This is a genomic window from Pigmentiphaga sp. H8, assembly GCF_003854895.1.
Classification (GTDB): Bacteria; Pseudomonadota; Gammaproteobacteria; order Burkholderiales; family Burkholderiaceae_B; genus Pigmentiphaga.
In genome coordinates this window covers 1,406,075-1,462,011 of sequence record NZ_CP033966.1, presented here as the reverse complement: position 1 = coordinate 1,462,011, position 55,937 = coordinate 1,406,075, and the positions used below count along the sequence as shown (strand labels likewise).

The following is a 55,937-nucleotide window of genomic DNA, read 5'->3' as shown; positions in this document are numbered from 1 at the left end:
GAAGCGGCCCGCATCGGCTATCCGGTGCTGATCAAGGCCAGCGCGGGCGGCGGCGGCAAGGGCATGCGCCGCGTGGACCGCGCCGAGGACTTCGATGCGGCGCTGGCCGCCTGCAAGCGCGAAGCCGCGGGAGCCTTCGGCGACGATCGCATGCTGGTCGAACGCTACGTCCTGCGCCCGCGCCACATCGAGATGCAGGTCTTCGGCGACAGCCACGGCAACATGGTCCATCTGTTCGAGCGCGACTGCTCGGTCCAGCGCCGCCACCAGAAGGTACTGGAAGAAGCGCCGGCGCCGGGCATGAGCGCCGGGCGGCGCGAGGCCATGGGCCGGGCCGCCATCGATGCCGCGCGCGCCGTGGGCTACGTGGGCGCCGGCACGGTGGAGTTCATCGTCGATCCGGACGGCGGCTTCTATTTCATGGAGATGAACACGCGGCTGCAGGTCGAGCATCCGGTCACCGAAATGATCACGGGACTCGATCTGGTCGAATGGCAGTTGCGCGTGGCGAGCGGCGAACCGCTGCCGCTGGACCGCCGGCCGCCGGCCCCGTCCGGCCATGCGCTGGAGGCCCGCCTGTACGCCGAGGATCCCGCGCAGGGCTTCCTGCCCGCGGCAGGCCGGCTGCAACGCTTCGTGCCGCCTGCCGCCGCTCCCTGGCTGCGCCTGGACGCGGGCGTCGACGAGGGCGACACCATCACGCCCCACTACGATCCCATGATCGCCAAGCTCGTCGTCCACGGCTCCGACCGGAGCGAAGCCCTGGCCCGCATGCGGCAGGCCCTGTCCGCCTGCCGCGTCGTGGGCCTGCCCACCAACCTCGCCTTCCTGTCGCGGCTGGTCGCCTCCCCCTCGTTCGACCGGGCGGACCTCGACACCGGCCTGATCGAACGCGAGCACGACAACCTGTTCGCGCCTGACACCGCGCCGCCGCGCGAGGCATGGCTGCTGGCCGCGCTGGCGGAGATGCGGCATGTCGCCGCAACGGGGCCGGCCGGTTCGCCATGGCGCGCGGACGGCTGGCGCCTGAACGCGGACGCCGCCACGGTGTTCCTGTTCGCGTGCGGCGACCATCGCCGCGAGGTCGCGGTCACGCCTGCGCCCCGGGGCATGACTGTCGTGCTGGACGGCTCGGCCGTATTCGTGGACCTGTGGGGCGAAGCTCCCCGGCTGGAAGCGGTGCTGCCCGATCGCACCCTGCGCGCGGACGTCTATCGGGACGGCGCCCGCCGCATCGTGTATGGCGAAGACGGAACCTGGACGCTCGTGCTGGTCGATCCGCTGCTGGCCTGGGAACAAGGCACGGACGCCGGTACCGGCCTGGCCGCGCCCATGCCGGGCCGGATCGCCGCCCATCTGGTCGCGCCCGGCGCGCGGGTGGCCGCCGGCGCGCCGCTGCTGGTGCTGGAGGCGATGAAGATGGAACACACCATCGGCGCCCCCGCCGACGGGCGGGTGAAGGCCTTCCGCTTCGCGGTCGGCGATACGGTGAACGACGGCGACGAACTGGTGGATTTCGAAACCTGACGCCCCGCCGGCCTCAAGAGGCGCCCGCCTCCCGCGCCGGCTCCGCCTTGCGCCGCTGCCTGGCCGCCAGCATCGCGCCCCACGCCAGCCCCGCCGTGGCCGCCACCGCCGATGCCGTCAGCACGCCCAGCTTCGCCGCTCCCAGCAGGTTCTCGTCGCCGAACGCCAGGTTGGCGATGAAGATGGACATGGTGAAGCCTATGCCCGCCAGCAATCCCACCAGCGCGACCCCGCTCCACGTGGCGCCGGGCGGCAGCCGGCACCATCCCAGCCGGACGGCGATCCAGCTGGCCGCGATCACGCCCAGCGGCTTGCCTATCACCAACGCCGCCACCACGCCCAGCATGACGGCCTGCGACGAGGACGCCGACAGGTCGACGCCGTCCAGCGTGACGCCGGCATTGGCCAGGGCGAACAGCGGCATGACGACATAGGCCACCCACGGATGCAGGGCCATCTGCACGCGCGTCACGGGCGCCAGCAGTTCGCGCTGCGCCCATCGCAGCCGCCGCGCCTGCTCCGCCGTGCCGTCCGTGTCGGACGACCCCGCGCGCACCAGGAAATCCGCGGCACGGCGCACGATGTCCCGCGGATGCTCGTGGCGCGGCGCGGGCAGCACCGGGGTCATCAGGCCCAGCACGACGCCCGCCAGCGTGGGATGCGCGCCCGTCTGCAACAGGCCGATCCACAGCACCGCGCCTGGCAGCACGTAGGCGTAGGCGGTCCCCACCCCCATCCGCTGCAGGGCCAGCACCATCACGATGCCTACGGCGGCCACCAGCAAGCCGGAGTAGTCCAGTCCGCCGGAATAGAACATCGCGATGATCAGCACGGCGACGATGTCGTCGATGATCGCCAGGGCCAGCAGGAAGATGCGCACGCTGCCCGGAATGGACCGGCCCAGCAGCGCCAGCACGCCGACCGCGAACGCGATGTCGGTGGCGGTCGGCACGGCCCAGCCCTGGCTTTGCGGTGCCTGGCCGTTGAACGCGAGATAGATCAGCGCCGGCACCGCCACGCCGCCCAGCGCGGCCGCCAGCGGCAGCGCCGCCTGGGCCAGGCTGGCCAGCGCGCCTTCGTGGATCTCGCGCCGTATCTCCATCCCGACCACGAGAAAGAACACCGTCATCAGTGCGTCGTTGATCCAGAAATGCAGGGACTGCGAGACGACGTGGCTGCCCACGCCGAAGGTCAGCGGCGCATGCCACAGGGCGTGGTAGCCGGAAGCGTAGGGGGAATTGGCCCAGACCAGGGCGATGGCGGCGGCGGCCAGCAGCACGATGCCGCTGACGGCTTCGATGTGAAGGAATCTTTCCAGCGTGAGCAGGGCTCGGGCGGCAAGATCCTGGGCGCGCGGAACGGGCCGGCTAGGGGCGTTTCGGTTCATGGAATCATCCAAGGCAATCCTGCACCGGCGGCCCGACCGATGCCCAGAACCTGCTGCCGCATGTACAGCGGCAGCACCCGGCGTTATTTTATACGAACCCGCGCCGCACCCCGTCCAGGAGAACCCGTCATGAAAGCCGTTGCGCTCGGAGCCCCCGGCGGGCTCGACCATATCCAGCTGATCGACCTGCCCGATCCCGGCTCCCCCGCCGCCGGCGAGATCCGCGTGCGCCTGCACGCCAGTTCGCTGAACTACCACGACTACCTCGTCGCCCTGCGTACGGACGAGCGCCACTTCGGCCGCATCCCCATGGCGGACGGCGCCGGCGTGGTCGAGCAGGTGGGCCGGGGCGTCGAGGGTTTCGCCGAAGGCGACCACGTGGTCTCGACCTTCTTTCCCCACTGGCTGGACGGCGAGGCCCGGATCGGCAATTTCTCCACGGTTCCCGGCGACGGCGTGGACGGCTACGCGCGCGAGGCCATCGTCCGCCCGGCGACCTGGTTCACGCGCGCGCCGCGCCACCTCGACCATGCCGAATCGGCCACGCTGACCACGGCCGGGCTGACGGCCTGGCGCGCGCTGGTGGGCGACGACCGGCTCAAGGCGGGCGACACGGTGCTGGCGCTGGGCACGGGCGGCGTCTCGATTTTCGCGCTGCAACTGGCCAAGGCCATGGGCGCGTCCGTCATCATCACCTCGTCGTCGGACGAGAAGCTGGCGCGCGCCCGCGCCCTGGGCGCCGACCACGTCATCAACTATCGCAACGATCCACAGTGGGGCGACACGGTGCGCAAGCTGACCGGCGGCGGCGTGGATCACGTCATCGAGGTCGGCGGCCCGGGCACGCTGGCCCAGTCCATCAAGGCCGTGCGCGTGGCGGGGCACATCTCGCTGATCGGCGTGCTGACCGGCGGCAGCGGCGAAATCCCCACGGCGGCGCTGATGGCCAAGCAGGCGCGCCTGCAAGGCCTGATCGTGGGCAGCCGCCGGCAGCAGCAGGAAATGGTGCGCGCCCTGGAAGCCATTGAGCTGCACCCGGTGATCGATCGGCGCTTCCCCCTGGAGCGGATCGCCGACGCCTTCCGCCACGAGGCGGCGCACGCCCATTTCGGCAAGATCTGCCTGGAGTTCTAGACACGAAGGAGTCCGCATGACCTACGAGTTCTGGTACTGGAACGGCATACCCGGACGCGGCGAGTTCGTCCGGCTGGCGCTGGAAGCCGGCGGCATCCCCTACCGGGAATGCGCGCGCGAACCCGGCGTGCAGGCCTCGGACCTGGTGGCCGACATGGCCGCCGACCGCGACAGCCCGCCCTTCGCGCCTCCCTATCTGGTGGCCGGCGACATGACGATCTCGCAAACGGCCAACATCCTCCTGTTCCTGGGCGAACGCCATGGCCTCGCGCCGGGCGACCTGGCGGGCCGGCTGTGGATCAACCAGATCCAGCTGACCATCGCCGACATGGTGGCCGAGGCCCACGACGTCCATCACCCCATCGCCTCCGGCCTCTACTACGACGAACAGAAGGCGGAAGCGCTGCGGCGCGCCGGCGACTTCCGCGGCCAGCGCATGCCGAAGTTCCTGGGCTACTTCGAACGCGTGCTGGCCCGCCGCGGCGACTGGGTCGGCGGCGGCGACCGCTGGACCTATGCCGACCTGTCGCTCTACCACCTGGTCGACGGCCTGCTTTACGCGTTCCCCCGGCGAATGGCGGCCTTGGCGCGCGCCCATCCCGGCGTGATGGCGCTGCACGCGCGCGTCGGCGGCCTGCCGGAACTCCAGGCCTATCTGACAAGCGGACGGCGCCTGCCCTGGGGCGACGGCATCTTCCGCCACTACCGGGAACTGGACGCCGACTAGCGGGCCCGTTTGCGGGGAAACGGTGGGAGCCTGTACGCTTGGGGCAATGCCTTTCCTCGTACCTCCCATGCCCGCCATGCTTGCCCGCCGCCTGCTGTGGGTGGTTGCCCTGTGCGCCGCCGCCCCTGTCCACGCCGAAAGCTTCATTACCCGCCTGCTGAACAAGCCCGTGCCGGGCGGCGTGGCGGTCGTCGCGCTGGGCGACGGTCCCGCCGCGCCGGTGGCGACCTATCTGGACCGCAGGACGATGGTGCTGCGCGACGACGGCGGACAATGGATCGCCGTCGTCGGCATTCCGCTCGGCACCAAGCCGGGCACGCAGCGGTTGGCGGTGCAGGAGGAAGGAGGAACGCGCACGCTGGATTTCCAGGTGGGAACCAAAACCTACGTCGCCCAGCACATCAAGCTCAAGAACAAGCGCCAGGTCAACCCGGACCCGGCCGACCTCGCGCGCATCGAGAAGGAAACCGCCGAGCAACTGGCCGCCTACCGCGCCTTCCGCCCGCAAGGCCCCAGCAACGTCATGCTGGACCGCCCCGTTGCCGGCGGCCGGCTGTCCAGCCCCTTCGGACTGCAGCGCTTCTTCAACGGCGAAGCCCGCAATCCCCATTCCGGCCTGGACTTCGCCGTGCCCGCCGGCACGCCGGTCAAGGCGCCCGCCGCGGGACGCGTGGTCCTGGTGGGCGACTATTTCTTCAACGGCAAGACCGTGTTCGTCGACCATGGCCAGGGCTTCATCAGCATGTTCTGCCACTTGTCCGAGGTCGGGGTGCGCGTGGGCCAGGACGTGGCGCGGAGCGAGGAAGTGGGACGGGTCGGATCGACCGGCCGCGCCACCGGCCCCCACCTGCACTGGAACGTCAGCCTGAACGACGCGCGGGTGGATCCGGCCATCTTCATCGGCGCCTTCAAGCCCTGAGGAAGGCGCAACACTTCATTACACATCTTCCGCTTGCACGCCGGGCGGGCGTATGGGATGAATACCTGGGTCGCCCACGCAGCGCTCCGAGGAGGTTCCATGAGCAAGGTCCTGGTTCTCTATTACTCGTCATACGGCCACATCGAGAAAATGGCCGAGGCCGTTGCCGAGGGCGCGCGCAGCGCGGGCGCCCAGGTGGACGTCAAGCGCGTGCCGGAAACCGTGCCGGCCGACGTCGCCAAGAATGCCCACTTCAAGCTGGACCAGGCCGCGCCGGTGGCCACGGTGGCCGAGCTGGAAAACTACGACGCCATCGTCATCGGCACCGGCACGCGCTACGGGCGCATGTCCTCGCAGATGGCCGCCTTCCTGGACCAGACCGGCGGCCTGTGGGCGCGCGGGGCGTTGAACGGGAAAGTGGGCGCGGCGTTCGCCTCCACCGCCACGCAGCATGGAGGCCAGGAGACGACGCTGTTCTCCATCATCACCAACCTGCTGCACTTCGGGATGGTGGTGGTGGGCCTGCCGTACAGCTACCAGGGCCAGATGACCCTGACCGAGATCGTCGGCGGCGCGCCCTATGGCGCGACCACCATCGCCGGGGGCGACGGCTCGCGCCAGCCCTCGGCGGCCGATCTGGCGGGCGCGCGCTTCCAGGGGGAACTGGTGGCCCGTACTGCCAACAAGCTGTTCGGCTGACCGCTCGTGAACATCGCGGGCGCATGCCCGCGATGCCCTTACTTGGCCATGTCGCGCGCGCGCTGGGCCAGGCTGGGATTCTGCTCGACGGCCTGACCGATGCCGTTGAACTCGTCCACCGTCAAGCCTTCGCGATGCACGGCGTCGACCATCTTGTCGTCGGCCTCCTTGTGCACCTGCTGCTGCGACGCGGCGTCCGTCGCGGAGTTCAGCCTAGGCGTGTACTCCTGCGAAATCATGGCCACCTTCTGGGCCGCGCTCACGAACTTGCGCAGTTGATCGTCCGACACGTTGGCCGCGGGCTGGGGCTGCGCGGGCATCGCGCCTTGCGAGGGATCGGGCGCGGGGGCCTGCTGCGGGGCCTGCGCCATCGCGGCCGACGCCATCGCGATCAGGCAGGCGCCCACGGCGGGGACATAGCTTCGTTTCATGGCAATCTCCAAATGGGGTTCCTGTGCCACCATCCTGCCAAAACCAGGCGGCGCGCCGGGTTGCCGTATGTATGCGAGAAGGCGCCATCGGCCTCACAGGCCGTAACATCCACGCGCCGCGCGGACGGCATCCCGAACATGGACGAGCCCGGATGCGCCCCCGCACCGGGGCCGAGGGCCGAAGGCCGCCGGCGTTCCCGGCGCCGTTGCCGGTTGCCGGCGCCGATGCCGACGCTTACATCTTGGCGGCGGAACGGCTGACGCGGCCCACGGAAGTCGGAGGAATCCAGACCGTGGCCGCCATCACCAGCAGCGAGATGACCAACACCGCCCAGAACGTCATGTGCAAGGAGTCCTGCATGGCGGCCTGGATGACGGGGTTCGCGCCGGCGGACTCCAGCGCGTGCTTGAGCTGTTCGGAGGAGATGGGCGCGTCGCTGGTGGCCCGCGCCAGCCCGAAGTTGAATACCGCGCCCAGCGCGGTGGCGCCCAGGGTGCTGCCTAGGTTGCGCGCGAAGATGTTGGAAGCCGTCGCGCTGCCGCGATCGGACACATCCACGATCTCCTGGATCAGCACCAGCGAGCAGACGCCCATGAAGCCCATGCCCAGGCCCACGATCAGCGAGCCCGCGCCCGCCAGCACCGGCGAATTGTCCGGCCTCAGCAGCAGGAACGCACAGGCCCCGATGGGCACGAGTATGCTGCCCAGGAGCAGCATGGGCCGCAGGCCGTAGCGCGGGAACACCTTGGCCGCCACGGTGGACCCCAGCGGCCAGCCCACCATGATCATGGTCAGCGCCAGCCCCGCCACCACGGGCGTGCGGTGCTGCACGCTCTGCACGTACATGGGCAGGAAGGTCGTCAGCCCCATGATGACCATGCTGCCCAGCAGCATCGCGACGTTCGCCGCGGCCACCGGGCGCCGGCTCCACAAGGCGAAGGACACGACGGGATGCTCGGCGCGCCGCTCCTGCAGCACGAACAGCACCAGGCAGACGACGAAGGCGCCCGCAGCCATCCACGCGCGCGAGGCCAGGCCGTCGCCGGCGTCGGTCAGGGCGATCATCAGCGCCGCCACGGTGGCCGTGAACAGTGCGGCCCCGGTCACGTCGATGGACATCGGCCGCCGTTCGCGCTCCTCGTGCAGGAAGAACACGAAACCCGCCGTGGCGAGAAGACCCAGCGGCACGTTCATCCAGAAGATCCATGCCCACGAGAACTGGTGGATGATCAGCGCGCCCAGCATGGGCCCCAGCACGCCGGAAATCGCCCACACGCTGGCCAGGTACCCCTGGACCTTGCCACGCTCGCGCACCGGATACAGGTCGGCCACGATGGTCATGCCCACCGGCTGTATCGCGCCCGCCCCTATGCCTTGGATGAGCCGGAAGACGATCATCGAGGGCATGGACCACGCGAAGCCCGCCAGCACCGAACCCAGCAGGAACACGGCAATGCCGGCCAGCATCATCGGCTTGCGGCCGTAGATGTCGGAGAGCTTGCCAAAGACCACGGTCATTGCGGTCTGGGTCAGGAGGAAGGACGCGAACACCCAGCTGTACAGCTTCAGCCCGCCCAGGTCCCCGGCGATCTGCGGCATGGCCGTGGCCACGATGGTGGCCTCGATCGCGATCATGAACATGGAAGCCATCACCGAGGCAATGACGAGGGGACGCGAGGAACGTGATGCGGCGGAAGACACGATGCGGAATCCGTTGCGTAAGGGGTGGCTCGGGCGGGCCGGACGAGTGTAGAGCACGGGGCAGGATCCCGGAAATGCGGCATGTCAGCCGCTTGTCAGGATCGGGATCGGCAACCTGTTGTCAGCATCGGTATCGGCAACTGGTTCGCGTCACCGTCCTGGTATACGCTTGAGCAGCTTCCAGCCACGGGCCCCGGGCCCGCGCCGGACCATCCAAGCCGTCAAGGAGATCAAACATGTCGACCACCGCCCCCCGTCTCGCCGCCCTGGCCCTGGGATTGCTCCTCGGAGCCGCCACCGCCCAGGCCCAGCTCCTGGATTCCGTCAAGGGCGCGCTGGGCGGTGGTGGCGGCCAGCAATCCTCGGGCGGCGGAAGCTCGCTGCTGGGGGGCCTGGGTGGCGCATCCATGCCGTCGCTGGGCTCGGTCGGCACCGGCAACATCACGGGCATCCTGAGTTATTGCGCCAAGAACAACTACCTGGGCGGCGGCGCCGCGTCGGTCAAGGACAAGCTGCTCGGCAAGCTGGGCGGCGAACAGCAGGCCCAGTCCGATCCCGGCTATCGCGAAGGCCTGAGCGGCATCCTGGGCGGCAACAGCGGACAGAAGATGGAACTGGGCGGCGGCGGGCTCAAGCAGCAGATCACCGAGAAAGTCTGCGACCAGGTGCTGGAATACGGACAGTCGCTGCTGTAAGGCCGGCACGAACGGCCAGTTCCATGCCTTGATCCACGGCAAGGCATGAAAAATGCGAAGGGCGCGGGACCCATCCGCATGACTCGCCCCGGAGCCGGCCGTACATGGAACATGCCTGGCAATTCTTCCGCGCGGGCGGCGTCGACCAGGTATCGATCCGCTCGGGCGCCGATGTGTGCCATCTCGACCAGTTGGACCAGAAACTGTGGGTGGCGCTGGCCTGCCCCACGCGCGGCATCGAGTTCGATCCCCGCACCCTGGACCTGATCGATACTGATGCCGATGGCCGCATCCGGCCTCCGGAACTGCTGGCCGCCTGCCGCTGGACATGCGAACGGCTACGCGATCCGGACCGGCTGCTGGAAGGCGGCGACACACTGGCGCTGGAAGCCTTGTCCGACGGCGATCCAGGCGCGCAACTGGCCGAGGAAGCCCGCCACATCCTGCAATTGCTGCGCAAGCCGGGCGACGTCATCGGCCTGGCCGATGTCGCCGACCGCAGCCGCCTGCTGGCGGCCATGCGCTTCAACGGCGATGGCATCATCACGGAAGAAACCGCGGAGACGCCCGCGGCTCGCGCGGCCATCCGCCACATCATGGAAACCCACGGCAGCGTGGAGGGGCTGGACGCCAGGCCGGGCATAGACCGGGCGCGTGTCGAGGCCTTCTCCGCCGAGGCCGCGGCGATCCGGCAATGGCGCGACAAGGTGGCGGGCGCCCCCTCGGTCGTGCCGCTGGGCGACGATACCCTCGCGGCGGTCCAGGCCGTGAACGCGGTGCAAGCCAAGATCGACGACTATTACGCGCGCTGCCGCCTGGCGGCCTACGATCGCCGCGCGGCCCTGGCCCTGAATCCGTCGCAAGAGGAATACCGCAAGCTGTACGACGAAGCGTTGACGCTGGGTTCCGACCACATCGCCCAACTGCCGCTGGCGGCCGTCGCGGCCGACCGTCCGCTGCCGCTGCGCGAAGGCGTCAATCCCGCCTGGGCCCAGGCGCTCGATACCTTCCGCGTCCACGCCGCCGAGCCCCTGCTGGGCACGACGCTCGACACCCTGGCGGAACCGGCCTGGGTGCAGTTGACCACACGGCTCGAACCGGCGCGCAACTGGCTGGCCGCCAAGCCCGCGACAAGGCTCGACGCCCTGGCCATGGCGGACCTCATGGCCATGCTGGACGAAGGCACCGAGGCCGCGATCAAGTCCCTGCTCGACGCCGACGAGAAGATCGAACCGCGCACCACGCGCATGGGTGATCTGGAAAAGCTGCTGCGTTTCCAGCGCGACCTCGTCCACCTGCTAGACAACTTCGTCTCGTTCAAGGACTTCTACCGCCGCGAGGGAGCGGTCTTCCAGGCCGGCACCCTGTACCTGGACGCACGCAGCTGCGACCTGACGGTACGCGTCGACGACGCCGCGCGCCATGCCGCGCTGGCGGGCCTGGCCAAGGCCTACCTCGTCTATTGCGATTGCCGCCGGCCAGGGGAGAAGATCACCATCGTGGCGGCGATCACGGCGGGCGACGTGGACTTTCTTTTCGTCGGCCGCAACGGCGTGTTCTACGACCGCCAGGGCCGGGACTGGGACGCCACCATCGTCAAGATCATCGAGAATCCCACCAGCATCGCGCAGGCCTTCTTCTCGCCGTACAAGAAGTTCGTGCGCATGATCGAGGAACAGGTGGCCAAGCGCGCCGCCGCCAGCGACGCGGCGGCGCAGGGCAAGCTGGGCTCGCTGGCAGCCAACCTGGTCACCGCCGACAGGAAGGACGGCGATGCCCGGCCCGCCACGCCGGGCAAGGTCGACGTCGGGACCGTGGCCGCCCTGGGCGTCGCCCTGGGCAGCATCAGCACGGTGCTGGTGGCGGTCTTCACCAAGTTCGTGGACCTGGGCTGGTGGATACCGGTGGCGTTGCTGGGCATCGTCCTGAGTATTTCCGGTCCCAGCGTGCTCATCGCATGGCTCAAGCTGCGCCAGCGCAGTCTGGGCCCGCTGCTGGATGCCAGCGGCTGGGCTATCAATGGCCGCATGAAGATCAACGTCAAGCTGGGCGGCTCGCTGTCGCGCATGGCCCGCATCCCGCCGGACGCGGGGCGCAACCTGCGCGACCCCTTCGCCGAACGGCACGGCAAAGCCTGGGGCGTCGCCATCGCGCTGGCCGTGATCGCCCTGGCCTGGCTGGCCTGGCGCGCGGGCCTGCTGGATGCCGTCCTGGCGATATAAGCTTATTAGTAACAATACGTTGATGTTTTGTTGATGAAAGCATAACGTTTGCGTCGAGCCACAACGCGCCGATCTCGACGTTGCGGTGCCGTTTTCTTTCATCAACGACCGAGAATCAACGTGCCGACGCGACTCCCCTTCCGCCGCCTGCTGGCGGCCACTGCCGTCTCCGGCCTGCTGTCCGCTCCCGCCCTGGCCGCGGAACCGCCGATCACCATCGGCCTGTTCACCCATCTGTCCGGCAACTTCGCCGAATACGGCACGAGCTTCAAGAACGCCGTCGAGCTGTATCTGGACAAGGTCAATGCCGACGGCGGCGTCAACGGCCGCCCGGTCAAGCTGGTGGTCGAGGACGACCGCAATTCGCCGCAGGAAGCGGCCACCGTGGCGCGCAAGATCGTGGCCACGCCCGGCGTGGTGCTGGCCATCGGTTCCTGGTCGACCACGGCGTCGCTGGCGGCGGCGCCCATCTTCACCGAGGCGAAGATCGCCCAGATCAGCCCCACCTCGTCGCACCCGGACTTCAGCAAGCAAAGCCCGTATCAGTTCCGGCAGAACAATACCGACGACGTGCTGGCCCAGTACAACGCCGACACCATCCACAAGCAGCTCAAGGCCAACCGCATCGTCATCCCGTACTCGCAGGACGACTGGGGCCTGTTCACCGTCAAGGCCACCTCGGCCGCGATCGAGAAGGACGGCGGCAAGGTACTGCTGACCGAGGCCGTGATGCCCAGCGCCCGTGACTTCCGGCCGCTGGTCAGCAAGATCAAGTCGCTCAAGCCCGACGGCGTCTTCCTGGCCCTGCCCTATCAGGAAGCCTCGATCTTCATCCAGCAACTGCGCCAGGCCGGCGTCGACATCCCGGTGGGCGGCGGCGTGCCGCTGACCTCGCCCAAGTTCATCGAGCTGGCGGGCAAGGCCGCCGAGGGCGTGGTCGTCCACAGCATCTTCTTCGCCGGCGATCCGTCCAAGAAGGCCTTCACCGATGCCTATCGCGCCAAGTACAACCGTACGCCCGACCAGTTCGCCGCGCTGGCCTATGACGCGGCCGGCGTGGGCGTGGCCGCCATCCGCCGTGTCGTGCAATCGGGCAAGCCGCTGACCGGGCAAAGCGTGCGCGACGAACTGGCGGGAGGCCCTCCCTACGAGGGCGTGACCGGCGTGACCAAGTACGAGAACGGCAACGTCCGCAAGGCGCCCACTTTCCTGGTGATCCGCAACGGCGAATTCCAACTGAGCAAGTAATTTCCTTCAGCGCCTGCCGCCGGCCCGCCTCACGGCGCGGCCGGCGCAGCCTTTTCCGGCCACCGCACTCACTCCCATGCTCGAATTATTCGCCAGCCAGATTCTGAACGGCCTGGCCATCGGCCAGGTCTACGCCCTGATCGCGCTCGGCTTCTCCCTGGTGTTCGGCGTTTCCAACCTCATCAATTTCGCGCAGGGCGCGCTGTTCATGCTGGGCGCCTTCATCGCCTTCACCGGCGTGGCCGTGCTGCAACTGCCGCTGCCGGTCGCGGCCACCGGATCGGTGCTCATCGTCGCGCTGCTCGGCATGCTGCTCGAACGGGTGGCGCTGCGCCCCCTGGAGAACGCGCCCTACATCGCCCCCGTGCTGTCCACCCTGGCGATCAGCCTCATCATCGAACAGTTGGCCGAGATCATCTGGTCGCCCGAGAGCCAGTCCTTCCCCGTGTCGTTCGATGAAGCCACCTACTACTTCGGCGACGCCTACATCACCAGCACCGACCTGCTGATCTTCGGCTTCGGCGCGCTGGCCACGCTGGCCCTGACGCTGTTCCTGTCGCGCTCGTGGTGGGGCCGCGCGCTGCGCGCCACCGCGCAGGACCGCGACGCCGCGGCGCAGCTGGGCGTGCGCACCGGCAGCGTGCGGCAACTGGCCTTCGCCCTGGCCGGCGCGCTGGGCGCCTTGAGCGGCGTGCTGGTCGCGCTTTATTTCAAGAGCGTATTCCCGCAGATGGGGCTGCCCTTTGGCCTGAAGGGCTTCGCGGCGGCGCTGCTGGGCGGCCTGACCAGCACGCCGGGAGCGGTGCTGGGCGGCCTGCTGCTGGGCGTGGTGGAAACGCTGGCCAGCGCCTACATCGGCGAAGGATCACGCGACCTGGTGGCCTTCTGCCTGGTGCTGGTCTTCCTGGTGTTCCGGCCGCACGGGCTCCTGGGCGACCGACGCCTGGACGCGCTGGGCGGCGCCAGCGGCGCGGCGGGCGCCATGCCGACCACCAGCGTGCTGGCCTCGTCCTCGAGCCAGCGCGGCGCCGTGCGCGCCTGGGAACTCCCGCCCTGGGGCTTCCTGGCGGTGGCTGCCGTACTGGCGCTGCTGCCGGCGCTCACGCAGAACGCCTATTTCCTGCAGGCCGTGGTCTACGCCATGATCTTCGCGCTGCTGGTGGCCAGCGTCACGCTGGTCTCGGGCGCGCTGGGCGTGCTGTCCATCGGGCACACGGCCTTCTACGGTGTGGGTGCCTACGCGGTGGGGCTGCTGGCCCGCAACTTCGGCTGGCCGGCCGAGGCCGCGCTGATCGGCGCCGCCACGGTCACCGCCTGTGTGGCCGTGGTGGCCGCCCTGCCCCTGCTCAAGCTCAGCGGCCATACGGCCGCGCTGGGCACGCTGGCCGTCGGGCAGATCGGCTACCTGGTGTTCATGAGCTGGCTGGACGTCACGCGCGGCCCCATGGGGTTCATCGGCATCCCCGCGCCCAGGCTGGCGCTGCTGGGTGGACTGCCGCTGTCGAGCCTGGCCGGCAAGTTCTGGCTGGTGGCGGCCGTGGCCGGGATCGCCTTGTTCCTGGCGCAGCGCCTGCTGGACTCCGGCGTGGGCCGGGCCTGGCGCGGCATACGCGAGGACAGGCTGGCCGCGCACACCGCCGGCTTGCCGGTGCGCCGCTACCTGCTCGCGGGCTTCGCCTGTTCCGGCCTGCTGGCGGGTCTGGCAGGCGGCCTGTTCGCCTATGTGCAGAGCGTGGTCAGTCCCGAGAGCTTCACCGTCAGCGCCTCCATCCTGCTGCTGACCATCGCGGTGCTGGGCGGCCTGGGCAACCTGACCGGCGCGGCGCTGGCGGGCTTCGCGCTGACCCTGCTGCCCGAACTGCTGCGGCCCTTCGCCGAATGGCGCATGGTGGCCTACGGGGTCGCGCTGCTGATCATGCTGCGCCTGCGCCCGCATGGCCTCCTCGGAGCAAGATGAAACCCACCCCCTACGCGCTACGCGCGCCCCCTCAAGGGGGCGGCACTGGCGGACCGGCAAAGCCGGATCCGCTGTGCCCTCGATCGGAACACACGTCGCAACGGACTCCCCTTTGCCATGAACGACTGATATGACGACTCGCGATGAACAACAAGGACTGCGGGTGGAACGCCTGAGCCGCCATTTCCGCGGCGTCAAGGCGGTGGACGACGTCAGCTTCACCGTCGGTCCGGGACAGACCGTGGCGCTGGTGGGCCCCAACGGCGCGGGCAAGTCGACCCTGATCCAGTTGCTGAGCGGGGTCGAAAAGCCGTCGTCGGGACATGTCTTCCTGGACGGCCGCCGCATAGACGGACTGGCCCCCGAGCGCATCGCCCGGCTGGGCCTGGGCCGCAGCTTCCAGACCTCGCGCGTGTTCCCCGCCCTGAGCGTGTGGGACAGCGTGATGCTGGGCACCCAGGCCGGGCTGCTGGGCCGTACGGGATCCGCGCGGCTGGTCGATCCGTTGACCGAGATCGCCGGCGAACTGCTCGGCCTGCCCGCCTGGCGCCGCCGCCGCGCCCAGGCGCAGGAGCGCGCCCGCGCGGCCCTGCAACGCTTCGGCGAACGGCTCTGGCCACGGCGCGACCAGCCGGCCTACAGTCTTTCGTACGCGAACCGCCGGCGCCTGGAACTGGCCCGCGTGCTGGCGGCCCGGCCGCGCTTCGTGCTGTTCGACGAACCGGCGGCCGGCATGAATCCCAGCGAGACCGCCGAACTCACCGACCTGCTGCTCGCGCTGCGCGCGGAACAGCCCCAGCTCGGCATCCTGGTCGTCGAGCACAAGCTGTCGCTGGTGCGCCGCATCGCCGATCACGCCATCGTCCTCAACCAGGGGCGGATACTGGCCACCGGCACGCCGGCCGAGGCCCTGGACCATCCCGAAGTCGTCGAAGCCTACCTCGGCCGCGCGCGCAGGCGGCCGGTCAACTCGGATGCCCATCTTGGCTGAGCTACCCACTTCCCCCCCGTTGCTGCAGCTGGACGCCGTCGACGTGCACTACGGCGCCGTCCAGGCCCTGTTCGGCGTCAGCCTTCACGTCCAGCCCGGCGAGGTCGTCTCCGTGCTGGGCGGCAACGCCTCGGGCAAGTCCACGACCCTCAAGTCGGTGCTGGGCCTGGCCCGCCCGTCCAGCGGCCGCGTCCTGCTGGACGGACGCGAGATCCAGGGCCTGGCGCCCGCCGAAGTCATCGATCTCGGCGTGGCCAGCGTGCCCGAGGGGCGCCGCGTCTTTCCGGACATGACGGTGCGCGAGAACCTGCTGCTGGGCGCCTACCCGCGGCGCCACGACAAGGCCGCCGTGGCCGCCGACCTGGACGAGGTGTTCCAGGCCTTCCCGCGCCTGGCCGAGCGGCGCGGCCAACTGGCCGGCACCCTGTCGGGCGGGGAACAGCAGATGCTGGCCCTGGGCCGCGCGTGGCTGCGGCGCGGGCGGCTGGTCTGCATCGACGAACCGTCGATGGGCCTGTCGCCGAAATTCGTCGATGCCGTCTACGAGGTGCTGTTCCGCTGGAAGGCGTCCGGCCAGACCATCCTGTTGGTCGAACAGAATGCCCGCATCGCGCTGGAGCTGGCCGACCGGGCCTATGTGCTGCAGCACGGCCACGTGGTGCTGCAAGGCAATGCCGCCGATCTCGCGGCCGACCCCGCCGTGCAGCAGGCCTACCTGGGCGCCGAGGCCCCGGCCCGGGAATTGGAGGGGGCCCTGGCCCCCAACGGAGAATGAACATGTCCCACCCCACCCCGCACACGCTGGAAACCGACGTGCTGGTGATAGGCGCCGGCGGCGCCGGCATGAGCGCGGCGATCGCCGCCTCGCAGGCAGGCAAGCGCGCGCTGCTGGCCGACCGCAGCCTGATCGGACGCGGCGGCGCCACCATCATGGCCCAGATGACCGTGGCCGCCGCGCTGGGCGAGCAAGGGCCGGACCACTGGCAGCATCATCTGCGCGACACGCTGGCGGCCGGCCGCGGCCTGTGCAGCGAACCGCTGGCCCGGCTGCTGTGCGAGGAAGGCGTGGACGCGATCCGCCTGCTGGACCGCTGGGGCGTGGGCTGGGCCCGCGACGGCGAGCGGATGGCGCAGACCCGCGCCCCCGGCCATGATCGCCCCCGCTGCGTCTACGTCGACTACCTGAACACCGGCCCCGCCGTGGCCAAGACCCTGCGCGCGCAGGCCGCGCGCGAGGCCGGCGTGCGGCGCGTGGGCGACCTGCTGGTGGTGGAGCTGCTGCGCAAGGACGGCCGTGTCGTCGGGGCGGTGGCGCTGCACCTGGGCACCGGCGATCCGGTCCTGATACGGGCCGGGACCACCATCATCGCCACCGGCGGCCTGACGCGGCTCTACCGCCGCAACAGCGCCTCGCTCAACATGGGCGGAGACGGCTTCGCGCTGGCCCTGCGCGCGGGCGCCCGGCTGATCGACATGGAGTTCGTGCAGTTCTTCCCCATCGGCCACCTGGCGCCGCGCCTGGTCGGCTTCGACCCCATCATGTGGGATCCCTTCCGCTACAAGCTGGGCGGCAAGCTGCTGAACAATCAGGGCGAGGAATTCGTCGAACGCTACGGCAACGCGGCCGAGGGCCAGGGCTATACCACTACCCGCGACGCCGCGACCTACGCCATCCTGAAGGAAGTCGAGGCCGGCCGCGGCACGCCGGCTGGCGGCGCGTGGCTGAGCTTCCGCCACGTGCCCGAAGACACGCTGCGCGCGGCCTTCGGCCCCATCATCAACAAGCTGGCCAAGGCGGGCATCGATCTGACGAAACAGATGATAGAAGTGGCGCCCATCGCCCACTATCACATGGGCGGCATCCGGGTGGACACCGACCTCGCCACCGACGTCCCCGGCCTGTATGCCGCGGGCGAGGCCGTGGGCGGCGCCAATGGCGCGAACCGGCTGTCGGGCAACGCCATCACCGAGGCGATCGCCTTCGGCCTGCGGGCCGGCCGCGTCGCCGCCGCCAACTGCCCGGAGCCGCCGTCGCTGGAGGAACTCGAGGCCCTGGCCCGCCCCTGGCTGCAACGCCTCGCGCCGCGCCACGGCGAGCCGGACGGGCTCAATGCCGCGTCGCTGATCGAGGAATTGCAGGCGCTGATGCAGACCCACGTCGGACCCTTCCGGACCGAGGCTGGCCTGCGGCAGGCGCTGGGCGAACTCGAAGCCTTGCGGACGCGGGCCGGCAGCGATCTGCCGGGCGGCGGACCGCAGGACCCGGTGCGGCTGGATACGCTGGACCTGCGCAACATGCTGCTGGTGGCGCAGGCCGTGACCCGCTGCGCGCTGGCGCGGCGCGAGAGCCGCGGCGCCCACCAGCGCGAAGACCACCCCGGGCAGGAAGACGCCTGGACGCTGAACCAGACCATCGCCTGGCGCGACGGCCAATGGACGCTGGCCACCCAGCCCGTCCAGCGCCTCGAGGCCCGGCAGGAGGACATCGCATGACATCGCCCAACGACTCCATCCGCCTGAAGATCCGGCGTGCCGGCGCCGATACCGAGGCCCGCGTCGTCGAGTACGACGTGCCGCCCCAGGCGGCCGCATCGCTGCTGGACGCGCTGCGCTGGGTGCGCGCGCACCAGGACGATACGCTGGCCTTCCGCTATGCCTGCATCAACGCCAATGCCTGCAAGGAATGCATGATGCGCCTGGACGGCAAGGTCGTGTATGCCTGTCTGGCCAAGCTGGAGCCTGGCAGCTCGCACACGGTCGAACCCCTGCCCAACAAGCCGCTGGTGCGCGACCTCGTGACCGAGATCGCTCCCCCCAAGGAACGCCTGTTCGCCGGCGAGAGCGACGACGATGACGAATGACCGCCGGCGCCCGGGCGCGCCCGACGAGGCCGGCGAACGCCTGCGCATCCTGTCCTCGGCGCACCTGGCCACCGGCCCGCATGCGGAGCTGTCCGAACTCGAGTTCGGACTGATCATCGCCCACAACGCGTTCAGCCGCTGGATCGTGCGCTGCATGGCGGCGGCCGGCACGGCCGACCTCGCGGTCACGGACGTGCTCGTGCTGCACCACGTCCATCATCGGGAACGAGGCAAGAAGCTGGCCGACATCTGCTTCACCCTGAACTACGAAGACACGCACGTCATCAACTACTCGCTGAAGAAACTGGCAGGCATGGGCCTGGTGCGCGGCGAAAAGAGCGGCAAGGAAGTGCTCTACGCCACCACGGACGAAGGCGCGGCACTGATCGACCGCTTCCGCGCCGTCCGGGGCCGCTGCCTGCTTGCCAGCGTCGAAGGCGAACTGGCCGACGGCGCTTCCCTGTCCGACGTGGCCCGGCGCCTGCGCATGCTGTCGGGCCTTTATGACCAGGCCGCTCGCGCGGCCTCATCGCTATGAATACTGCCTCCCCCTCTCCCGCCGACAACGCCCGCTGGGAATTCTGGATAGACCGCGGCGGCACCTTCACCGACGTGATCGGGCGCCGGCCCGACGGCTCGCTGACGACCGCCAAGCTGCTTTCCGAGAATCCCGGCCGCTACGACGATGCCGCCGTCGAAGGCATACGGCGCCTGCTGGAGCTGGCTCCGGGCGAACCGGTACCCGCGGACCGCATCGAGGTCGTACGCATGGGCACCACGGTCGCCACCAACGCCCTGCTCGAACGCAAGGGCGAGCGCGTGCTGCTGGCCGTTACCCGCGGGTTTCGCGACGCCTTGCGCATTGCCTACCAGAACCGGCCGCGCCTGTTCGACCGCGAGATCATCCTGCCCGAACAGCTCTCCAGCCACGTGGCCGAGATCGACGAACGCCTGGCCGCTGACGGCGCCGTCGTGGCCGGACTGGACGAGGCGCAGGCCCGGGCGGCCCTGGCCGAAGGCCGGTCGCAAGGCTACCAGTCCATCGCCATCGCGCTCATGCACGGCTACCGCAACCCGGCGCACGAACTACGGGTGGCGGCGATCGCGCGCGAACTCGGCTATGTGCAAGTTTCCGTCTCGCACGCCGTTTCGCCGCTGATCCGCTTCGTCGCGCGCGGCGATACCACCGTGGTCGACGCCTATCTGTCGCCCGTGCTGCGCCGTTACGTGGACCGCGTCTCGTCCGCCCTGCCCGGCGTGCGCCTGCAGTTCATGCAATCGAGCGGCGGCCTGACCGACGCTCGCGCCTTCCAGGGTAAGGACTCCGTGTTGTCCGGCCCGGCCGGCGGCATCGTCGGCATGGCCGGCGTCTCGGCCGCCGCCGGCTTCGACCGCATCATCGGCTTCGACATGGGCGGCACCTCGACCGACGTATCGCACTATGCCGGCGAATACGAACGCACCTTCGACACGCTGGTGGCGGGCGTGCGGCTGCGCGCGCCCATGATGAGCATCCACACTGTGGCCGCCGGCGGCGGATCCATCCTGCGCTTCGACGGCACGCGGCTGCGCGTGGGCCCCGAATCGGCCGGCGCCGACCCCGGCCCCGCCTGCTATCGGCGCGGCGGACCGCTAACCGTCACCGACGCCAATGTGATGCTGGGCCGCATCCAGCCCGACCACTTTCCCGCCGTGTTCGGCCCCGACGGCAACCAGCCCCTGGACGCCGAGGTGGTCCGCGCGCGCTTCGCCGAACTGGCCCGCGAAGTCGAGCTCGGCACCGGCCGCGCCACCACGCCCGAGGCGCTGGCGCACGGTTTCCTGGAGATCGCGGTCACCAACATGGCCAACGCGATCAAGCTGATTTCCGTGCAGCGCGGCTACGACATCACCCGCTACACCCTGACCACCTTCGGCGGCGCCGGCGGCCAGCATGCCTGCGCCGTCGCGGACGCGCTGGCCATGCCGCGCGTGCTGATCCATCCGCTGGCCGGCGTGCTGTCCGCCTACGGCATGGGCCTGGCCGTCGCCACCGCCGTGCGGGAACGCTCGGTGGAACGCCGCTTCGACGACGCCGGCCGCGCCGAGGCGCGCCGGGTGCTGGACGAACTGGGCGCCGCGGCCAAGGGCGAACTCCAGGCCCAGGGCTGCGAAGCGGCCGACCTGCGCATCGCCGAACGGGCCTATCTGCGCTACGAGGGCACCGACACCGCGCTGCCGGTCCCGCTGGGCGAGACTCCGGCCATGCTGGCCGAATTCGAGCGCGCCTATCGGCAGCGCTTCGCCTTCCTGATGCCCGGCCGCGCGCTGGTGATCGACTCGGTGCTGGCCGAGGCCACCGCCGAGGAAGGCCCCCAGGGCGCGCGCGCCGCCTGGTTCGACCGTCCCGCGCGCAAGGCCGGCACGAGGCTGCAGGCCCGCGACAGCGCCGCCATCCATGCCGGCGCCTGGCAGGACAGTCCGCTTTACGCGGCCGCCGACCTGCGAGCCGGCGACGTCATCGCGGGCCCCGCCATCATCACCGACGCCAACGCGACCACCGTGGTCGATCCCGGCTGGCGCGCCACCGCGACCGCGAACGGCGACATCGTGCTCGAACGCGCCGTGCCCCGGCCCGAGCGCCGCGCCGTCGGCACGCAGGCCGACCCGGTGATGCTGGAAATCTTCAACAACCTGTTCATGTCCATCGCCGAGCAGATGGGCTGGCGCCTGCAGAACACCGCGCACTCGGTCAACATCAAGGAGCGCCTGGATTTCTCGTGCGCGATCTTCGACGCGCGGGGCGACCTGGTCGCCAACGCACCCCACATCCCGGTGCACCTGGGATCCATGGGCGCCAGCGTACGGGCCGTCATCGACAGCACCCAGGGCACGCTGCGGCCCGGCGACGCCTACGTGCTGAACGATCCCTACGCCGGCGGCACGCACCTGCCGGACGTCACGGTCATCACGCCCATCTTCGACGAGGCCGGCACCCGCGTGCTGTTCTACGTGGGCTCGCGCGGCCACCACGCCGACATCGGCGGCCTGACGCCCGGATCCATGCCGCCCGACTCGCGCACCATCGACGACGAGGGCGTACTGATCACGAGCTTCCTGCTGGTGCGCGACGGCCATCTGCGCGAGGCCGAGATGCGGCAGCTGCTGGCCGGCGCTCGGCATCCGGCGCGCAACATCGACCAGAACATCGCCGACCTGCGCGCCCAGGTGGCCGCCAACGAAAAGGGCCGCGAGGAACTCATGGCCATGGTGCGGTACTTCGGCCTGGCCGTCGTGCAGGCGTACATGGGCCACGTGCAGGACAACGCCGAGGAATCCGTGCGCCGCGCCATCAGCCGCCTGCGCGACGGAAGCTTCGCGGTATCGCTGGACAACGGCGCGCAGGTGCGGGTGGCGGTCACCGTGGATCACGCCACCCGCAGCGCCACGCTGGATTTCACCGGCACGTCAAAGCAACTGCCCAACAACTTCAACGCCCCGCGCGCCGTCACCTCCGCCGCCGTGCTGTACGTGTTCCGCACGCTGCTGGACGAGGACATCCCCATGAACGCGGGCGGCCTGAAGCCGCTCACCATCGTGGTTCCCGAAGGCTCGATGCTGAACCCGCGCTATCCGGCGGCCGTCGTGGCCGGCAACGTCGAGACCTCCACCTGCGTCACCAACGCGCTGTATGGCGCGCTGGGCATCATGGCCAGCAGCCAGCCGACCATGAACAACCTGACCTTCGGCAATGCCCGCCACCAGTACTACGAGACCATTTCCGGCGGCTCGGGCGCGGGCGGCCGCTTCGACGAAGCCGGCAACCTGGCCGGCGGCTTCGACGGCACGTCGGTGGTGCAGACCCACATGACCAATTCCCGGCTGACGGACCCCGAAGTGCTGGAGTTGCGTTTCCCGGTGCGGCTGGAACGCTACGAGATCCGCCACGGCTCCGGCGGCGACGGCCGGTGGCGCGGCGGCGACGGCGGCGTGCGCACGCTGCGCTTCATGGAGCCCATGACGGTGTCGTTGCTGGCCAACGGCTGGCACCATCCTGCCTTCGGGCTGCGCGGCGGCCAGCCTGGCGCGCCGGGACTGGCGCGGGTGCTGCGTGCCGACGGGCGGGTCGAACCGCTGGACCACGCGGATCGCGCCGAATTGCGGGCGGGCGACCGGGTCGAGATCGAGACGCCGGGAGGCGGAGGCTACGGGGAAGCCTGACCGCGGCCCGTGGCCGGCCTCAGCCCCCCTGGCAGGTCGCGTACAGGCTGGCGATCTCTCGCGTCAGCAGGGCCTGCCAGCGCATCGTGATGTAGTTGCAGACGGCCGACGAATGAATGCCCTCGCACGGCCAGTTCAAAGGCAAGGTGCCGTTGTCGGCCCTGGTGATGCTGTTGCCGCCGCCGTCGCTCTGGTTGGCCGTGGTGGCCGAATCGCGCGCCGCCTGGTCGGACTGATCGGCCTGCTGGCGCAGCACCTCGGCATTGCCGCCGCCTGCCTTCACCTTGGCCAGCGTCGAGGCGATGTCGATCTGCAAGGCTTCCTTGCGGACCTCGGCCAGGAGGGGGTTGGTGTAGGGCCGCAGTTGCGGGGCGAGATGCGCCATCGTCCCCGTGCAACGCCCACCGCTTCCCTGGCCACTGGAAGCCCGTGCCGCCGGGGCCCCCGAACTTGCCTGCGCCGAGCCGCCATCGCGCGCGCCCGCCGCCTGCGGCCTGGCTTGCGCCTTGGGCGCGGGGCCGTCGGGCAGCACCAGCGTCAGCGCCTGCCCGGCCGGCGTGGTCACGCTGGCATTGCGCAGTTCCAGGTAGTCCTCGTCGATGACGCGCAGCTCGCCCATCACGCTCATTGCCGTCGCGTCGGCGAACTGCCGGGCCTGCGCGGGCGGCAGCGGGACCATGACCGGCACGTCGCGCCAGGTGCCGATGAACATGCCCCGGTCCGCGTCGTAGTCCTGCAGCGCGACCTTCATCGTGTGCGGCAGCGTCAGCGCGGCCAGCCGCTTCCGGTACTCGACCGAGGTCTCGAACTTGTCCTTCGTCAAGGCGGCCAGGAACACCGCGGCCGATTTGCCCGCGCCGTCGTCGTAGGCAAAGCGCCAGAGACGCGTGCGCCAGTTGTACGACTGGCCGGTCAGCAGGTCCTGCTGGATGATGTATCCCGCCTGGAACCTGCCTGCCGGCAGGGTGCGCAGCAACTGGCCGGTTTTCGTGTCGAAAAGCTGCGCCGGTATCCGGGACGAGGTCGCATACGACGTCACCAGCACCTGGTCCGGGTGCCCCGGCCGCTCCTGGAACGCACCGGAATACGAACTATCCTGCGGCGACTTGCGGTGCAGCGTCTGCAACGTGGCGCGGCGCTGCCAGGTCGAGGTATCGATGACGTCGACCGTGCCGGTCTGTTCGTCGTGCAGGTAGGCCTGTTCGCCCCAGGAGTGGAGCCGCTCGTTGCCGTTGCCGACGCGCACCATCGAACAGGCGGGCAGGCTCAGCCGTACCGCCGGCTGGGCCATGACGAGGTTGCCCTTCTTGTCGGCATACGGGATTCCGAAAACGTGCCCGGGCAGCTCGCACAGCATCTTCCCCTGGGCCACGTCCCACACCCGCAGGCGATGCGACGGGTTGCTCCAGTCTCCCATCTCGGAATAGGCATAGGGCGTGTTGCCTATCCATCGATAGTCGAGGCGCTTGTACTGGTCCGCCGGCCTCCGGTCATCTCCCCGGAATTCGCCGGCCTTGGCGCCGTTGACGAAATAGCTGACCACGCCGTCCTTCTGCGCGAAGAACTCCTGCCGGCCCTGGTCGTCGATGCGAGCGGCGCAAGCGTCGGCATCATCCACCGACACGCCTCCCTGCTCGGCCCCCCGGGCATCGTAGTAGTTCACCCCCAGGCAGCGCCGTCCCTTGTCGAATTCGGTCATCCGCAAATGCTCGACGACGTAGCGTCCGCCCACCTCCTTCGGCCACGGAAAGTACCCGCCCGGCGGCAGCGTACGCAGCGAATTGCCTTGCAGGTCGACCAGCTCGGAACCGTTCTTCAGGTCGCTGACCAGCAGCGCCTCGTTGCCGACGAAGGCCAGCGTGCGGGAAGACTGGCCGGACGGCACGCGTGTCGGCAACGCGCGGTCCTTGCCCGAGGCCGCATCGCGCAACATGATCTGCCCGTCCGTCGCCTCGAAGGCCAGCCACGCGCCATCGGGCGAGATACTGGCGGTGCCGCGCGCCGTGATGTCGAAATCGGGCCGGGCGCTGCCGGCTTCCTGCATGCCGAGCAGGCGCTTGTGGATTACGATGCGGCCCTGGTACTCGGGCGGCGGTGCCAGCGCCTGCAAGCTCTGCTTTTGTTCCTGCCGCACCGCCTCCTGCTGCTGCCGCTGCCGGGCAGCCTCCTCGCGTTCCCGCTGCGCCTGCTGCTCGCCCTCTCGGCGGGCGTTCTCGGCGGCGCGCTGCTCCTGCTCTTCCTGGCGACGCTGGTCCTCGGCGATGGCCCGGCCCGTCTGCTCGATCATCTGGCCAAGCTGGCGGAACAGCGCGCCGGAATCGGCGGCCAGCGCCGGCCAGGCACAGCCCGCGGCGGCCAGCACGGCCACGCCGCGCAACACGCAAAAACGGGGGAAATACAGGATATCCATGATGTCGAACCGGACAAAAGCCACTACGTCCGAGGATATCGTTATGGCAGAACCATCACATCACTCAAATGGGGGGCGACCCCTGGACTGCGCGCAGGCAATCAAGGCAAACCCTATTGCTGCATTTGGTTTAATCAATTGGCAGTATGTGGAAGCGCCCACTATCATCGCAGGGCAATCGCCCTAACTTCGATGTTGGATGGAACCCATGCTTCTGGAAGTTCTGCTGATCTGGCTGGCCTGTGCGCTGCTGGTGGTATATAGCGTCGAGCGTAAAAGAAGAAGACGAGACTCGGCCAGGGATGACCACGCCGTCAGGTAGCGCGGCGCCTGGATAGACCGTGCCTTTACAGGCACCCCACGGCAAAGCTGGACAGCAGCCGGGACTCCGGCACGCCGCCGGCATGGCAGGCAAGGCGAAGGATCGCGGCGTTCAGGAAACACACGGCCAGGAAAGCGACGAAGACACGCAGAAACCGCTTGAGCAACGGCCTTTCCGTCTCGCTGTAATAGCTCATACAGGCTTTGCAATTGATTCTAATTGCTAAACACGTTACAGCATCCTCCCTTTATTCGCAATTATGCGAACGACGCAGGCATGCCAGGAGCGGTCGTCCCCCTCGCGGCCGCAGCAATGACGCGGTCACATCCTCCCCCTAAGCTGCGCCGCTTTCGGGGGAATAAACGATGTCCATACGTATCGCCAAGACCGGGCGCGGGGCGGCTGCCGCCCTGACGCTCGCTGTGCTGTCCACACTGGCCGCCTGCGGCGGGGGCGGAGACGGCTCCGCTTCGACCGATCCCGGCACGCCGACCGAACCGGGCACACCGACCGAACCCGTCACGCCCACGCTGCGTGTCGGCATTCTGCCCGACACCCAGGGCGGCGACTCCGGCGTCGCCCTGCATCCCATGAAAGCCATCCTGGACCTGTACGCCAAATCGGGCGTCAACGTGGTCCTGGCGGTGGGCGACCTGGTGGAGAACGGCACGCCGGCCGAGTACGCGCTGTGGCGCGGCCTGGCCGAACAGTACAAGGGCAGGATGACCATCCTGCCCATCATGGGCAACCACGACCCCAAGGGCATAGACCAGGACTGGTACGACACGGTGGAAGACTTCATCCCCGCCGACGCGCAGCACATGCCCGGCTCGGCCTACAAGAACTACGCGCTGGTGCGCGACAACGTGCTGTTCATCAACATCTCGTACGGCTGGCTGGAACGGGCCTACGACTTCGTGGAAGGCATGGTCAGGGAACACGGCGGCAAGGTCGACCACATCATCCTCCAGACCCACAACTCCTTCGCCGGCAATCGTTACGGCCTGGTGCGCGAGAACATCGTCGACGGCAGCCTGGCCATCGTCAACGACGTCAAGTTCCGCGAAGCCTACGACAAGTACCGCAAGCTGTTCGCCGAGCACGACGTGATCTACGTCTCGGGCCACGAGCACCACTATGCGCGCAGCCTCATCCGCGACGACTCCGACCTGGGCTTCCAGCAGATCATCTCGGGCGACTCCGCCTACAAGGGCTACGAGACGCGCTTCGGCGAACACGAGCGCATCCAGAGCGTGCTGATGCACAAGGTGCAGCACGAGGACACCGGCTTCGTCGACGCCAATGCCTCGATCTTCACCATCCAGGGCGGCATGCTGGATTACCGATCGTATTTCGCCACGCATTCGGTCACGCGCAACGAGGACGGCCCCAAGGAACTCGCCACGCCGCAATGGAAACTGCTGGACCGGTTCGTACGCTCCACGCAGCGCTGCGAAAAGGTCGTATTCCCCGGCAGCGTGCCCGCCGACATCCAGCGCAACAGCGCCTACGACCCGTCCTACCGCACCAGCTATTGCGCCTCGGCCAGTGGCCATCGCGCGCGCCTGCTGGACGGCACGAACCGCAGCTTCAACCGCTACGACACCCGCACCCGCGGCATGAGCGCCACGCCGGGCTATTCCTATGCCGGCAGCAACATGGAAATGCTGTCCATGATGTACCGCTACATGTTCATCAGCGACGAGAGCTTCAGCCGCAACCTGAACAACAGCCAGCGCGCGCGGCTGGTGGGCGAAGGCACGCCGGACGAGGAGATCGAGGTCCGCGCGACCACCATCGACCTGAAGAAGCTGGTGGCGCTGAACTGGCAGGAGCGCGGCAAGGACACGGTGTCCGACGTGCTGTGGGTCAGCGGCATCGCGGGGCAGACCGGCACCTACATCGATCCGTGGGGACGCGCCAAGGACATCACGACCGCCACCGGCCTGCCGGGCAGCTACGGCGACGGTTCGGAAAGCGGCAAGCTGCCGGTGCAACTGCCGGCCCACGCCACGCGCCAGTGGGAACTCGGCGCCGACCAGAGCGGCGACACCTACGTGCTGGAATTCGCGCTGCCCGCCGGCGCCGAGGCCGCCGCCACCACGCTGGCGCGCCGCGATGCGGACGGCAAGTGGATCGCGCTGGCGCCGGCCTCGTGCATCAGCAAGCAACCCTACCAGGCCGCGTTCCTGTCCGCGCTGCCCGCCGACGTCGACGCCTCGTGCGCCGCAGCCGTGGGCTATGACGCCACGAAATCGGCCTACTGGGCACGGGTCGACCAGGAAGGGGCGTTCGCGGTGGTGGCGCGCTAGGCCAGGCGCGCGTTGCCAGCGGCGGCACGCCTGCCGCCGCTGGCAACGCCGCCGGGTAGAGAAGCTAGCTGGCGTCCTCAACCTCGACCCCCAACTGTTCCCTGAGCGCGATCCGCCCAGGCGGCGTCAGCGTCAAGGCCCGCGATCCCGGCGTGCGCCGCAGCCATCCCCGCTCGCAGAAGGCCGCCAGCATCGCCACGCCCAGCGGACCGCCCACGTGATGCGTGCGCTCCGTCCAGTCCAGGCACAGCCTTGCCAGCCCGTTACGGGTGGGCCGCAGCGTCCGCACGTCCAGCCCCATGCCGCTGAACCAGTGTTCCCCGGCCGGCGTGATCCCGCAGCGCTTTCCCGGTTGCGCGATGACGTAGCCATGCCGCTGCAAGGCCTGCGCCACCGCTACGCCCAGTTGCCCCGCCAGGTGGTCGTAGCAGCAGCGCGCGAACTGCAGCGACCGGGCCTGCTTGCCCAACGGTGGCCGGCGCGCGGAGGCGGGGCCGCCGACGCCGGCCAGGTGTTCCAGCGCCTGGGCCACCTCCGGCCCGTTCAGCCGGTAATAGCGATGGCGTCCCTCGGTCTCCACCACCAGCAGCCGCCCCTGCACCAGGCGCGCCAGATGGGTGCTGGCCGTCTGCGCGGTCACCCCGGCGGCATGCGCGAGCTCTCCCGCCGGCCGGGCGCTGCCATCGAGCAGGGCCACCAGCATGGCGGTGCGGGCCGGCTCGGCAATCAGGGAAGCGGTGGCGGCGATCTCGGCGTGCTCGGGCATGGCGCGGGCTCCTTCGTTCAAGCGGATAGCGTAACGCCGCGCGGGCCCGCGATGCTTCGACGCGGATCGAAGCATCGTGAGACACGTCCCGCGTTTCCAGGAACCGGCCATCCCTATATCATTCCCGGGAACATGGCCACGACTCCTCTTTCCTGACATGCCGGCGGCGGCCAGCGGCCCCACCCCGGCCCCCGAGATCTCGCGCGGATCCCTGACGATCGCCGCCCTGTCCACGATCGTCGAGTGGTACGACTTCACGCTGTACCTGTACTTCGCCACGGTCCTGTCCCGCGTGTTCTTCGGCGGAGGCCACTTGTCGCTGCTGGCCACGCTGGCCGGCTTCGCCGTCTCGTACTTCATGCGGCCCCTGGGCGCCCTCGTGTTCGGCCACATCGGCGATCGCTTCGGCCGCCGCCGGACCCTGCTGCTGTCCATGGCGCTGATGACGGCCGCCATGCTGGCGACCGCGCTGCTGCCCGCCTACGGCAGCCTGGGCGCCACCGCCGGCGTGCTGCTGCTCGTCCTGCGCTGCCTGATGGCATTCTCGGTGGGCGGCGAATACACCAGCGTGGTGGCCTATCTGCTGGAAGGCGCGCGCCCCGGCCGCAGGGGCCTGGTCACGTCGCTCGCGTCGGCCGCCAGCGAAGTCGGCGCGCTGCTGGCGGTGGCGGTGTCGGCCGCGACCGTGGCCCTGCTGGATACCTCCCAACTCGACGCCTGGGGATGGCGCATCCCCTTCTTCGTCGGCGCGGCCCTGGCGGGCAGTATCTGGATCGCGCGCTCGGCCATGCAGGAATCGCCGGACTTCGAAAGGCAGCGGCGCCAGGGCACCATCCCCGCCTCGCCCATCCTGCACACGCTCACCCATCATCGCGCCGCCGTGCTGCGGACCTTCGCGATCTCGGCACTGGGCTCCATCACCTACTACGTCGGCATCACCTACGTGCCCGCCTTCCTGACCTCGGCCGGCGGCCGCGCGGAAGGCGAATCGCTCTGGCTGTCGACCGTCGCCGCCGTGGCCGTCATCGTGGTCACGCCCGCGGCCGGCGCGCTGTCGGACCGCCTGGGACGCCGGCGCATGTTGATGGGACTGGCGGTCCTGGGCGCGGCCTTGCCGCTGTTCATGTTCACCTACATGGCGCACGGCACGATCTTGCAGGTCGCCCTGGGCGCGGTCGCGCTGGCGCTGGTCGCCGGCGGTGTCAGCGCCGTGGGCGCCCCCGCCACGGCCGAGCAGTTTCCCGGCGAAGGCCGGCTGAGCGGGCTGGCGCTGGGCGCGACCGCGGCCACCGCGCTGTTCGGGGGGCTGACGCCCTTCCTGGCGGAATGGCTGGTCCAGGCCACGGGCTGGACCGCCGCGCCGGGGGCGATGATCGCGCTGGTCGCGCTGGCGGTGCTGCCCGTCCTGCGGGAAATGCCGGAGACCGCACCCCGGGCGGCGCGTGCACAGGCCTACCCGTCCACCGGATCTACGCGCTAGCCGCGGCACGCCTCCAGCGCGCGCGCCAGCACCTGGAAGATCCTGCCGTCGCCCGATTGCGAGACGTTGAACCGCAGGAAGCCCGCGGCGCTGCGCGACTGGCTGAACGCATTGCCCGGCGCCAGGACCACATCGTCTTTCAGACACGAACGCGCGATGTCGGCGGCATCCACGCCATCGGGCAGACGGCACCAGACGAACATGCCCGCCTGCGGGACGAGCCACGGCTGGATGCCGATGGCGCGCAGCCGCGCAACGGTCTTGTCCATCGCCTCGGCCAACCTGTGCCGGACTTCCTCCATGTGCTTGCGATAGCCGCTGTGGGTCAGCGCCGCGAGCAGGACGGAGGCCGCCAGGTGTCCGTTGCCGAAGGTGGTGGCGATCTTCAGGTCGACCAGGCTGTCGATCCAGTCGGCGCGCGCGGCCACGTAGCCGCAGCGCAGCGAGGCCGAGACGGTCTTAGAGAAACTGCCGATGTGGATCACGCGATCCAGGCCATCGAAGGCGGCCAGCCGGGGAGCCGGCGCGGTCTCGAAATCGGCGAAGATGTCGTCCTCGACGATGACCAGGCCCGAGCCGTCGGCCAGCTTCAGCAGCCGGTGCGCCGTCACGGGCGACAGCGTCGCGCCCGTGGGGTTGTGGATGGCGGAATTGGTGATGTAGAGCCTGGGCGCATGGTCCCGCAGCGCGGCCTCGAAAGCCGCGACGTCCGGTCCGTTCGGGGTATAGGGGATGCCTACCGCCTTCGCCCGGTGTGCCTTCAGCAAGGCATGGAAATTGAAGTAGCACGGATCGTCGACCAGTACGGTATCGCCCGGCTCCAGCAGGAAACGGCAGATGAGGTCGATGGCCTGCGTGCCGGAGTCGGTCAGCATGATCTGCTCGGGCGCGGCCTCGATGCCGGTGGCGGCCATCCGGCGGGCCAGCAACTGGCGCAGCGGCGGCAGGCCCAGCGGCGTTCCGTAATCGGCCAGCACGGGCGCGTCGGCGCGCGCCAGCGCTCGCAACGCGCGGCGCATGCCGTCCTCGTACATCCATGCCGGCGGCAGCCAGCCGCAGCCGGGCTTGGGCACGGCATCGCCCGTCTCCAGCGATTGGCGCGATATCCATAACGGATCGACTTCCCGATCCAGTTTCGGGCCGATCTCCGACAGGGCCAAGGGCGCCGCCGGCCCGGAAACGTAGAACCCCGATCCCGGACGGGAGCGCACGGCGCCCTCGGCCACCAGCCGCTCGTAGGCCTCGACCACGGTCGAGACCGACAACCCCATGGCCTGGGCCTGCGCGCGCACCGAGGGCAGCCGCGCCCCCGGCGGGTAGGCGCGCGAGGCGATCCTCGAACGGATCGTCTCCATCACGGCGTCGATGCGCGTTCCCTGTCCCTTCATGGCACCTCGACTGTATCGGTCAAATAGTCATAACAGTTATCTTGAATTGTACTGGACCGTATCTGGGCCCCGATACCTGCCCATGCTCTACTGACAGCCCATACACAGGTGGCTCATGGACAAGACGACGAACGGATGGATCAACGGATTGATAGGCGTGGTGATTTTCGCCGGCTCGCTGCCGGCCACGCGGGCCGCGGTCATGGATCTGGACCCGACCTTCCTGACCGGCGCGCGGGCCGCCATCGCCGCCCTGCTGGGCGCAATGCTGCTGCTGGCCTTCCGTGAGCGCCGTCCGGCCCTGAGCGACCTGCCGGCCTTGGCCGTGGTGGCCCTGGGCGTTGTGGTGGGCTTTCCGCTGTTGACCGCGCTGGCGCTGCGGCATGTCTCGTCCGCGCACTCCATCGTCTTCCTGGGGCTGCTGCCGCTGTGCACCGCGGTCTTCGGCGTGCTGCGCGGCGGCGAACGCCCCCGTCCGGCGTTCTGGCTGTTCTCGCTGCTGGGCAGCGTGTTCGTGGCCGGCCATGCCGCCCTGGGCGGCATCGGGGCATCGCTGCGCGGCGACCTGCTGATGCTGGCCGCGATCGCCGTGTGCGGCCTGGGCTACGCCGAAGGCGCGCGGCTCTCCCGTCGGCTGGGGGGCTGGCAGGTCATCAGCTGGGCGCTGGTGCTGTCGCTGCCCGTCATGCTGCCGATGACGCTGCTGACCCGCCCCGCATCCTTCGACCATGTGGGCGCGCCGGCCTGGTTCAGCCTGGCCTACGTGTCGCTGTTCAGCATGTTGATCGGCTTCGTGTTCTGGTATCGGGGCCTGGCGCAGGGCGGCATCGCGGCGGTCGGGCAATTGCAGTTGCTGCAGCCCTTCCTGGCCTTGGGGCTGGCCGCGCTGTTCCTGCACGAACCGATCAGCGGCACCATGTTGGCCGCGACGCTGGGCGCGGTGGGATGCGTGGCGGGCGCCAGGCGGTTCGCGTGAGCGCCGGTCCGCGCCACGGCCGAGTTCAATCGATCTGGATGCCCGCCCGGCGTATCACGCTTTCCCAATTGCGGGCATCGCCTTCGACATAGGGTTTGATCGCGTCCCGGGGCAGCTTGAAAACGTCGAACCCCTGCGTGGCGAACTCGGATCTGACCCGCTCGGAATCCAACGCCTGGCTGAAGGCCTCGTGCAGATATCGCAGGATGGCCTCGGGTGTCCCTGCCGGGGAAAACAGGCCGTACCAGACCACGGCTTCGAACCCCGGCAGGGTTTCGCTAATGGCCGGCACCTCCGGCATCAGCGGGGAGCGGCCCGCGCTGCTGATGGCCAGCGCCCGCGTCTGGCCGGCCCTGATCGTGGGCGCCGCGACGGCGATGGTCGTGAACCCGTAGTCCACCTGCCGTCCGACGATGTCGACGATGGACTGGCTGGCACCCTTGTAGGGCACGTGCAGCGCTTTCACGCCCGCCGCCTCGTCAAACCATTCGGTAGCCAGGTGCGGCACCGAGCCCACGCCGACCGACGCGAACGTCAGCCCCTGCCGGCTCTTGCGCGATGCCGCGGCCAGTTCCTTCACGTTCCGGAAAGAAGATTGCGTGCTGGTGATCAGCACGTAGGGCGCCTTGGCCAGCATGGCGACCGGCGCGAAATCCGAGGCCGGCCGGTAGGACAGCCTGGGCTTGAGGATGGGGCTGATGCCCAGCGCGCCGGACGATCCCAACAACAGGGTGTATCCATCGGGCGCCGCGCGCGCGACCGCACCCGAGGCCACTTCGGCATTCGAGCCCGGCATGTTCTCGATGATGATGGGGCGGCCGATTTTCCGCGAAGCTTCCTGGGCCACTACGCGGGCCACCAGGTCGTTCGCGCCGCCCGCAGCGAACCCCACCACGAGTTTGATGGGCTTCTCCGGATAGGCGGCCTGGGCGGGCAGTCCGCTCACCGCGGCGCACGTCGCGGCAAGGGCGGTCGGGATGATGGACGCGGCAAGGCGGCGCCTGCGGATCGATCTCATGCTGTCTCCTGTCGGCTGAGCGGCAAAGTATCGATGCCGGCCGACGAGGCAACAAGACAGCAACGCCGCACACGCTGTGCTCGCCGCGAGAACACGGCCCCTCCAGGCTGGCGCCGCGCTATTCCTCCGGCACCTTCAGCAGCACCGTGTCGTCCGGCCCCACCGACCGTCCATCCGGCGTGCGGATATCGAGGTGGACCGGCAGGCCGGTTTCACGATCGACCAGTTCCGAATGCGCCTCGCCCGGCTTGAACAGATGCCGCTCGCCGAACTGGCGCAGGGCGACCATCACCGGGAACAGGTCGCGGCCCATGGCCGTCAGGCGGTACTCCATCCGCGCGCCGCTGTCTCCCACCGGAACGGCTTCCAGGATGCCGCGCGACACCAGCGTGCGCAGGCGCTCGGTCAGGATGTTCTTCGCGATGCCCAGGCTTTTCTGGAACTCGCCGAAACGCGTCAGGCCGTCGAACGCGTCGCGCACGATCAACAGCGACCACCAGTCGCCGATCACGTCCAGCGACCGGGCGCTGGGGCAGTAATCCCCCTTCAGGCTTTTTCGTCCAACCATGCCCGCCCTCCATCGATTTTTAGGTTGCATTATAAAACCAAAAACCCTATCCTTCCGAACGGTTTCGTCATGCAACCAACAATCGGAGTCTTAGCCATGGGTTCTACAGCAAGCGCGGCGCCATCGCCGCTCACGCGTCCGGTCACGCTGCTCTTCGCGGTCGCGAGCGGGCTGGCCGTCGCCAACGCCTATTTCGCCCACCCCTTGCTGGACGTCATGGCGGACGACCTCGGCCTGTCGCACGCGGTGGCCGGCCTCATCGTGGGCGCGACCCAGCTCGGCTACGGTCTGGGCCTGGTCCTGCTGGTGCCGCTGGGCGACCTGCTCGATCGCCGCAAGCTCATCGTCGGGCAGTCGCTGCTTTCCGTGCTGGCCCTGGCCTGCGTGGGGTTTTCGTCGACGGCGGCCATGCTGCTCGCCTCCATGGCGGCGGTGGGCCTGCTCGCGGTGGTCACGCAGGCGCTGGTCGCCTACGCGGCCACGCTCGCCCGGCCATCCGAGCGAGGCCAGGTCGTGGGCGTGGTCACCAGCGGCATCGTGCTGGGCATCCTGTTGGCGCGGACCGCCGCCGGCCTCCTGACCGACCTGTCGGGATGGCGGACGGTCTACCTGGTATCGGCCGCGCTGACGCTAGTGATCGCCGGACTGCTCTACCAGGCCCTGCCCCGCCAGCGGCGCACCGGCCCCCGGATCTCCTATCCGCGCCTGATCGCGTCGGTGTTCACGCTGTTTCTGGAAGAACCGGTCTTGCGTATCCGCGCCGTCATCGCGATGCTGATCTTCGCCGACATCACGACGCTGCTCGCGCCCATGGTGCTGCCGCTCGCCGCGCCGCCCTTTTCGCTGTCCCATACCGAGGTCGGCCTGTTCGGGCTGGCCGGCGCCGCCGGTGCGCTGGGCGCCGCGCGCGCCGGCCGCTGGGCCGATCGCGGGCACGGCCAACGCACGACCGGCATCGCGCTCGCGCTGATGCTGGCCGCCTGGCTGCCGATCTCCCTGCTGCCGCATTCCATCCTTTGGCTGGTCCTGGGCGTGCTGGTGATCGACTTCGGCCTGCAGGCGGCGCACGTCACCAACCAGGGCATGATCTATCGCGTGCGGCCGGAAGCGCAGAATCGCCTGACCGCCGCCTACATGGTGTTCTATTCCATCGGCAGCGCGGCCGGCTCGTCTATCTCGACCCTGGTCTATGCCCGCGCGGGCTGGAACGGCGTCTGTCTGATGGGCGCGGGCATCGGCGCGCTCGCCTTGCTGTTCTGGGCCGCCACCCTGCGCGCGACGCCGGCGGCGGCAACGGCCCGGACGGCCGGCTCCGCCGCCGGTTAGCGCCGGTCCGGACCGAGTTCGGCCAACGCCAGCTCCGCGACGCGCAAGGTCGGCGCCACCCACTCGTCCTGGCCGTCCTCGATAAGCCAGGTGGCGGACAGGCCGGCCCAGGCCAGGATCCATTGCAGCAGGCGCCGGCGCTCCAGCCCCGCCGCCCGGGCGACGACGTCGGCCTGCCGCGCCAGGCGCCCCGGGGCCAGGGCGATGACATGGTCCGGATTGCAGAACAGGTTGGCGTAGTCGAAGCCCCGCTCGCCCTCCAGCCGTTTCGGATCGATGGCCAGCCAGCCCCGCTCGCCGAAGTCGAGGATGTTGCCGTGGTGGATGTCCCCGTGCAGCGGCACGACGTCTCGGGGCTCGGCCAGCAGCGCGCGCGCCGCGCCGGCCGACCTGGCCAGGATGCCGCCCAGGCGGGCCGCCATCAGTTCAAGCGCCTGGAACCGCTCGGCCAGCGGCACCAGCGCCGGCGCGGGCTTGCCGCGCGGGGCATGCAGCCCGGCGACGGTCCGGCAGATGATGCGGCTGGCTTCGTCGTCCTGCCCCGCCCGGACCATGCCGGCCAGCGACCGCGCCCCCAGGGCGCGCTCCAGCAGGATCGCGTCGCCCTCGTGCTCCAGCACGCGCGCCGCGCTCACGCCTTCCCACCACACCATCAGGCCCGCGCCCCATCGCTCTTCGGATTCGATGGAGATCTTCAGCATGGCGGCCTTGCCGTTGCGCCGCACGGGCAGCAAGAGGCTCGAATGCGTGGTGAACGGATCGCCGTCGGGCACCAGGCCCCAGCGGTCGAGCCAGGCATCGAAAGCGTGGGTGCGGGTCATGAAGGAATGCTCTTTACCGGGAACAACGTGTCAAACTAGCACACCGACATTGTCCTAGGACGACATGAGAATACGAGGAAAGAGCGCGGCCGAGATCTTCGACAGCGTTCGCGCGCAAGTCCAGTCCCAGCAGATCCTGCCCGGCCAGGGCCTGCCGCCCGTGCGCGAACTGGCGGCGCAGCTGGACGTCAACCGCAATACCGTGGCCGCGGCGTACAAGCGTCTCGTGGCGGCGGGCATTGCCACCGCCCAGGGACGGCGCGGGACGACCATACGCGGCCACGGCCCCGGCGAACAGGAAGGCGCGCTGCCCGATTCTCCCCTGGTGGACCTGGCCAGCGGCAACCCCGACCCGGCCTGGCTGCCGGACCTGGCCGCGGCGCTGCGCGCCAGGCCCTACCGGCCCCGGCTCTACGGCGAACCGCTGATCAACGCGGGGCTCGAGGCCCATGCCCGCGCCTGGCTCGTCCAGGACTGCCCGGCTTCCTTCGAGGTCGACCTGGCCCATGGCGCGGTCGATGCCATCGAACGCCTGCTGGGCGCCCTGTTGGTCCCGGGCGACAAGGTGGCGGTGGAAAATCCCTGCTTCCTGAGCAGCATCAACCTGCTGCGCCTGGCCGGCCTGCAGGCGGTGGGCGTACCGGTCGACGCCGAGGGCATGCAGGCCCCGGCGCTGGAAGCCGCGCTGGCCAAGGGGGCCCGGGCCGTCATCCTCACGCCCCGTGCGCACAATCCCACCGGCTGCAACCTGAGCGCCAGGCGGGCGCGCGCGCTGTCGCGCGTCCTGGCCAAGCATCCGCACGTCGCCGTGATCCTGGACGACCACTTCGCCCTGCTGGCGACCGCCGCCTATCACTCCGTGCTGCCCGCGGGCACGCGGCGCTGGGCCCTGGTGCGCTCGCTCACCAAGGCGCTGGGGCCCGATATCCGGATGGCGCTGGTGGCAAGTGACGAAGCAACCTCCCGCCAATTGCGCCTGCGCCTGGCATCGGGCACGAACTGGGTCAGCCACCTGCTGCAGGACATGGCGCAGGCCACGCTGGGCAGTCCCCAGGCCGCGCGGCTGATGACGCGCGCCCGTAAAGACTATGCCTTGCGCAGAAGGCGCCTGGAAGACGCGCTGGGCGGACAGGGCATCGCCTGCCTGGAAGGCGGCGACGGACTCAATCTGTGGGTACCGTTGGCCACCGATGACCAGGAGGTCGCCCGAGCACTGGCCCGGCGGGGCTGGCTGGTGCGCCATGGGCAGGCCTTCGGGGTGCACGAGGCCGTGCCGGGACTGCGCATCACGCTTTCCGGGATCGAACCGGCGCAATGCCGGCGGCTCGCCTCGGACCTGCGGCACTGCCTCGGCTAGGGCACCGGCGCCACGCAGGCCTCCGGGCCGCATCCCGCATCCACTGGTCCGTTTGCGGGCGGCCCCGCATCGCCTGCGCCTCGCGCCGAGCCCTCTTCCAGCAGGCGGCCGATGGCCGAGCCCAGAGCCAGGTCGTCGATGCTGCCCAGGTGATGCAGGCGGATGTGCCCCCGGCGGTCCAGCAGCACCAGGCTGGGCGTGCCGCCCAGGGCATAGTCGCGCATCGTCATCGGAATGTTTCCGTCCGGCGCGGGACGGTCGATCCCGATGGGGAAGCTCCAGCGATATTCCTGCGTGAAGGCGCGCAGCGCGGCCGGCCCCGTCACCTCATGGTGCTCGAACACCGTATGCAGGCCGATCACGGCCACGTCGTCCTCGCGGAACATGCGATGCACGCGCTCGGCCTGCGGCAGGCCATGCGCCAGGCAGGCCGGACACAGCATCTGGAAGGCGTACAGCAGCACCACCTTCCCCCGCAGGCCGGCCAGGTCGACGGGGGCGGAGACATTCAGCCACTCGTCCACCTGCAACGACGGTGCTTCCACGGTATGGGGTTTGGGTCGGGACATGTCGGACTCCTGTAGTCGTGCCTGGACATGATACTCTTTTGGCATAGGACAAAACCGATGAGCCGGACATGAACGCGGAAAACGACGGCCTCCAGGCCGACACCCCTACCCAGCACGACCAGCACGGCCGCTGGCCCCAGGCCACCACGGTCGAGGATTTCCGCCGCAACCTGGCCACGGTGCACGAACGCATCGCCGCGGCCTGCCGGCGCGCCGGCCGCGATCCGGCCGGCGTGCGGCTGCTGCCGGTCAGCAAGACCGTCGACGAGGCGCGCATCCGGCTGGCCCATGAGGCCGGCTGCCGCTTCCTGGGCGAGAACAAGCTGCAGGAAGCGGCGCGCAAGTGGGAAGCGATGTCCGACCTGGGCGATCTGAAGTGGTCCATCATCGGCCACCTGCAGACCAACAAGGCCAAGCTGGTGGCGCGCTTCGCCGCCGAGTTCCAGGCGCTGGACAGCCTGCGGGTGGCCGAGGCGCTGGATCGCCGGCTACAGGCCGAAGGCCGCGCGCTGGACGTGTTCGTGCAGGTCAACACCTCGGACGAGGCCAGCAAGTACGGCCTGCATCCGGATGACGTCCGGGACTTCCTGCGCCAGATGCCCGCCTTCTCCGCCCTGCGTGTGCGCGGGCTGATGACGCTGGCCCTGTTCTCCGCCGAAGCCGAACGGGTCCGGCAGTGCTTCGTGCTGCTGCGCACGCTGCGCGGCCGCCTGCGGCAGGACGCGCCGGCCGGCATCGGCCTGGACGAACTGTCGATGGGCATGTCGGGCGACTACGAGATCGCCATCGAGGAAGGCGCGACCGTGGTGCGCGTCGGCCAGGCCATCTTCGGCGCCCGCAGCACGCCGGACGCCTACTACTGGCCCACCGCCGATTCGGAGCCCGCGTCATGAACGGTCCCGGCCCGCTCCCGCTGGACGTGGTCTCCATCATGTCCCAGGTCGTCTACGGCCGCGTCGGCAACTCGATCGCGGTGCCCAGGCTGTGCCGCGCCGGCCTGCACGTGGCCGCCGTGCCCACCGTCGTGCTCAGCAACACGCCCCACTACCCCACCATGCATGGCGGGGCCCTGCCGCTGGACTGGTTCCAGGGCTACCTGGACGATCTCGTGGCCCGCGACGCGCTGCACCGGCTGCGCGCCGTGGTCGTGGGCTTCCTGGGCAACGCCGCGCAGGCCCGGGCGCTGGGCCGGTGGCTGGACAGGATACGGCCGGACCACCCGGACCTCATGCTGATCGTCGACACGGTCATCGGCGACCACGACCACGGCATCTACGTCGACCCGTCTCTGGTGGACGCCTACCGCGACCACCTCGTCGGCCAGGCTCGCGGCTTGACGCCCAACGGCTTCGAACTCGCGCAACTGACCGGCCTGCCCGTGGACGGCATCGACGACGCCATTCGCGCCGCCCGCCAGTTGCTGGCGGGCAATACCGAATGGGTGGTCGTCACCAGCGCGGCGCCCGCGACCTGGACCCCGGACGACATGAAGATCCTGGTCGTGACCCGCACCGGCGCGACGACCATCGTCCATCCCCGGCTGGCCCTGACGCCCAAGGGCACCGGCGATCTCTTCACCGCTTCGCTGGCCGCGCACCTGCTGGAAGGCGCAACGATCGAAGCGGCGGCGCGGCGGTCCGCCGATAACGTCCTGTCCGCGCTGCGCGAAACGCAGCGCGCCCATTGCACCGAACTGCTACTGCCGCCCCATCCCTGAACGCCCAACCGGAGTCCCTGGAGATGAACCGTCAAGCCCTGGTTGTCCGCCACGTCGCCTTCGAAGACCTGGGTACGCTGGCTCCGCTGCTGGCCGAGCGAGGCTACGGCGTGCGCTATCTGGAAGCCGGCGTCGATGCGATCGATTCCACCTCGTTGGCCGCGGCCGACCTGGTCGTGATCCTGGGCGGCCCGATCGGCGTCTACGAGACCGACCGCTATCCCTTCCTGGAAGCGGAATTGGCGGCCATTGCCGAACGCCTGAAACAGGACCGGCCGACCCTGGGCATCTGCCTGGGCGCGCAATTGATGGCCAAGGCACTGGGGGCGGACGTCACGTCCACCGGGCGCATCGAGATCGGCCATGCGCCGCTTACCCTTACCGACGAAGGGCAGCACTCGGTGCTGCGCGGCATCGGATCGGTGCCCGTGCTGCACTGGCACGGCGACCAGTTCGACATCCCGTTCGGCGCCGCCAGGCTGGCGCAGACGCCCGGTTTCCCCAACCAGGCCTTTTCCCTGGGACCGCGCCTGCTGGGCTTGCAATTCCACCTGGAAGCCCAGGCCACGCACATCGAACGCTGGCTGATCGGCCATGCCTGCGAGCTGGCGGCGCACCGGATCGACGTCGCCGCCATCCGGCGGGATGCGGCGCGCCACGGCGCCGAACTCGAACGCGTGGCCCGCCAGGTCGTCGGCGACTGGCTGGACGGCTGCTGACGCCTGGTACGGCCGCCAGCTCAGGTCCCCGCCCCGCCGCCCATGGCGGCCTCGGCCGCCTGTATGCCCGACAGGACGGCGGACGGCACGCCATAGCCCGGGAACGTGGTCTGTCCGGCCAGATACAGGCCCGGCAGAGGCGTGCGGTGCGGAAAAAAGCGGTCCGGCGACGCCCCGGGCGCCACGCCGTACAGCGCCCCCTCGTACAAATGCCGCTGGCGGGCGAAGTCCCGAGGATCCAGCACGCGGACCGCCTCGACCTCCAGCCCCGGAACCCGCTGCCGCATGGCCGCCAGATAGCGGTCCACGGCGGACCGTGTCATGTCGGGCGTCCACGCGTCGGCCGAGGCGATGCCGGAGACAGGCGCGTACAGCTCCAGGATGGACCGTCCCGGCGGCGCCAGATCCGGCAGGACCTGCGTGGGGCAGGTGTAGGCCAGCCAGCGCGGCACGTCCGGCGACGCCATGTGCAGCCGGTCCTGCTCGCGCATGGACGGCACGTGGTTGACGATGAACGCGTCCGGCCTGGCGGCGACGACGCCGCCCAGCTGGATCGATATCGCCCGATGGGACAACGGCGCACGCCGCGCGCGCCGCGCCAGCGCCCGGGGCACCGCCTCGGCCGACAGCAGGCGGTGGACCACGTCGAAGCCCGAACAGGCGGCGATCACGCAATCGGCGGTTATGCGTTCTCCACCCGCGAGCGTGATGCCGCGCGCCACGCCGCCGGCCACCACCATGCGTTCGACCGGCCGGCCGCACAGGATGCGCACGCCATGACGTTCCGCCGCGCGATACAGCGCCTGGCTGATGGCACCCATCCCGCCACGGGGAAGATGGAAGCCCTCTTCCAGCAGCGCCACCAGTCCGATAATCTGCGTGGCGGGCAGCCGTTCCGGACCCATGCCCGTGTACAGCAGCGTGGACGCGACGGCGGCCTGGAGCCCGGCATCCGGGAAACGCCCGGCGATGAGGCGATCGGCCCGCCCCGACAGCGCAGGCAGGTAGCGCCACAGCCGCCCCAGCGTCCTGGCCAGGGCCGGCTCGAACGGCAGCACTTCCTGAACCAGCGTGCGATAGATCGGCGTCCAGCGGCGCCGCAGTTCACCCAGTCCGTCCCGCAGCATGGCCGTCCGTCCCTCGTCGCCCTCGACCAGGGAATCCTCCACGCCGGCCAGCCGCACCACCGTGCCGTCATCCAGATGCGTCGCATGCGGACGCGCGATGGCGACCAGCTCGACCTCCCGCTCGAAGTCCATGCCCAGCCGTGCGAACCCCGACCGCAACAACGACGGCACCGCCACATACACAGCGCCGTTGTTGAAGGTGAAGCCTTGCTCGCTGGCGGTGGAGCAGCAGCCGCCGACCGCCTCGCCGGCTTCGGCCAGCACGACATCGACGCCCTGCCGGGCCAGCGCCACGCTGGCCGCCAGACCCGACAAGCCCGCGCCAACGACCACCGCCGACCGTATCGACCTTCCCATGGCAGCCTGCCTCCCTGATCGTGAAAATTAGACAATGTACAAAATTCTACACTGTATAATTCCTTCATGACCACGGCCGACCTTCCCTCCAAGCGCCAGCGCACGCGCGAGCACATCGCGACGGTGGCGGGCCGCCTGTTCGAACGCCACGGCTACGAAGCCGTGACGATGGAACAGATCGCCGTCGAGACGGGCGTCGTTCGGGGAACGCTGTACAACCACTTCGCGGTCAAGGAAGCGGTGCTTGCCGAATGGATGCATGCGCGCCTGGCGCGGGACCTGGCGCCGCTGATGCAGGCCGTCATGAAACGCAAGGCCTTCGCGTCCCGCGTCGCGATGATCCTGGACGCCTCGGCCCGGTGGTGGGAGGAACATCGGCCGTACGCCGCGCCCTACATCCGCTTCCGTTTCCAGCAGGTGCGTGACGGGTCGGACGAGCAGGCCGCGTCCGACATGGTCGCGGCATACGCGGCGCTTATCCACGCCGCGCAGCAGGCCGGGGAAGTCCGCGACAGCGAATCGCCGCAACGCCTGGCCAACTACCTGCATTTCCTTTATCTGTCGGCCCTGATGACCTGGCTGGGGGACCCGAAGGCTGCGCTGCGCAGGGAGTTCGCGCACGCCTTCGAATTCTTTCTTCAGGGCGCGTCGCGCCCCTGAGGCTCGCCGCCTTCCTGGCGCCGCGCGCCGACCGCGACCCGGAAAGCGCCCAGCGCCACCACCGTCAGGAAGATCTGCACCACCGCGCAGGAGATGGCCGGATCCGCGCCATAGCCCACGAGCTTGGTGCCCAGCGCGCCGGCCGCCATCTGCCCGAACCCGTACAGGCCCGCCGCCGACCCCGTCAGCCCCGGCGCCGAGGACAAGGCGCGCGACAGCGCGGCGGGACTGGCCATGCCGCATCCCATCGTCAGCAGGAAGGTGATGCCGATCAGTACCGGCACATTCAGCCAGCCCATGGCCTGCACGCCCAGGAACACCACGGCCATGGCCAGGCTCAGCCCCGCGCCCATGTAGAGAAACAGCTCCGTGTTCAAGCGTCCCACCAGCCGCCGGGTCGTGGCCGAACCCACGCTGGCCCCCACGATGGTGATCGCCGCGAACCAGCCGATCTGGGAAATCGGCAACTGCAACTGCCCATGCACGATATACGGCGCCGTCGCCAGATAGGGATAGAGCGCCGTGCTGGAACAGGCCCCGCCCACCATGAACCCCACGAACCGCCGATTGCCGATCAGTTGGCCGTAGTCCCGCGCGATCTTGCCGAAGGCCAGCGGCGAGCGGTCCAGGTTGGTCTCGGGCAGCAGCCGCCAGGCGCACAGCACCATCGCGGCCGCCATGCACACCAGGAACACATAGATCGCCCGCCAGCCGAAACCATCGGCCAGGTACGAACCCAGGATGGGCGACAGCCCCGGCCCCACCAGCGTCAACAGGTTCAGCAGCGCCAGGTCCTTGGTGGCCCGCTCGGGCGTGGAGATGTCGCGGACGATGGAGCGCCCCAGCGTGATGCCCGCCGCGCCGCCCAGCGCCTGCGCCAGGCGAGCGGCCAGCAGCCATTCGAGCGTGGGCGCGAACAGCGCGAACACGCTCGCCACCAGATAGATGCCCAAGCCCAGCAGCAGCGTGGGCCGGCGCCCGATGGTGTCCGACACCGGCCCGTAGATCAGTTGCCCGAACGCCAGCCCCACCACATACAGCGTGATGGTCTGCTGCATGCCGGCCGGGCTCGCGCCCAGATCGGCGCCCGCCAGCGGCAGCGCCGGCATGAAGATGTGCATGGCCATCGTGCCGCTGAGCGTCACCAGCACCAGCAGCCACAAGGGGGCGCGAACGGAAGGGGCAAAGGGCGGCTGCGCGCGGGTCATCGAAGTCTTTCGTCTAGAGCGTGTCGAACCGGCGCGCGATCTTTTCCAGGGCCTGGCGGGTGATGCGCAGCTCCTGCGCGGTCAGGTCGTCCAGCAGGCTGGCCTCGATCTCCAGGCTCTTGGCCACGATCCCCTCGGCCAGGGCGCGCCCCTGCCGCGTCAGGCGGATGGACTTGGCGCGGCGGTCCTCTTCCGCCGTTTCCCACTCGATCAGGCCCAGCTCGCGCAGTTGCGACAAGATGCGGACCAGCGAGGACTTCTCCAGCGACAGCGTCTCCGCCAGGTCCTTCTGGCGCACCACCGGTTCGCTGGATTCGTACAGGGCCAGCAGCGGCGCGCGCGTGGCGTCCGTCAGCCCCATTTCCTTGAAATGCTGATCGACCGCCCTGCGCCACTTGCGGTAGACCGCGCCGACCAGCCGGCCGAAACGGGCCCGGACATGTTCGTCGAGCTGCGGCGGGGTCGCTGAATTAGGTTGCATGCGAACTATTTTCCCAGGAAATTAGTTCGCATGCAATCTAAATTACGGATACGCCACGTATTGAATGGCCTTATATTCCGTGGCTCGGATGACAGCTCCCCTACCCATGTTGATACGCCCTGAACAGCCACAAGACATCGCCGCCATCGAACGCGTGATCACCCGCGCCTTCGCCACCGCGCCGCATACCAGCGGCACCGAGGCGAAAATCGTCGACGCCCTGCGCGAGGCCGGCGCGCTGGCCCTTTCACTCGTGGCGGAAACGGATGGCGAGGTGGTGGGCCACGTGGCCCTCTCTCCCGTGGCACTCTCCGGCGGTGCGCCCGGCTGGTATGGCCTCGGCCCGCTTGCCGTCGCCCCCGAACACCAGGGCAAGGGCGTGGGCGGGCATCTGGTCGCGCATGCCCTGGACGCGCTGCGCCAGCGCCATGCGGCGGGATGCGTGGTGCTGGGCGAACCGGAATACTACGGCCGGTTCGGGTTCCGGGCCGATCCGGACTTCGTGCTGCCGGGCGTGCCGCCGGAATATTTCCAGGTGGTCCGGTTCATGCCTGGGGCGGATGGAGGAGCGGTGACGTATCACCAGGCGTTCGAGGTAGCGGCCTAGAGATCGCGGCCTCGCTTACGGAAATCCCACGGCGCAACAGGCGACGGCAAGGCCCACAAGCCGCGCCGTCCCGCCTTCGCCTCGCCCTGCAGATCCACCAACGCCCGCTCCGCGGTGAACTTGGGATAGACCCACGCATACCCGTGGCGCAGCATCGTTTCCTGCACGCTGCCGTGGCCGCAGTCGACATCCCCCAGCACGCGGCCGTAGCGATCCTTGCCATGGCGCGACAACCGGGCCGGCGCGCCCAACGGACACAACGCCCGCAGGAAATCGCGCGAGGCGATTCCACCCGCCTGGCCGATCTCCGGCGCATCGATCCGCTCCAGCCGTACCGGCATGCTTTTCTTCTGCGAGGGACATTGCAGGCGCATCGTGTCGCCGTCGTGGATGGACGTGACCGTACAGACCTGGGCCAGGGCGGCGCCAGGCAGGACAAGCGCGAAGGCGAATGCCATTTGCCGGAAGGGAAATGCCGCGAGCAGCGATGGAGAATAAGCGGGAAAACTCGAAATAAAGTGGAGCGACATCGGACAGCGCAGCTTGCGATCGGGTCTCGAGGGCCTCAAGCTTACCAAGGAGAAGGCCCTCGCGACCTGGCGGCGGGCGCGGACAGCCACCCCGCCGCCGTCCAGCTCAGTCAGCCGCGGCCAGTACCTGATCGACCCAGGCCATCGCCTCCTGCACGTCGTAGTTGCCGGCATGGCCCTGATCCCATTGAAGCGCGTAATCGACGTCCTTGACCTTGGGATCGGCCTTCAGCGCACGGCTGAGGTTGTAGGCGACGGTGAAGGACGTATCGCGATCCCGCGCGCCCACGCGGATGCGCCAGTGCGGCGTGATGCCGTCCGTCTTCCCGACGTACGGCAGCGCATTGATCATCTTGTACTGGTTCAGCAGGAACGCCCGCTGAGGGTTCGCGGCCCAGCTGTAGCCCGTGCTGGCCAGGCCCACGCCGTCCTGCCTGTCGGTTCCGTCGGCGCCATCGTTGTGGTTCCAGCCATACTCCGTGAAGTTGGAATAGACCTGGGCGGCGTTACCGAACAGATTGGACTCGCCCCCGGCGCTGTTCACGGTACCCGCGCCATCGGTGGTCACCGCACCGGCCGCGGTCGCGCTCTGCCCACTCCGGTCGAAAGCCGGAACAGACTTGAGCCGAGCCTGCGTGGCGACGAATTTCATGTACTTCGTCATGTCGAAGAACGTCACCGTGCCAGCGGCGTCCGTGCCGATGAAGTCATTCAGATAGTGCAGCGTTCCGCTTCCCCCGCCCACCCCGTTGCCCGCGGCGTCCCCATAGGCGCCATAAGCGACGAACGGCTTGCCCGCCTTGACCTGCCGGGTCGCGGCCTTCTTGATCTCCGCCTGGATGGCGGCCAGCATGTTGTCCGTGGTCAGCGCCGAGCCGTCGTCATTCTTCAGCCCCAGGCCGGCCTGATAGGTCTTGAACGCGCTCATCAACTCGGCACTGCCGGCGGGATCCGGATTGGAAGCCCGGATCAACGGGGCCCCGCCCGCATCCACGATCTTCCCGGCCAACTGGTCCGCCGCCACCAGCGCGCGCGTATCCAGCACATTGAACATCCACTCGTAGGCCAGATCGGCGCTGCCCATGTCCTGGATCGGACAATAGGCCACGATGGCGAAGACGTCGTCGTCGATGGAACTCTTGCCGTCCTTGTCGATGCCGGCGGCGCCGATGGCCTGCAGGTAGGGGAAATAGTCCGCGCTATTGCCCGTGGCGCCCAATTGCGTGCTCTGCGCGCCGCCCCCGCTCGTGCCGTTCACCACGATGCGGCCGGCATCGCCCGGCATGGCGCCGTCGTTCAGGCGCAGATAGCGCACCGCCGCCTTCGCGTCGACGATGGCCGCCGGCGACTTGCCCTGATAGACACCGTCCTCGTAGACCCCCGCGGGCGCGACGGCGCCACGGCTGCGCGAGGCGACGTTGACGTATACGAAACCACGCTTGAGCGCCGCGCCGATCTTGTCCGTGTCGCTGGTGCTGACGTAGGCGCCGCCGTTGACGATGTCCGCGCCCGAATAATTGGTACGCGTGACCGGCGTCGCGGGATCCCAACCGCCCTTGCCCCCCTGGTAGCTGGCAAGCCAGCCGGAGTTGTTGACGTTGAAGAAGATGGGATTGTCCTGCCTGGCAGCGTCGGCCTCGCGCACGAAGATGTTCATGTTCTGATAGCCGCAGTCCTGATTGTCCACTGCGCCGGCCGCCTGCGTGGGCGCCAGCTTCATCGGCTTGCCGACGTAGCAGACTTCCCGGTACCAGCGCACCGGCGTGCTCACGCCGTCGAGCGTGACGGTGATGGTCGTGTAGCCGGCCTTGTCGAAAGCCAGCGAGCTGTCGAATACGCCCGGGCCGGCGGCGGCCGGCGGGGTAGGAGTGGTGGTGTCGGTACCGGTGCTCGAACCATCCGAACCACCGCAGGCAGCAAGTGCCAGCAGCACGCAGGTGCTGATCAGGGTGCGCGGGAACATGTATGGCGTCTCCATCCGTTTATGTTTTTCACTACGCGGGCCGTGGGTAGGCGTGCGTAGTGCGGACGATTATGTGAGACGGAATCCGGGGCTGGGAGATGCCGGGATGCGCGACGCGATAGCCACTCGTTATTGCATGCCGGCGGCTACCGACGGCTCAGATCGGCCGCGATCTCCCTGGATTCGACTGCGAGCCGGCATAGCCTACCGGCCTCTTATGGACACTTCGCCAAAAATGTAGTAACATACCTACAATTGTGACTCGTGCAGGAGGTACTCGCCATGACCATCACAACCCTATCCAGCCGAGAGCTCAACCAGGACGTTACTCGCGCAAAGAAAGCAGCCAAGCATGGTCCCGTGTTTATCACGGATCGCGGCAAGCCTGCGCATGTACTGTTGAGCATCGAGGAATACCAGCGGCTGACAAGGCAGCGTCGCAACATTGCCGATGCTCTGGCCATGCCGGACGTTGCGGACATCGAATTTGAACCGCCGCGTGTGACCATCGGTCCCCGACCGGCTGATCTCTCATGATGTTCATCCTCGACACCAACGTAGTGTCTGAACTGCGAAAGGTCCGGGTTGGCAAAGCTGACCCGAACGTGGCGGCATGGACGGAAAGCGTCGATGCCACAGAGCTTTTCGTTTCTGCCATCACCATCATGGAGCTGGAGCTTGGCGTGTTGTCGATTGAACGCAAAGACGCCACTCAGGGAGCCATGCTGCGCTCGTGGCTGGAGCAACACGTGTTGCCGGAGTTCTCGGGGCGAACATTGCCAATCGATACGGCCGTGGCGCAACGTTGCGCCCGGCTGCACATCCCCGACAAACGCGGCGAACGTGACGCGCTCATCGCAGCAACGGCCCTTGTCCATGGAATGACGATCGTCACTCGCAATGTGACCGATTTCGCGCCTACGGGAGTCGCTATCCTCAATCCGTGGGAGGCGATGCAGTGAAAGACCGAAGGTTGTACGCGAGAGTTATTGGCTCACTGGCCCTTTCCGCTGCATCTCTTGTTGGTGGATGTGCGATGCCCCCCCATGCCTGGGGGAATTGACCGCAACCTAGTTGCGCCCCCTTCCATCACGAAGGGCTACATCCTTCCGCAGGAGGTTGAGTACAAGATAAAACGCGGCGTCGGTGTCCTTTGGACAGAGCGCCTCAAAGCCGGTGAGTACAAGCCAGTCCTATCCAACGACAAAGGAACCTTCTATCTCGGCCCACCGATGGCCTCTGCCCATCAGTCCGGCGGCATTTGCGCACAGACGTTGCTAGTTGATCACTCCCAAAAACTCGCCCACCACTCGATAGCGATGTTCGTCGTCTTCCTTGCTGAGCTCAATTGGGGTCAACTCTGGATTGGTAGATCGCGGTTTCAATAGGATCTGTTGATTCTCGGCCCCATCTTCGGTACGCACCTTGAAGCTCTGATATTCCTTCACCGTATATCGCGAACCAGCGTCGCCATCCTGCGTATCGGCACATTCCACTAGCACGATTTTTCCATTTCGGCTGCCGCCTGGGTTCAAGCGAAACAGGCAGATGGCGCCGTCGGGGATGATCTTGTTCATGGATTCTCCGACGACATGGCAGGCAAATATATTCCTCCCCACGGGCATGCCATCGGGGACCGCTACCCAGTTTTCATGCTCGACGTGTTGGAGCGCGCTGAAACCACCCGCTGCCGCTCGCAAGTCATAGAGCGGGACTGCGTTGACGTAAGGTTCCAAAGGCTTGCCAGGCGCAGCGAACGCGATGACGTTGGATTTGTGGCTCTCCACATGCCGCTTCAGATAGCGCCTCAAGCTGTCGTCGCACGCATAGAGAAACGTGCCGCGTATGCCTCGCAGCATGATGGTCCGATAGATGTTCAGTATGTACTGCTTGAGTTCATTCGGATCTTCGATGGTCTGCTTTCCGTTCCGGTCATGATAGTTGTTGCGGTCAATGACAATCTGGTCCAGTTCTTCGTCGTAGCGGATTTCGTGGCCGAAGATTACGCCGGTGTAGTTCAGGTCATAGCCTTGGGTGGTGTGAATGCAGCCCACCTCACCCGCAGCGCCTTCCGCGTTGATCCAATCCACGGTCGTGCTGTTCCACCGCAGCCGCACGTCACCGATTTCGATGTCATGTAGATCGGGGGACTTCCTGGAAATCCAGGGCCAGGAGTAACCAGCCACCAGTCGCGCCAAACCGTAGCTGGAGTTTCTCTGCGTTATCTCCTTTACCATGTCGGAGAGTGCGTCGAAAACCAAAAACTCGTACTTGCCGGAACTGAACTTCTCGTCAGCCGAAAGCCGCATGTGCAGTAGATCATCGACAAACTGCACGTAGTGCCGCCCGGCGCGTACGCGGAACTGGGATGCCAGAGTTATGACCGTGCTGCCCGGCGAAGACTTGATGTCATCGAAGTCGGATGCGTTGGCATCGGATGGTTTGATGCTTTGGTACGGGTCGTAGAAGAAGACTGCTTTATCCGACTGGCGCGTAACCCAATCCACCTCGCTGCACCTATCCTTGTCCAGTCCAAGCGCTGCGCAGGCCGCGTCGAAGCCACCGAAATAGGCTCCCAGATTGACGCGCTTGCGCAGGCGATGTGATTCATCGACCAAGACGATGTCGTAGCGTTGCTTCGTCAGCTCGGAAGGGCTGATGACCATATCGGGACGCAGGCCTGCAACGTTCCGGAACGCCTTCTTCAGCGTGCTCCTAAACGAGCTCATAGGGACTACCAGGGCCATGCGCGGGTGTGGAAGCGATTGTTTGATTTGCCCCAGCAGGTCCCGAACTTCTTTCTCTTCCTCGGAAAATTCGCGCAGATCCAGTTCATCAAGATCGGAATGAATGAGCTTGAATAGAAATATCGCCAATACCGACTTTCCGGTTCCGGCACCCCCCTGAACCACGATATGTTTGAACCCGGGGTCGACCAGCGACCGCATTATCTCGATCAGGCCTTGCTGTTGGTCGGCCGACAGAGATTTGTAGGGCGAGTATTTGAAAACATCGGAATTGTCGATGGCCTCGATTGACCTTTGGGCGATTCCGTACTCGCGCAGCCTGTCCCAGGCCTCGCGAAATATCCTGGAATAGAGCGCATCCCTCTGATAATAGTTGTGGTCGCTCAGGCCGAGGTTGCCGTTCAACATGCTGAAACGACCGTCGGCTGACATGTACTTTATAAGGGACGACTCTATATCGAGAGTCGCCGACTTGTTGAAGCGTTCACTGCTGACGAGGTGTACCGTCGTCAACGATCGCTTCCGAGGGTGCTTGAGATGCGTACCAAGGCGAGCCAGCGTGTCCGTCGTCTCGCCGACATAGGCGCAGCGTGTCGTTCCATCGCTGAGAATATAAACAAGCGGCCAGTTGTTCGCTGCGTATGCATTGGTCTCGATTTCCGCCAGCGTTTCTGGGGAAAACCGATAGCGCTTCACTTCGACAAGGTGCTGCCGGGTCATAGCTCGTTGTATTTCTTCGCGGTTCCCTTTGCCTTGTGTACGGGGTACTTTTGTTCGTTCCTTTCGATCTTCTCCAGGACGATTTTCTTTATGTCGAAGTCGTACGCGTCGGACAGCAGCAGCGCGTAGGCCAAGACATCGGCAAGCTCTTCTTTCACCTTTTCGCGATCGGCGGCTTCAGGGGGTTTCCATAGGAAAACCTCCAGAAGTTCGCTGGCCTCGATACTGAGCGCCAAGGCCAAGTCTTTGGGATTGTGGAATTGCTGCCAGTTTCGCTCGTCGCGGAACTGACGCAACCGCTGAATAACCTGTTCCATTTCCTGCCTTTCCCCGTGAGATTGCTGGAATGAATGATAGACCGCTCGGTAGCGAGTTGCACCCTCGCGTTCAGATGCAGTGCGTATTCCCGCTCGGCCAGCGTGACTTTGTCTGAATGCATGGGGCGAAGTCGACTAGCCCGTCTTTCAAATGACGGCTGAATCGCGCTAAACGCCAGAAGTTTTTGTGATGGTGCCCGAGGCCGGAATCGAACCGGCACGCCTTGCGGCGGGGGATTTTGAGTCCCCTGCGTCTACCAATTTCACCACTCGGGCAGGTTCTTCCGGCGCGAAGGGCCGAAAGGAAGGGAGCCGCAAATTATACCCGTAATTTGCGGTACTCTGCTTCCTCTTACCAAGGAGCAAATCATGGCCCATGCAAGCGCCCGCCACATCCTGGTCTCCACCGAGGCCCAGTGCAACGAACTGAAAGCCGCCATCGAAGGCGGCGCCGATTTCGCGCAGGTCGCGCGCGAGCACTCCAGCTGCCCCTCGCGCGCCCAGGGCGGCGATCTGGGCACCTTCGGCCCCGGCCAGATGGTGCCGGAATTCGACAGGGTGGTGTTCAGCGCCCCCGTCAACGTCGTCCAGGGCCCCGTCAAGACCCAGTTCGGCTATCACCTGGTGGAAGTGACCAGCCGCCAGGACTGATCCGCCCCGCCCGCGGCCACGCTGGGGGTCCGCCCCTCAGCCCGCCGCAACGACCCGTTGTGTCTGGGACCCCAGCACGCCGCCGCCCAGCGTGACCACGTCACCCGCTTCCAGGTAGCGCGGCGGGCGGGCCCCCATCCCCACTCCGGCCGGGGTGCCGGTGATGATGACGTCTCCAGGTTCGAGCGTCATCACGCGGCTGCACTCGCTGACCAGGCGGGCGCAGGAAAAGATCATGTCGCCGGTATGCCCTGTCTGCCGGCGCTCGCCATTGAGTTCCAGCCACAGCTCCAGGTCCTGCGGGTCGGGCACTTCGTCCGCCGTGACCAGGTAGGGCCCCAGCGGGCCGAAGCTGTCGAAGCCCTTGCCTTTGCCCCACTGGCCGCCGCCGCGGTCGATCTGGTATTCGCGTTCGGACACGTCGTTGGCCAGGCAGTAGCCGGCCACGTGGCGCAGGGCATCGGCCTCGTCGACGGCCCGCGCGCGGCTGCCGATGACGATGCCCAGTTCCACTTCCCAGTCGACCCGGGCGCAGCCGGGCGGAATGACGATGTCGTCATCCGGGCCCGAGATGCAGCTGGTCCATTTGCAGAACAGCGTGGGTTCGGCCGGAATGGCCATGCCGGCCTCGGCCGCATGGCGCCCGTAGTTCAGGCCGACCGCGACGAACTTGCCGATGCCGCGCCAGGGCGTGCCCAGGCGCGGCGCGCCGTCCACCACGGGCAGGCGCCGGGGGTCGAGCGCGGCCAGCGCTTGCAGCGTGTCCGGCGACAGGGTGTCGGGACCGATGTCGGTCAGGAGGCCGGACAGGTCGCGGATCGCGCCGGCGGCATCGAGCAGGCCGGGCCGCTCCAGGCCCGGCGGGCCGTATCTGAGTAGCTTCAAGGAAACGCTCCGTATGGACGGGTTCAGTTGGGCGTGATGTCGGCCAGCTTGACCGCTTTGCCGAACTTGTCCAGGTTGTTGCGGATGTTGGCGGCATAGCCGTCGGGGCTGCTGGCGATGGCCGTGGCGCCCATGGCCTTCAGGCGGACGACGGTATCGGGCTGTTTGAGCGCCCGCGCCACCGCGGCCGAAAGCCGCTGTACCACGGTCTGCGGCGTGCCGGCCGGCACCACGATGCCCATCTCGGAACTGAAGTCGTAGCCGGGCACGGTCTCGGACACGGCCGGGATGTCGGGCGTCATGGCCGGGCGTTCGAGGGTGGTGACGGCGATGAATCGTGCCTTGCCGGTCCTGACGTATTGCTCCAGCGCCGGATAGGCGGCGATCACCATGGACGTCTCGCCGCCCATGAAGGCGGGCACCGACTGGCCCGACCCCTTGTACGGCACGTGCACGACGTTGATGCCGAGGCCGTGCAGCATCGACTCCATGGCGATGTGGTGGATGCTGCCTATGCCCGACGAACCGTAGGTCAACGCCCCCGGCCTGGCCTTGGCCAGGGCGACGAGCTCGGCCATATTGTGCACGTTCAGCGACGACTGCACGGCGATGTACAGCGGAATGGTCGCGGCCAGGGTCACGGGCGTGAAGTCCTTGTCGGCGGCATAGGGCAGCTTCGCGAACAGGTAGGGATTGATCGCGAGCTGCTGGATGTCGGAAAAGAACAGTACCTGGCCGTCCGGGGCGGCCCGGACCACGCTTTCGGCCGCGCCGATGCCGCCCGCGCCGGGCCGGTTCTCGATCACGAACTGTTGCTTGAAGAATTCCGACAGGCCGGGCGCCAGCGAACGCGCCAGCACGTCGGGCGCGCCGCCCGGCGCATACGGCACGATCATCCGCACGGGGCGGGTCGGGTAATCGTCGGCCTGCGCCGCGGGAGCCGCGGACGCCAGGACCGACATACAGGCCAGCAGGCGGCCGATGCGCAGCATGGATTTCATCGTGGACCTCCAGGGGGAAGAGCGCCGGTGCGCGTCCTCAGAACGGCTGGGTCAGTTGCGGAAAGCTCTGGTCGCAGTTGGTGAGCCGGACACACTTCTGGACGATCTTCATATGCGTGCCGTCCAGACGCAGCGTATGCAGATAGCGTCCGCCGTACACGCGGCGGTCGGCGCCGGGCCGGTCCTCCAGCATGATGAACTTGCTGCGGACGCGGAAACGGTCGCCGTCGGCAGTTTCCAGACCGAAGTTCGACAGCACGCGCACCGTCGTGGAAGGCGGGTCCTGGCAATGGATCATCGGGTGCTTGAGCCGCGCCACACGCGTCTTCATGGTGTGTTTCTCGTCATAGTAGAGCGACACGTGGCTGATCCAGTCGGCCTGGTCCTGCGAGGCCGGCACCCAATACACGGCATCGTCGCTGTACAGGTCCAGCCAGTCGTCGAAGCGGCGGTTGTCGAGCAGGTCGGCCTCGTGTTCGACGAAGTCGCGCAGGGTGTCCAGGGACGGTGCGGCATGGCCGGCAGGGGTGAGTCTTGCAAGCGTGTTCATGGTTGCTCTCTGGTGGAATCAGGCGCTCATCAGATCGCGCCAGGCATAGTGCTTGGCGCGCTGGCCGACCTCGCTCGAACGCGCGCCGAACAGCACCCCGTCGCCTTGGTCGACTTCGGTGCCCATGCCGCGCGCGACCAGCACCCAGTCGCTGCCCTGCGCCTTCAGCCCTTCCTGGCAGCGCTCGAAGGCCTCGAGGTCGTCGGTCTGGATGAACGACGACGCGGAATGGGTCATGTTGACGTACTTGACCAGGTCGTCCGAGATCACGGCCGGCGCGCCCGCCAGCCTGACCGGCCAGATCTCGACTTCGGTCAGGTCCACCGCGATCGGCTTGACCACGCGCACCGAGGTCTGGGCGATCAGGATGTCCAGCGTCGGGAACAGCGTCAGGCTGTGCCGGCGATTCTTCAGGATGTCGGCGGTGCGCTCCTGGCCGTAGCGCGCGACCATCAGGGCGCGGTAGTCGTCCCAGACGCCGCCGGCCTGTTCCTTGTCGAACAGCGATTGTTCCGAGCTGTGGCCGTGCGGGAAGCCGCTCACGCCCAGCTGCGACACCACCGCTTCGCCATTGGGCGCGAAGAACAGGGCCGCACCGCCCTGCGCGCCGGCGCGCCGCTGGAACTGGCGGCCGTCCGGACCGACGGTCGAACCGTGGGCCGCTGCGGGATGGTAGGTGTCGGCCATGTTGTCCATCTGCAGCTTCCAGTTGCCGCGGAAGTGGTAGCGATGGCAGCCGGCCGCGAACTCGACCCGCCCTTCGGGCGCACGGTCGACCAGTTCGTCGATGCCCTTGCGCGCCTCGCCCAGGAAATCGAGCAGCGGCATCACGGCGGGATCGAGCGAGGCGAACACGAAGCCGCGATAGCTGTCGACGCGTGGCAACGATTCCATGCCGGCGCGCGGCTCGCGCAGCGCATCCTCGGGAAAGTCGGCGCGCATCGGCACGCCCGCCAGCTCGCCGTTGGGACGGAACGCCCAGCCGTGATACATGCACGAAAACACGCGCGCGTTGCCGCGCGTGCGGGACAACACCTTGGCGCCGCGATGGCCGCAGCGGTTGTACAGCACGTGCACCGAACCGCTCTCGTGGCGGCTCAGCACCACCGGTTGGCCGGCCAGCGTCGTGCAGTAGTAGTCGCCCGGATTGGGCACCAGGCTGTCGTGGCCCACATAGACCCACACTTTGCCGAACACCTTGGCCATCTCGGCCTCGAACACGGCCGGATCGGTGTAGTAGGCCCGGTGCACGCGATCCGCCTGGACCAGGCCGGCGAGTTGCTCTTTGCTGTACGTCATCGAGTTTCCTGCTGAAGAATGAAGAAAGGTCAGCGCCGCAGGACGCCGTGGCCGGCATCCTGGTCGTAGTGGAAAATGCCGTTGAGAAACATCTTGTGCCGTTCGTAGTGCATGGGCCTGCGCGGCGCGGGCGGCGTGCGGTCCACCGGGCGGCCGGCCTTCAGGATGAGGTCGAAGCGCGACGGCTTCTGCAGCAGCCCGATGTCGGCCAGCGGATCGCCGTCGACCACGATCAGATCGGCATAGCGTCCGGCCTCGAGCTTGCCGACCCGGTCGCCGAAACGGCGGAACAGCCGCGTGGCGCCCAGTGTGCCCGCATGCAGCGCCTGCCCGGGCGACAGGCCCAGGTCGTCGACGAATATCTGCATCTCGCGGGCGTGCCATT

51 protein-coding genes and 1 tRNA gene (2 of these 52 running past the window's edge) are annotated in these 55,937 nt (G+C 68.3%); 28 read left to right on the top strand and 24 right to left on the bottom strand.

Translation table 11 applies throughout. The annotated features are described in order from the left end of the window. A protein-coding gene (locus EGT29_RS06935) for an acetyl/propionyl/methylcrotonyl-CoA carboxylase subunit alpha (protein WP_124688328.1) crosses the window boundary here: on the top strand, positions 1 to 1,527 show its 3' portion. 438 nt of this gene lie to the left of the window's left edge; only the last 1,527 of its 1,965 coding nucleotides appear in the window; its start codon lies beyond the left edge, outside the window; the stop codon is at positions 1,525 to 1,527. Between the two features lie 13 nt (positions 1,528 to 1,540). Here EGT29_RS06935 and nhaA read toward each other — a convergent pair whose 3' ends face one another. Further along, positions 1,541 to 2,914, bottom strand: a complete 1,374-nt coding sequence (gene nhaA, locus EGT29_RS06930) for a Na+/H+ antiporter NhaA (RefSeq protein WP_124688327.1) — start codon at positions 2,912 to 2,914, stop codon at positions 1,541 to 1,543. A 129-nt stretch (positions 2,915 to 3,043) separates the two neighbouring features. Between nhaA and EGT29_RS06925 the strand changes: the two genes are divergently transcribed. The 4 genes from EGT29_RS06925 (at position 3,044) to wrbA (ending at position 6,393) form a co-directional block, all read left to right on the top strand. After that, positions 3,044 to 4,048, top strand: coding sequence for an NAD(P)-dependent alcohol dehydrogenase (locus EGT29_RS06925; protein ID WP_124688326.1), 1,005 nt, complete (start codon positions 3,044 to 3,046; stop codon positions 4,046 to 4,048). 16 nt (positions 4,049 to 4,064) lie between these two features. After that, positions 4,065 to 4,775 (top strand): glutathione S-transferase, encoded by a 711-nt coding sequence (locus EGT29_RS06920; protein ID WP_124688325.1) that lies wholly within the window; start codon positions 4,065 to 4,067, stop codon positions 4,773 to 4,775. 76 nt (positions 4,776 to 4,851) lie between these two features. Beyond that, positions 4,852 to 5,694, top strand: a complete 843-nt coding sequence (locus EGT29_RS06915; RefSeq protein WP_202865624.1) for a peptidoglycan DD-metalloendopeptidase family protein — start codon at positions 4,852 to 4,854, stop codon at positions 5,692 to 5,694. Positions 5,695 to 5,793: 99 nt separating this feature from the next. Further along, on the top strand, positions 5,794 to 6,393 hold the full coding sequence (gene wrbA / locus EGT29_RS06910; protein WP_124688324.1) for an NAD(P)H:quinone oxidoreductase: 600 nt from the start codon (positions 5,794 to 5,796) through the stop codon (positions 6,391 to 6,393). A 38-nt stretch (positions 6,394 to 6,431) separates the two neighbouring features. Here the strand turns inward: wrbA and EGT29_RS06905 are convergent, their stop codons facing one another. Beyond that, positions 6,432 to 6,824: a DUF4168 domain-containing protein gene (locus tag EGT29_RS06905; protein ID WP_124688323.1), complete on the bottom strand. Its 393-nt coding sequence runs from the start codon at positions 6,822 to 6,824 to the stop codon at positions 6,432 to 6,434. Positions 6,825 to 7,059: 235 nt separating this feature from the next. Then, positions 7,060 to 8,475, bottom strand: coding sequence for an MDR family MFS transporter (locus EGT29_RS06900; RefSeq protein WP_124692248.1), 1,416 nt, complete (start codon positions 8,473 to 8,475; stop codon positions 7,060 to 7,062). Positions 8,476 to 8,762: 287 nt separating this feature from the next. Between EGT29_RS06900 and EGT29_RS06895 the strand changes: the two genes are divergently transcribed. From EGT29_RS06895 to EGT29_RS06850, 10 genes are all read left to right on the top strand, one after another. Then, positions 8,763 to 9,221 (top strand): DUF2501 domain-containing protein, encoded by a 459-nt coding sequence (locus EGT29_RS06895; protein WP_124688322.1) that lies wholly within the window; start codon positions 8,763 to 8,765, stop codon positions 9,219 to 9,221. 104 nt (positions 9,222 to 9,325) lie between these two features. Then, positions 9,326 to 11,443: a hypothetical protein gene (locus EGT29_RS06890; RefSeq protein WP_124688321.1), complete on the top strand. Its 2,118-nt coding sequence runs from the start codon at positions 9,326 to 9,328 to the stop codon at positions 11,441 to 11,443. A gap of 120 nt (positions 11,444 to 11,563) precedes the next feature. Then, positions 11,564 to 12,691, top strand: a complete 1,128-nt coding sequence (locus tag EGT29_RS06885) for an ABC transporter substrate-binding protein (protein ID WP_161567724.1) — start codon at positions 11,564 to 11,566, stop codon at positions 12,689 to 12,691. 76 nt (positions 12,692 to 12,767) lie between these two features. Further along, positions 12,768 to 14,648 (top strand): ABC transporter permease, encoded by a 1,881-nt coding sequence (locus EGT29_RS06880; protein ID WP_124688319.1) that lies wholly within the window; start codon positions 12,768 to 12,770, stop codon positions 14,646 to 14,648. 130 nt (positions 14,649 to 14,778) lie between these two features. Next, positions 14,779 to 15,639 (top strand): ABC transporter ATP-binding protein, encoded by an 861-nt coding sequence (locus tag EGT29_RS06875; protein WP_124688318.1) that lies wholly within the window; start codon positions 14,779 to 14,781, stop codon positions 15,637 to 15,639. Beyond that, a complete protein-coding gene (locus EGT29_RS06870) occupies positions 15,632 to 16,414 on the top strand; it encodes an ABC transporter ATP-binding protein (RefSeq protein ID WP_370282826.1) in 783 nt (260 codons plus the stop codon). The genes EGT29_RS06875 and EGT29_RS06870 overlap by 8 nt, the downstream gene beginning before the upstream one ends. Positions 16,415 to 16,416: 2 nt before the next feature. Next, a complete protein-coding gene (locus EGT29_RS06865) occupies positions 16,417 to 18,132 on the top strand; it encodes an FAD-binding protein (RefSeq protein WP_124688317.1) in 1,716 nt (571 codons plus the stop codon). After that, positions 18,129 to 18,500, top strand: a complete 372-nt coding sequence (locus EGT29_RS06860; RefSeq protein ID WP_124688316.1) for a 2Fe-2S iron-sulfur cluster-binding protein — start codon at positions 18,129 to 18,131, stop codon at positions 18,498 to 18,500. Before EGT29_RS06865 ends, EGT29_RS06860 begins: the two co-directional genes overlap by 4 nt. Next, the gene (locus EGT29_RS06855) at positions 18,490 to 19,038 is read left to right on the top strand and encodes a winged helix DNA-binding protein (RefSeq protein ID WP_124688315.1); all 549 of its coding nucleotides are present in this window, start codon (positions 18,490 to 18,492) and stop codon (positions 19,036 to 19,038) included. The genes EGT29_RS06860 and EGT29_RS06855 overlap by 11 nt, the downstream gene beginning before the upstream one ends. Then, complete coding sequence (locus tag EGT29_RS06850; protein ID WP_124688314.1) at positions 19,035 to 22,700, top strand: hydantoinase B/oxoprolinase family protein; 3,666 nt, start codon at positions 19,035 to 19,037, stop codon at positions 22,698 to 22,700. Before EGT29_RS06855 ends, EGT29_RS06850 begins: the two co-directional genes overlap by 4 nt. Positions 22,701 to 22,719: 19 nt before the next feature. Here EGT29_RS06850 and EGT29_RS06845 read toward each other — a convergent pair whose 3' ends face one another. Beyond that, positions 22,720 to 25,110, bottom strand: a complete 2,391-nt coding sequence (locus tag EGT29_RS06845; RefSeq protein WP_124688313.1) for a hypothetical protein — start codon at positions 25,108 to 25,110, stop codon at positions 22,720 to 22,722. A gap of 347 nt (positions 25,111 to 25,457) precedes the next feature. Then, positions 25,458 to 25,598 carry a hypothetical protein gene (locus EGT29_RS28435; protein WP_161567723.1) on the bottom strand — a complete coding sequence of 47 codons (141 nt, stop codon included), beginning with the start codon at positions 25,596 to 25,598 and terminating at the stop codon, positions 25,458 to 25,460. Positions 25,599 to 25,797: 199 nt separating this feature from the next. On the opposite strand from EGT29_RS28435, the gene EGT29_RS06840 reads away from it, so the two are divergent. Then, a complete protein-coding gene (locus tag EGT29_RS06840) occupies positions 25,798 to 27,744 on the top strand; it encodes a metallophosphoesterase (RefSeq protein WP_124688312.1) in 1,947 nt (648 codons plus the stop codon). A 64-nt stretch (positions 27,745 to 27,808) separates the two neighbouring features. Here the strand turns inward: EGT29_RS06840 and EGT29_RS06835 are convergent, their stop codons facing one another. Continuing rightward, positions 27,809 to 28,510 (bottom strand): helix-turn-helix transcriptional regulator, encoded by a 702-nt coding sequence (locus EGT29_RS06835; RefSeq protein WP_124688311.1) that lies wholly within the window; start codon positions 28,508 to 28,510, stop codon positions 27,809 to 27,811. A gap of 157 nt (positions 28,511 to 28,667) precedes the next feature. On the opposite strand from EGT29_RS06835, the gene EGT29_RS06830 reads away from it, so the two are divergent. Next, a complete protein-coding gene (locus tag EGT29_RS06830) occupies positions 28,668 to 29,990 on the top strand; it encodes an MFS transporter (RefSeq protein WP_124688310.1) in 1,323 nt (440 codons plus the stop codon). On the opposite strand, the gene EGT29_RS06825 is transcribed toward EGT29_RS06830, so the two are convergent. Next, on the bottom strand, positions 29,987 to 31,378 hold the full coding sequence (locus EGT29_RS06825) for a PLP-dependent aminotransferase family protein (protein WP_124688309.1): 1,392 nt from the start codon (positions 31,376 to 31,378) through the stop codon (positions 29,987 to 29,989). The genes EGT29_RS06830 and EGT29_RS06825 overlap by 4 nt on opposite strands. Positions 31,379 to 31,493: 115 nt before the next feature. On the opposite strand from EGT29_RS06825, the gene EGT29_RS06820 reads away from it, so the two are divergent. Beyond that, a complete protein-coding gene (locus EGT29_RS06820) occupies positions 31,494 to 32,354 on the top strand; it encodes a DMT family transporter (RefSeq protein ID WP_124688308.1) in 861 nt (286 codons plus the stop codon). Positions 32,355 to 32,379: 25 nt separating this feature from the next. Here EGT29_RS06820 and EGT29_RS06815 read toward each other — a convergent pair whose 3' ends face one another. Both EGT29_RS06815 and EGT29_RS06810 read right to left on the bottom strand, forming a co-directional pair. Next, the gene (locus EGT29_RS06815) at positions 32,380 to 33,372 is read right to left on the bottom strand and encodes a tripartite tricarboxylate transporter substrate binding protein (RefSeq protein WP_124688307.1); all 993 of its coding nucleotides are present in this window, start codon (positions 33,370 to 33,372) and stop codon (positions 32,380 to 32,382) included. Positions 33,373 to 33,490: 118 nt separating this feature from the next. Continuing rightward, positions 33,491 to 33,940 (bottom strand): helix-turn-helix domain-containing protein, encoded by a 450-nt coding sequence (locus EGT29_RS06810; protein WP_124688306.1) that lies wholly within the window; start codon positions 33,938 to 33,940, stop codon positions 33,491 to 33,493. 96 nt (positions 33,941 to 34,036) lie between these two features. On the opposite strand from EGT29_RS06810, the gene EGT29_RS06805 reads away from it, so the two are divergent. After that, on the top strand, positions 34,037 to 35,266 hold the full coding sequence (locus EGT29_RS06805; RefSeq protein WP_238160316.1) for an MFS transporter: 1,230 nt from the start codon (positions 34,037 to 34,039) through the stop codon (positions 35,264 to 35,266). On the opposite strand, the gene EGT29_RS06800 is transcribed toward EGT29_RS06805, so the two are convergent. Continuing rightward, positions 35,263 to 36,087: an aminoglycoside phosphotransferase family protein gene (locus EGT29_RS06800; RefSeq protein ID WP_124688304.1), complete on the bottom strand. Its 825-nt coding sequence runs from the start codon at positions 36,085 to 36,087 to the stop codon at positions 35,263 to 35,265. The two genes, EGT29_RS06805 and EGT29_RS06800, sit on opposite strands and share 4 nt — an antisense overlap. Before the next feature lie 64 nt (positions 36,088 to 36,151). On the opposite strand from EGT29_RS06800, the gene ptsJ reads away from it, so the two are divergent. Beyond that, complete coding sequence (gene ptsJ, locus EGT29_RS06795) at positions 36,152 to 37,444, top strand: transcriptional regulator PtsJ (protein WP_124688303.1); 1,293 nt, start codon at positions 36,152 to 36,154, stop codon at positions 37,442 to 37,444. Here the strand turns inward: ptsJ and EGT29_RS06790 are convergent. Then, positions 37,441 to 38,013 (bottom strand): TlpA disulfide reductase family protein, encoded by a 573-nt coding sequence (locus EGT29_RS06790; protein ID WP_124688302.1) that lies wholly within the window; start codon positions 38,011 to 38,013, stop codon positions 37,441 to 37,443. The two genes, ptsJ and EGT29_RS06790, sit on opposite strands and share 4 nt — an antisense overlap. Positions 38,014 to 38,081: 68 nt before the next feature. Here EGT29_RS06790 and EGT29_RS06785 point away from each other — a divergent pair, with 68 nt between their 5' ends. The 3 genes from EGT29_RS06785 to EGT29_RS06775 are packed head-to-tail and all read left to right on the top strand — an operon-like array spanning position 38,082 to position 40,449. Next, a complete protein-coding gene (locus tag EGT29_RS06785) occupies positions 38,082 to 38,906 on the top strand; it encodes a YggS family pyridoxal phosphate-dependent enzyme (protein WP_124688301.1) in 825 nt (274 codons plus the stop codon). Continuing rightward, positions 38,903 to 39,730, top strand: coding sequence for a pyridoxine/pyridoxal/pyridoxamine kinase (gene pdxK / locus EGT29_RS06780; RefSeq protein WP_124688300.1), 828 nt, complete (start codon positions 38,903 to 38,905; stop codon positions 39,728 to 39,730). The genes EGT29_RS06785 and pdxK overlap by 4 nt, the downstream gene beginning before the upstream one ends. 23 nt (positions 39,731 to 39,753) lie before the next feature. After that, entirely contained in the window at positions 39,754 to 40,449 is a 696-nt protein-coding gene (locus EGT29_RS06775) for a glutamine amidotransferase (protein WP_124688299.1), read from the top strand. Between the two features lie 20 nt (positions 40,450 to 40,469). Here EGT29_RS06775 and EGT29_RS06770 read toward each other — a convergent pair whose 3' ends face one another. Beyond that, the gene (locus EGT29_RS06770; RefSeq protein ID WP_124688298.1) at positions 40,470 to 41,933 is read right to left on the bottom strand and encodes an NAD(P)/FAD-dependent oxidoreductase; all 1,464 of its coding nucleotides are present in this window, start codon (positions 41,931 to 41,933) and stop codon (positions 40,470 to 40,472) included. A gap of 66 nt (positions 41,934 to 41,999) precedes the next feature. Between EGT29_RS06770 and EGT29_RS06765 the strand changes: the two genes are divergently transcribed. Beyond that, positions 42,000 to 42,593 (top strand): TetR/AcrR family transcriptional regulator, encoded by a 594-nt coding sequence (locus EGT29_RS06765; protein ID WP_124688297.1) that lies wholly within the window; start codon positions 42,000 to 42,002, stop codon positions 42,591 to 42,593. Here the strand turns inward: EGT29_RS06765 and EGT29_RS06760 are convergent. Further along, positions 42,572 to 43,801, bottom strand: a complete 1,230-nt coding sequence (locus EGT29_RS06760; RefSeq protein ID WP_238160315.1) for a multidrug effflux MFS transporter — start codon at positions 43,799 to 43,801, stop codon at positions 42,572 to 42,574. The two genes, EGT29_RS06765 and EGT29_RS06760, sit on opposite strands and share 22 nt — an antisense overlap. Positions 43,802 to 43,814: 13 nt before the next feature. Then, a complete protein-coding gene (locus tag EGT29_RS06755) occupies positions 43,815 to 44,282 on the bottom strand; it encodes a MarR family winged helix-turn-helix transcriptional regulator (protein ID WP_124688296.1) in 468 nt (155 codons plus the stop codon). A 106-nt stretch (positions 44,283 to 44,388) separates the two neighbouring features. On the opposite strand from EGT29_RS06755, the gene EGT29_RS06750 reads away from it, so the two are divergent. Continuing rightward, on the top strand, positions 44,389 to 44,889 hold the full coding sequence (locus tag EGT29_RS06750; RefSeq protein ID WP_124688295.1) for a GNAT family N-acetyltransferase: 501 nt from the start codon (positions 44,389 to 44,391) through the stop codon (positions 44,887 to 44,889). Here the strand turns inward: EGT29_RS06750 and EGT29_RS06745 are convergent. Both EGT29_RS06745 and EGT29_RS06740 read right to left on the bottom strand, forming a co-directional pair. Continuing rightward, entirely contained in the window at positions 44,886 to 45,347 is a 462-nt protein-coding gene (locus tag EGT29_RS06745) for a thermonuclease family protein (protein ID WP_161567722.1), read from the bottom strand. The genes EGT29_RS06750 and EGT29_RS06745 overlap by 4 nt on opposite strands. A 178-nt stretch (positions 45,348 to 45,525) precedes the next feature. Further along, on the bottom strand, positions 45,526 to 47,382 hold the full coding sequence (locus EGT29_RS06740; RefSeq protein ID WP_238160314.1) for a subtype B tannase: 1,857 nt from the start codon (positions 47,380 to 47,382) through the stop codon (positions 45,526 to 45,528). Positions 47,383 to 47,664: 282 nt separating this feature from the next. Between EGT29_RS06740 and EGT29_RS06735 the strand changes: the two genes are divergently transcribed. Then, positions 47,665 to 47,919, top strand: coding sequence for a type II toxin-antitoxin system Phd/YefM family antitoxin (locus tag EGT29_RS06735; protein WP_124688293.1), 255 nt, complete (start codon positions 47,665 to 47,667; stop codon positions 47,917 to 47,919). Next, positions 47,916 to 48,344 carry a type II toxin-antitoxin system VapC family toxin gene (locus EGT29_RS06730; protein WP_192901799.1) on the top strand — a complete coding sequence of 143 codons (429 nt, stop codon included), beginning with the start codon at positions 47,916 to 47,918 and terminating at the stop codon, positions 48,342 to 48,344. Before EGT29_RS06735 ends, EGT29_RS06730 begins: the two co-directional genes overlap by 4 nt. 315 nt (positions 48,345 to 48,659) lie before the next feature. On the opposite strand, the gene EGT29_RS06725 is transcribed toward EGT29_RS06730, so the two are convergent. The 3 genes from EGT29_RS06725 to EGT29_RS06715 all read right to left on the bottom strand — a co-directional run bounded on the left by EGT29_RS06725 (position 48,660) and on the right by EGT29_RS06715 (position 51,442). Beyond that, entirely contained in the window at positions 48,660 to 50,849 is a 2,190-nt protein-coding gene (locus EGT29_RS06725) for a DNA/RNA helicase domain-containing protein (protein WP_124688292.1), read from the bottom strand. Further along, on the bottom strand, positions 50,846 to 51,166 hold the full coding sequence (locus EGT29_RS06720) for a nucleotide pyrophosphohydrolase (protein ID WP_124688291.1): 321 nt from the start codon (positions 51,164 to 51,166) through the stop codon (positions 50,846 to 50,848). The genes EGT29_RS06725 and EGT29_RS06720 overlap by 4 nt, the downstream gene beginning before the upstream one ends. 191 nt (positions 51,167 to 51,357) lie before the next feature. Continuing rightward, a tRNA-Leu gene (locus EGT29_RS06715) sits at positions 51,358 to 51,442 on the bottom strand. Positions 51,443 to 51,535: 93 nt separating this feature from the next. Between EGT29_RS06715 and EGT29_RS06710 the strand changes: the two genes are divergently transcribed. Further along, the gene (locus tag EGT29_RS06710; RefSeq protein ID WP_124688290.1) at positions 51,536 to 51,817 is read left to right on the top strand and encodes a peptidylprolyl isomerase; all 282 of its coding nucleotides are present in this window, start codon (positions 51,536 to 51,538) and stop codon (positions 51,815 to 51,817) included. A 36-nt stretch (positions 51,818 to 51,853) separates the two neighbouring features. Here EGT29_RS06710 and EGT29_RS06705 read toward each other — a convergent pair whose 3' ends face one another. The 5 genes in view from EGT29_RS06705 to EGT29_RS06685 are tightly spaced (at most 37 nt apart) and all read right to left on the bottom strand, a layout consistent with a single transcriptional unit that may run on beyond the window. Further along, positions 51,854 to 52,702 (bottom strand): fumarylacetoacetate hydrolase family protein, encoded by an 849-nt coding sequence (locus tag EGT29_RS06705; RefSeq protein ID WP_124688289.1) that lies wholly within the window; start codon positions 52,700 to 52,702, stop codon positions 51,854 to 51,856. 23 nt (positions 52,703 to 52,725) lie between these two features. After that, positions 52,726 to 53,703 carry a tripartite tricarboxylate transporter substrate binding protein gene (locus EGT29_RS06700; protein WP_124688288.1) on the bottom strand — a complete coding sequence of 326 codons (978 nt, stop codon included), beginning with the start codon at positions 53,701 to 53,703 and terminating at the stop codon, positions 52,726 to 52,728. Positions 53,704 to 53,740: 37 nt separating this feature from the next. Beyond that, on the bottom strand, positions 53,741 to 54,253 hold the full coding sequence (locus tag EGT29_RS06695; RefSeq protein ID WP_124688287.1) for an aromatic-ring-hydroxylating dioxygenase subunit beta: 513 nt from the start codon (positions 54,251 to 54,253) through the stop codon (positions 53,741 to 53,743). 18 nt (positions 54,254 to 54,271) lie between these two features. Continuing rightward, a complete protein-coding gene (locus tag EGT29_RS06690; RefSeq protein WP_124688286.1) occupies positions 54,272 to 55,552 on the bottom strand; it encodes an aromatic ring-hydroxylating dioxygenase subunit alpha in 1,281 nt (426 codons plus the stop codon). Between the two features lie 29 nt (positions 55,553 to 55,581). Then, positions 55,582 to 55,937, bottom strand: the 3' end of a protein-coding gene (locus EGT29_RS06685) for an amidohydrolase family protein (protein WP_124688285.1). Its footprint extends 997 nt past the window's final position; only the last 356 of its 1,353 coding nucleotides appear in the window; its start codon lies off the right edge, out of view; it ends in the stop codon at positions 55,582 to 55,584.

Bases quoted from the DNA above. Each gene is read 5' to 3' on its own strand.
- nhaA (WP_124688327.1), bottom strand. From the start codon at position 2,914: ATGAACCGAAACGCCCCTAGCCGGCCCGTTCCGCGCGCCCAGGATCTT.
- EGT29_RS06925 (WP_124688326.1), top strand. From the start codon at position 3,044: ATGAAAGCCGTTGCGCTCGGAGCCCCCGGCGGGCTCGACCATATCCAG.
- EGT29_RS06920 (WP_124688325.1), top strand. From the start codon at position 4,065: ATGACCTACGAGTTCTGGTACTGGAACGGCATACCCGGACGCGGCGAG.
- EGT29_RS06915 (WP_202865624.1), top strand. From the start codon at position 4,852: ATGCTTGCCCGCCGCCTGCTGTGGGTGGTTGCCCTGTGCGCCGCCGCC.
- wrbA (WP_124688324.1), top strand. From the start codon at position 5,794: ATGAGCAAGGTCCTGGTTCTCTATTACTCGTCATACGGCCACATCGAG.
- EGT29_RS06905 (WP_124688323.1), bottom strand. From the start codon at position 6,824: ATGAAACGAAGCTATGTCCCCGCCGTGGGCGCCTGCCTGATCGCGATG.
- EGT29_RS06900 (WP_124692248.1), bottom strand. From the start codon at position 8,475: ATGGCTTCCATGTTCATGATCGCGATCGAGGCCACCATCGTGGCCACG.
- EGT29_RS06895 (WP_124688322.1), top strand. From the start codon at position 8,763: ATGTCGACCACCGCCCCCCGTCTCGCCGCCCTGGCCCTGGGATTGCTC.
- EGT29_RS06890 (WP_124688321.1), top strand. From the start codon at position 9,326: ATGGAACATGCCTGGCAATTCTTCCGCGCGGGCGGCGTCGACCAGGTA.
- EGT29_RS06880 (WP_124688319.1), top strand. From the start codon at position 12,768: ATGCTCGAATTATTCGCCAGCCAGATTCTGAACGGCCTGGCCATCGGC.
- EGT29_RS06875 (WP_124688318.1), top strand. From the start codon at position 14,779: ATGACGACTCGCGATGAACAACAAGGACTGCGGGTGGAACGCCTGAGC.
- EGT29_RS06865 (WP_124688317.1), top strand. From the start codon at position 16,417: ATGTCCCACCCCACCCCGCACACGCTGGAAACCGACGTGCTGGTGATA.
- EGT29_RS06860 (WP_124688316.1), top strand. From the start codon at position 18,129: ATGACATCGCCCAACGACTCCATCCGCCTGAAGATCCGGCGTGCCGGC.
- EGT29_RS06855 (WP_124688315.1), top strand. From the start codon at position 18,490: ATGACGAATGACCGCCGGCGCCCGGGCGCGCCCGACGAGGCCGGCGAA.
- EGT29_RS06850 (WP_124688314.1), top strand. From the start codon at position 19,035: ATGAATACTGCCTCCCCCTCTCCCGCCGACAACGCCCGCTGGGAATTC.
- EGT29_RS06845 (WP_124688313.1), bottom strand. From the start codon at position 25,110: ATGGATATCCTGTATTTCCCCCGTTTTTGCGTGTTGCGCGGCGTGGCC.
- EGT29_RS06840 (WP_124688312.1), top strand. From the start codon at position 25,798: ATGTCCATACGTATCGCCAAGACCGGGCGCGGGGCGGCTGCCGCCCTG.
- EGT29_RS06835 (WP_124688311.1), bottom strand. From the start codon at position 28,510: ATGCCCGAGCACGCCGAGATCGCCGCCACCGCTTCCCTGATTGCCGAG.
- EGT29_RS06830 (WP_124688310.1), top strand. From the start codon at position 28,668: ATGCCGGCGGCGGCCAGCGGCCCCACCCCGGCCCCCGAGATCTCGCGC.
- EGT29_RS06825 (WP_124688309.1), bottom strand. From the start codon at position 31,378: ATGAAGGGACAGGGAACGCGCATCGACGCCGTGATGGAGACGATCCGT.
- EGT29_RS06820 (WP_124688308.1), top strand. From the start codon at position 31,494: ATGGACAAGACGACGAACGGATGGATCAACGGATTGATAGGCGTGGTG.
- EGT29_RS06815 (WP_124688307.1), bottom strand. From the start codon at position 33,372: ATGAGATCGATCCGCAGGCGCCGCCTTGCCGCGTCCATCATCCCGACC.
- EGT29_RS06810 (WP_124688306.1), bottom strand. From the start codon at position 33,940: ATGGTTGGACGAAAAAGCCTGAAGGGGGATTACTGCCCCAGCGCCCGG.
- EGT29_RS06805 (WP_238160316.1), top strand. From the start codon at position 34,037: ATGGGTTCTACAGCAAGCGCGGCGCCATCGCCGCTCACGCGTCCGGTC.
- EGT29_RS06800 (WP_124688304.1), bottom strand. From the start codon at position 36,087: ATGACCCGCACCCACGCTTTCGATGCCTGGCTCGACCGCTGGGGCCTG.
- ptsJ (WP_124688303.1), top strand. From the start codon at position 36,152: ATGAGAATACGAGGAAAGAGCGCGGCCGAGATCTTCGACAGCGTTCGC.
- EGT29_RS06790 (WP_124688302.1), bottom strand. From the start codon at position 38,013: ATGTCCCGACCCAAACCCCATACCGTGGAAGCACCGTCGTTGCAGGTG.
- EGT29_RS06785 (WP_124688301.1), top strand. From the start codon at position 38,082: ATGAACGCGGAAAACGACGGCCTCCAGGCCGACACCCCTACCCAGCAC.
- pdxK (WP_124688300.1), top strand. From the start codon at position 38,903: ATGAACGGTCCCGGCCCGCTCCCGCTGGACGTGGTCTCCATCATGTCC.
- EGT29_RS06775 (WP_124688299.1), top strand. From the start codon at position 39,754: ATGAACCGTCAAGCCCTGGTTGTCCGCCACGTCGCCTTCGAAGACCTG.
- EGT29_RS06770 (WP_124688298.1), bottom strand. From the start codon at position 41,933: ATGGGAAGGTCGATACGGTCGGCGGTGGTCGTTGGCGCGGGCTTGTCG.
- EGT29_RS06765 (WP_124688297.1), top strand. From the start codon at position 42,000: ATGACCACGGCCGACCTTCCCTCCAAGCGCCAGCGCACGCGCGAGCAC.
- EGT29_RS06760 (WP_238160315.1), bottom strand. From the start codon at position 43,801: ATGACCCGCGCGCAGCCGCCCTTTGCCCCTTCCGTTCGCGCCCCCTTG.
- EGT29_RS06755 (WP_124688296.1), bottom strand. From the start codon at position 44,282: ATGCAACCTAATTCAGCGACCCCGCCGCAGCTCGACGAACATGTCCGG.
- EGT29_RS06750 (WP_124688295.1), top strand. From the start codon at position 44,389: ATGTTGATACGCCCTGAACAGCCACAAGACATCGCCGCCATCGAACGC.
- EGT29_RS06745 (WP_161567722.1), bottom strand. From the start codon at position 45,347: ATGGCATTCGCCTTCGCGCTTGTCCTGCCTGGCGCCGCCCTGGCCCAG.
- EGT29_RS06740 (WP_238160314.1), bottom strand. From the start codon at position 47,382: ATGTTCCCGCGCACCCTGATCAGCACCTGCGTGCTGCTGGCACTTGCT.
- EGT29_RS06735 (WP_124688293.1), top strand. From the start codon at position 47,665: ATGACCATCACAACCCTATCCAGCCGAGAGCTCAACCAGGACGTTACT.
- EGT29_RS06730 (WP_192901799.1), top strand. From the start codon at position 47,916: ATGATGTTCATCCTCGACACCAACGTAGTGTCTGAACTGCGAAAGGTC.
- EGT29_RS06725 (WP_124688292.1), bottom strand. From the start codon at position 50,849: ATGACCCGGCAGCACCTTGTCGAAGTGAAGCGCTATCGGTTTTCCCCA.
- EGT29_RS06720 (WP_124688291.1), bottom strand. From the start codon at position 51,166: ATGGAACAGGTTATTCAGCGGTTGCGTCAGTTCCGCGACGAGCGAAAC.
- EGT29_RS06710 (WP_124688290.1), top strand. From the start codon at position 51,536: ATGGCCCATGCAAGCGCCCGCCACATCCTGGTCTCCACCGAGGCCCAG.
- EGT29_RS06700 (WP_124688288.1), bottom strand. From the start codon at position 53,703: ATGAAATCCATGCTGCGCATCGGCCGCCTGCTGGCCTGTATGTCGGTC.
- EGT29_RS06695 (WP_124688287.1), bottom strand. From the start codon at position 54,253: ATGAACACGCTTGCAAGACTCACCCCTGCCGGCCATGCCGCACCGTCC.
- EGT29_RS06690 (WP_124688286.1), bottom strand. From the start codon at position 55,552: ATGACGTACAGCAAAGAGCAACTCGCCGGCCTGGTCCAGGCGGATCGC.